We start from the raw sequence: 46,496 nt of genomic DNA on the forward strand, positions 1-46,496 counted from the left end.
CCCCTCCCCGTCCTCGTCCCCGTCCCTCACCGGGTGGCTCCGGCCGTGCGGAGGAGTGCGTGGAAGCGCGACCCGGGATCGGCGGCGAGGACCGTCCGCTCCCCCTCCTCGGCGACCTTCCCCTCCTCCAGCACCAGGATCCGGTCGGCGTTCCGGAGCAGGTGCGGGCGGTGCTCCACCACGACGGCGGTCCGGCCCTCGAGCAGCCGCTCCAGCGCGGGCATCAGGAGCCGCTCGCTGTACGGATCCAGCCGGGCCGTCGGCTCGTCCATCAGGACCAGCCCCGGATCGCGCAGGAACACCCTGGCCAGCGCGAGCTGCTGCTCCTCGCCCGCGGACATGCCGCGGGCCCCGGCGCCGAGCGGCGTGTCCAGACCGTCGGGCAGGGTGCGCAGCCAGGGGCCGAGCCCGGCCTCGCCGAGAGCGGCGCGCAGCCGGTCGTCGGGGACGGAGCGGTCGAAGAAGGTGAGGTTGTCCCGCAGTGAGGCGTGGAAGACGTGCACCTCCTGGGTGACCAGCGCGACCCGGCCGCGCAGCGCCCGGGGGTCGATCTCCGTCAGGTCCAGGCCGCCTGCCGACACCGAGCCCGCCACCGGGTGGTGGAGCCCGAACAGCAGCCGGACCACGGTGGACTTGCCGCTGCCGGTGCGTCCCACGACGCCGAGGCGTTCGCCGGGGCGCAGGGTGAAGGAGACGTCCCGCAGCACCGGCTCGTCGGGCTCGTAGCCGAAGGAGACCCCGTCGAAGCGGACTCCGGGCAGTCCGGCCGGCAGCGTCCCGCGTCCCGTGCGGGGCGCCACCGTCCCGTGGCCCAGCAGGTCCCTCAGCCGCTGGGCGCTCGCGGCGGCGTCCTCGAGTTCGCGGAAGCGGGTGGTGACCGCGAGCAGGGGGCGGCGCAGCAGCATCGCGTAGGACAGGGAGGCGAAGGCCGTCCCGGTGGAGAGCTGTCCGCGGGCGTGCAGCCAGGCGCTGACCGCCAGGGCCAGGACGACGCTGACGGCGGACAGGCCCTGCACCGTGGCGGGCCAGCGGACCGAGGCCCGCGCCGCGTCGCGGGCCTTGCGGTACAGGTCGTCCTGCCGGTCGCCGAGTTCCCGCAGGGTGTACCGCGAGGCCCCGTTGACGCGGAGGTCCTCCGCCGCCGCGAGGCGCTCCTCGAGGAAACCCTGCAGGTCCGCCGCGACCCGCTGCCGCGCGGTGACGAAGGGCATGGCACGGCCCACCAGGGTCCGCAGCAGCAGGAGGGTGCCTGCCGCGAACGGGGCGAACACCAGGGCCAGCCGCCATTCCAGCCGGAACAGGGCGACGAGGATGCCGACGATCAGCAGCGCCTGCGCCAGCAGTTCCAGGAGCAGCGTCGACATCACCGCGGCGAGCCGGGTGACGTCGCCGTCCATCCGTTCGACGAGTTCGCCGGGCGGATGCTCGCGGTAGAAGCCCGGCGGCCGGCTCAGGCAGTGCTCGACCAGGTCCGCGCGCAACCGGTTGGTGCTGCGCCAGGCGACCCGTGAGGACAGCGCCTCGGTGCCCGCGGTGACCACGAGCGTCCCGACGGCGGCCGCCAGGGACCAGGCGGCGAGGTCCAGCAGCGTCTTCCGGGAGTCGCCGGAGAGCGCCCCGTCGATGAATCCGCGCAGCAGGTAGGGCGCCACCAGTTGGAGACCCATCCCCGCGGGGACCAGGAGAGCGAGCAGCGCCACGGCGGTCCGTTCGCCGCGCAGATAGCGGACAAACGTGGAGAGATGCCGCAACGGACTGTCTGCCAACGTGCCCCTCCCCCATTCGCCCGGCGGCGAGCGGCCAGCATAAAGTCCTGTGCGCCTCCTTGTGAATGACGCCTCGGCAGCGGCGGCCGGAGCGCGTCCTTTCTGCGGGAATGCCGATAGCGGACACCGCTCCGGGAGGGGGCGAAGCACACTATTGCTCATGATTGACGCATGCTGTTAGACTCCCCACGTCTCTTGGTCCGGACATGCGTTTCTCAACGCCGAAAGCCTGGTCAGCGGCACTTTCGGCACCGCACAGTCCCACGGCGTCCGAGCGGTCGCGCGAGTCGGCCCGGTCGAGCCAGAGGCAGCCACACGAACGTGCACCGCAATGCACCGCCTTGATCAGCCAGTTGTGAGCGAACCAAGGGGGATTCGTGTCGAGCGATACGCACGGAACGGACTTAGCGGACGGCGACGTTTTGGTCACCGGTGCGGCCGGCTTCATCGGGTCGCACCTGGTGACGGAACTCAGGAATTCCGGCAGAAACGTTGTGGCGGTGGACCGGAGACCTCTTCCGGACGACCCGGGGAGTACGTCCCCGCCCTTTACCGGTTCGCTCCGGGAGATACGCGGTGACCTCAACGCATTGAATCTGGTGGACCGCCTGAAAAACATCTCGACGGTCTTCCACTTGGCCGCGTTACCCGGAGTCCGCCCGTCCTGGACCCAATTCCCCGAGTACCTCCGGTGCAATGTACTGGCGACCCAGCGGCTGATGGAGGCCTGTGTGCAGGCCGGCGTGGAGCGCGTGGTGGTCGCCTCGTCCTCCAGCGTGTACGGCGGCGCGGACGGCGTGATGAGCGAGGACGACCTGCCCCGTCCGCTCTCCCCCTACGGGGTCACCAAACTCGCCGCGGAGCGGCTGGCCCTGGCCTTCGCGGCCCGCGGCGACGCCGAGCTCTCGGTCGGCGCCCTGAGGTTCTTCACCGTCTACGGCCCCGGCCAGCGCCCGGACATGTTCATCTCCCGGCTGATCCGGGCGACGCTCCGGGGCGAACCCATCGAGATCTACGGCGACGGAACCCAGCTCCGCGACTTCACCCATGTGTCCGACGTGGTGCGGGCGCTGCTGCTGACCGCGTCGGTCCGGGACCGGGACAGCGCGGTGCTGAACATCGGCACCGGGAGCGCCGTCTCGGTCAACGAAGTGGTCTCCATGACGGCGGAGCTGACCGGTCTGCGCCCGTGCACCGCGTACGGCTCCGCCCGCATCGGCGACGTCCGCTCGACCACCGCCGACGTGCGGCAGGCCCGGAACGTCCTGGGCTTCACGGCCCGGACGGGTCTGCGGGAAGGTCTCGCCACCCAGATCGAGTGGACCCGGCGGTCACTGTCCGGCGCCGAGCAGGACACCGTCCCGGTCGGCGGCTCCTCGGTGTCCGTGCCACGGCTGTAGGCGGCATGTGCGGCTTCGTCGGATTCAGTGACGCCGGCGCCGGGCAGGAGGACGCGCGTGCCACGGCCGAGCGCATGCTCGCCGCCGTGGCGCACCGCGGCCCCGACGGCTCGGACTGGTGCCACCACCGGGGCGTCACCCTCGCGCACTGCGCCCTGACCTTCACCGACCCGGACCACGGCGCGCAGCCGTTCGTCTCCGCGTCGGGAGCCACCGCCGTGGTGTTCAACGGCGAGCTCTACAACCACGCCGTACTGCGCGCCGAGGTGCGGGCGGCGGGCGTCGCCCTGCGCACCGGCAGCGACACCGAAGTCCTCGTGGAACTCTACGAGTTGCTGGGCATGCGGATGCTCGACCGGCTGCGGGGCATGTTCGCCTTCGCGCTGCACGACGCCCGCACCGGCACCACCGTGCTGGCCCGCGACCCGATGGGGAAGAAGCCCCTCTACTACACCCGCGTGCCGGACGGCATCGCCTTCGCGTCCGAACTCACCGCTCTGCTGCGGCACCCCGCCGCGCCGCGCACACCGGACGTGCGGGCGCTCGCCGACTACCTGGTGCTCCAGGCGTTCTGCGCCCCCGCCTCGGCCGTGTCGGGGGTGAGCAAGGTGCGCCCCGGCAGCTATGTGACCCACCGGCACGGCGCGTTGGACGAGACCGAGTTCTGGCGGCCCGCCCTCCGGCCGGGGGGCAGGCGGGGCCCCGGACGGCGGGAGGCCGCGCGGCGGTTCGAGGAGCTCTTCCGCGCCGCCGTCGCCCGCCGGATGACCAGCACCGACCGCCGCCTCGGCGTACTGCTCAGCGGCGGCCTGGACTCCAGCGCGGTCGCCGCGGTGGCCCAGCAGCTCCTGCCGGGACGGCCGGTGCCCACCTTCAGCGCCGGGTTCGCGGACCCGGACTTCGACGAGAGCGACCACGCACGGGCGGTGGCGCGCCACCTCGGCACCGAGCACCACGTGGTGCGGATCGGCGGAGCCGACCTCGCCGGTGTGGTGGAGTCCGAACTCGCCGTGGCCGACGAACCGTTGGCCGACCCCTCCCTGCTGCCCACGCGTCTGGTCTGCCGGGCGGCCCGCGAGCACGTCCGGGGCGTCCTCACCGGCGACGGCGCGGACGAACTGCTCCTGGGCTACCGCTACTTCCAGGCCGAGCGGGCGATCGAGCTGCTGCTGCGCGTACTGCCGGCCCCCCGGCTGGAGGCCCTCGTCCGACTGCTGGTGCGCCGGCTGCCGGCCCGTTCCGGCAACCTCCCCGTGACGCAGGCCCTCGGTCTGCTGGCCAAGGGCCTGCGCGCGGCCCCGGAGCACCGGTTCTACCTCTCGACGGCGCCCTTCGGCCCGGGCGAGCTGCCACGGCTGCTCACCCCCGAGGCCGGGGCCGAACTGACCGGACACGACCCGTTCACCGAGGTGGCGCGCCTCCTGCGGGGACAGCCGGGCCTGACCGGTGTCCAGCGCAGCCAGCTCGCCGTGGTGACCCACTTCCTGCGGGACGTGATCCTCACCAAGACGGACCGGGGCGGCATGCGCAGCTCCCTCGAACTGCGTTCCCCCTTCCTCGACCTGGACCTGGTCGAGTACGGCAACTCCCTGCCCACCGGCCTGAAGCTGCGCCGCTTCACCGGCAAGTACCTGCTGCGGCAGGTCGCCGCCGACTGGCTGCCCCCTTCCGTCGTCCAGCGGACGAAGCTGGGCTTCCGCGCGCCGGTGGCGGCCCTGCTCCGCGGCGAGCTGCGGCCCCTGCTCCTGGACACCCTCTCCCCGTCGTCCCTGCGCCGCGGCGGCCTGTTCGACACCGGGGCGGTGCGCCTGCTGATCGACGACCACCTCGGTGGCCGGCGTGACACCTCCCGCAAGCTGTGGGCGCTGCTGGTCTACCAGCTCTGGTTCGAGAGCCTGACGGCCGGACCCCGCGCCCTCGAGTCCCCCGCGTACCCGGCCCTCTCCTAGGAGACCCATGGCTGCCCCCGACCGACCGCTCGTCCAGGTGCTCTCCCCCCGGACCTGGGGCGAGTTCGGCAACTACCTCGCCGCGACGCGCTTCTCCCGCGCGCTCCGGAGCGCGATCGACGCGGAGGTGACCCTCCTGGAGGCGGAGCCGATCCTCCCGTGGATCGGCGAGGCCGGGGCGGAGATCCGGACCATCTCCCTGGAGAGCCCCGACGCCGTCGTCCGCAACCAGCGGTACATGGCCCTCATGGACCGCCTCCAGACACGCTTCCCGGAGGGGTTCGAGGCGGACCCCACCGCCGCCCAGCGGGCGGACCTGGAGCCGCTCGCCCGGCACCTGCGGGAGAGCGCCCCCGACGTGGTGGTCGGCACGAAGGGGTTCGTGGCGAGGCTGTGCGTGGCCGCCGTCCGGCTCGCCGGGACGTCCACCCGGGTCGTCAGCCACGTGACCAACCCCGGGCTGCTGCAACTGCCGCTGCACCGCAGCCGGTACCCGGACCTGACGCTCGTCGGCTTCCCCCGGGCGAAGGAGCACCTGCTGGCCACGGCCGGCGGCGACCCGGAGCGCGTCCAGGTGGTGGGCCCGCTCGTCGCCCAGCACGACCTGCGGGACTTCATGACCAGTGGGACGGCCGTCTCCGAGGCGGGGCCCTGGGGCGGCGACTCGGGCCCGGACCGGCCACGGGTGATCGTCTTCTCCAACCGCGGCGGGGACACCTACCCCGAGCTGGTGCGGCGCCTCGCCGACCACCACCCCGACATCGACCTCGTCTTCGTCGGCTACGGCGACCCGGAGCTCGCCCGCCGCACCGCCGCGGTCGGGCGGCCCCACTGGCGGTTCCACAGCGTCCTCGGCCAGACCGAGTACTTCGACTACATCCGGCGTGCCTCCCGGTCCAGGTACGGGCTCCTCGTCTCGAAGGCGGGGCCCAACACCACCCTCGAGGCGGCCTACTTCGGCATACCGGTCCTGATGCTCGAGTCGGGACTGCCCATGGAGCAGTGGGTGCCGGGACTGATCCACGAGGAGGGGCTGGGCCACGCCTGCGCCACCCCCGAGGAACTCTTCCGCACGGCGGACGACTGGCTGACCCGTCCGTCGGTGATCGAGGTGCACAAGAAGGCCGCGGTCTCCTTCGCCGCTTCCGTACTGGACCAGGACGCGGTGACGGCCAGGATCAAAGCCGCCCTCCAGCCCCTGCTGGACGCCCGATGACGGTCCGCCGCCCGGTCGCGTCCGCCCCCCGCGTCCTCCTGACCGCGGGCCCCGACGGGGTGCGCGCGGAGGGCGACGAGGAGGCGCGCCTCGGGCACCCCCTCACCGGTGACCACCTGGACCCGGGCCCGCCGGCCGAAGGCGTCTTCGCCGGGTGGAGGTGGGACGGCGAACGCCTGGTGGCCCGCAACGACCGCTACGGCATCCGCCCCCTCTTCTACCGGGCCGACGGCGACTCACTCGCGCTCTCCCCCGACCCGCTCGCCCTGCTTCCGGACGACGGGCCCGTCGAGCTGGACCACGACGCGCTCGCCGTCTTCCTGCGGACGGGATTCTTCCTCGCCGAGGACACGGCCTTCGCACAGGTCCGCGCACTGCCCCCGGCGGCCACGCTCACCTGGGACACCGGCGGGCTGCGGCTGCGGTCCGACGGGCCGCCGCGCCCCGGGGCCGCCGCGATGACCGAGGCGCAGGCGGTCGACGGCTTCGTCGACCTGTTCCGCGCCTCGGTGGCCCGCCGGCTGCCCGGCGAACCGTACGACCTCCTGCTCAGCGGCGGCCGGGACTCACGGCACATCCTGCTCGAGCTGTGCCGCCGGGGCGCACCGCCGCGCCGGTGCGTCAGCGGCGCCAAGTTCCCTCCCGACCCGGGGGCCGACGCGCGCGTGGCGGCCGCCCTGGCGGACCGGCTCGGTCTGCCGCACACGGTGGTGCCGCGCCCCCGTTCGCAGTTCCGCGCGGAGCTCGCCGCCCTGCCGGCGCAGGGCATGACCACCCTGGACGGCGCGTGGACCCAGCCGGTCCTGGCCCACCTGCGCCGCCACAGCCGCATCTCGTACGACGGTCTCGGCGGCGGGGAGCTCGTCCAGAACCCGAGCGTGGAGTTCATCCGGGCCAACCCCTACGACCCCGCGGACCTGCCCGGCCTGGCGGACCGGTTGCTGGCCGCGAGCCGGACCGGCCCCCACGTGGAGCACCTGCTGAGCCCCCGGACGAACGCCCTGTGGAGCAGGCAGGCGGCCCGGCGACGCCTCGTCACCGAGCTGGCCCGGCACGCCGACAGCGCCAGCCCGCTCAGTTCCTTCTTCTTCTGGAACCGGACCCGGCGCTCCATCTCCGCGGCTCCGTTCGCCCTGGGGGACGGACGGGTCCTGACGCACACCCCCTACCTCGACCACGCCCTCTTCGACCACCTCGCCTCGGTGCCGCACCGCTTCCTGGTCGACGGGACGTTCCACGACCGGGCGCTGCACCGGGCCTTCCCCGAGCACGCGGACCTGGGGTTCGCCTCGTCGGTGCCCCAGCGGCACGGACCCGTGCTGGTCGCGCACCGACTGGCGTACCTGCTCCGGTTCCTCGCCCACGCGGCGGTCGTGGAACCGGGCTGGTGGCGCGGTCCCGACCGCTTCCTGCAACGGCTGCTGGCCGCCGGCCGGGGGCCCGGGGCTCCGCAGCGCGTCAGCAGGCTGCAGCCCCTGGCGCTCTACCTGCTGCAGTTGGAGGACCTCGCCGTCCGAAGGGCCCGCCGCCGGCCGTAGCGGGGCCGGGACCGCCGCAGACCCCCACTCCTCACGAGACATCAGCCGCAGGGCCCAGAAGGAGCACATCGCATGCGGAAGACATTGCCCGTGATCAGCACAGGTCCCGCCGCGGGAGCGACGTCGGGCGGATGCTCCGCCACGGCCGAGACCCCGGCCCGGTCGGGCATACCGCTCTGGCGCAAGCGCAAACTGCGGATCGCCCTGGTGCGCCATCACGACCTGTGCCTGAACACCCGTCAGATAGCGCGGGTCCAGAAGCGGGCCGGCGTGCTGCCGCACCTCGGGCTGGGTTACATCCACACCGCGCTCAAGTCGGCCGGGTTCCACCACGTCATCCAGGTCGACACCCCCGCCCTGGGCCTCGACAGCGAGGGGCTGCGCAAGCTGCTCGCGGACTTCGCGCCGGACCTGGTCGGGGTGAGCACCACGACACCCGGTCTGCCCGGCGCCATCGAGGCGTGCGAGGCGGCCAAGAGCACCGGGGCGAAGGTGATCCTGGGCGGGCCGCACACGGAGGTGTACGCGCACGAGAACCTGGTCCACGAGTCCATCGACTACGTGGGCGTCGGCGAAGGCGTCACGATCATGCCGGAACTGGCGGAGGCGATGGAGCGGGGCGAGGAGCCGGAGGGCATCCGCGGCCTGGTGACCCGCAAGCACGACGGCGGTGCCGCGCCGATGGTGAACCTGGAGGAGGTCGGCTGGCCCGAACGCGCCGGGCTCCCGATGGACCGCTACTACTCGATCATGGCTCCGCGGCCGTTCGCGACGATGATCTCCAGCCGCGGCTGCCCCTTCAAGTGCAGCTTCTGCTTCAAGCAGGCCGTGGACAAGAAGTCCATGTACCGCAGTCCCGAGGACGTCGTCGGTGAGATGACGGAGCTCAAGGAGCGGTGGGGGGTGAAGGAGATCATGTTCTACGACGACGTGTTCACCCTGCACCGCGGCCGGGTGCGGGAGATCTGCGGGCTCATCGAGGAGACCGGTCTCAAGGTCCGCTGGGAGGCGCCCACCCGCGTCGACCTGGTGCCCGAGCCGCTGCTGGAGGCGATGGCCGGGGCCGGGTGCGTGCGCCTGCGGTTCGGCATCGAGCACGGTGACAGCGAGATCCTCGAGCGGATGCGCAAGGAGAGCGACATCCAGAAGATCGAGAAGGCCGTCACCTCCGCCCACGAGGCCGGGATCAAGGGCTTCGGGTACTTCATCGTCGGCTGGCTCGGGGAGACCCGGGAGCAGTTCCGCAGGACCGTCGACCTCGCCTGCCGCCTCCCGCTGGACTACGCCAGCTTCTACACCGCGACGCCCCTGCCGGGCACCCCCCTGCACACGGAGTCCGTGGCCGCCGGCCAGATCCCGCCCGACTACTGGGACCGTTTCGTGCGGGGCGAGTTCGACGCGCGGATCGGGTACCTGGTGCCGGACGCGCAGGAGCGCGCCCAGTGGGCGTACCGCTCCTTCTTCATGCGCCGCTCCATGGTCAAGCCGCTGCTGTCGCACATGGCGGTGACCGGCCAGTGGCGCAACACGCTGGACGGCCTGCACAGCCTGTACCGGTCGACCTCCAACACCGACCGTGACTTCTGAGCCCGCCGCCCCGGCCGTCCCGCACCCGCCGGTGCGTCCGGGGCCTCCGGTCCGTCTCAACCGGCCGCTGGCGCGGCGCAGGCGGCGGCCGGCCGGGGAGGGGTTCGTGACGCACCACCTGCGGAGCACCATGGCCCGCGGGTTCCGCCCCCCGGAGTCCTGGGAGGTCCCCGTCCGGCACGTCCTGCCCGGTCTGCCGGCCGACGGGACCCCGCGCGCCGAGGAGGCCGCTCAGGCGCTGCGCACGCCCGCCGGGCGGCCGGGCATCGCCCTCGTCGTGCCGACCTACGTCTCCCGGGTGAGCCTGGCGCGGCAGCGGGAGTGGTTCGACGCGCTGCTGGACCAGGCGGCCGCGGTGACGCGGGACCACCCCCGGGTGCCCCTGGTGCTGTTCGTCGGCATGCAGTGGTCGTCGGCCGAGGAGGAGCGGGAGGCGCTGCGGCGCCTGCGGGTGCTGCTGGACGACGCCCGCACCCGGCTGCCCGGACTGCGGGCCTGCGGTCTCTCGCTGCCCGGGCCGGGCAAACCCCGCACCCTCAACGGGGCGATCGCGGTCGCCGAACTCCTCGGCTGTGCGGGCGTCGGGTGGACCGACGACGACGTGACCTTGGAGGAGGGCTGCCTGTCCCGGCTGGTGCGGGACTTCCTGGCGGCGGGCTGCCGCGGGGCGGTGGGCGCGACCAAGGTTCCGCACACCCATGAGTACGCCACCTCCCGGCTGCTGTCCCGGGCCAAGGCGATCGCCGCCCCGGCCACGAACTACCCGCACGGCTGCTGCATCCTGGTGGCCACCGACGTGGTGGCCGGCGGCCTGCCGGGGCGCTACATATCCGACGACGGCTACGTGTGCTTCCGCCTCCTCGACCCCGCGCTGCCCGACCCGCTGGCCCGCCTGCGGCTGGTTCCGGACGCCCGGTGCCACTACTACGTGGCGGGGCCGGCCGGCGAGACCCGCCGCAGGATCCGCAGGCTGCTGCTCAACCACCTCGTCGACCTCGCCGACTGGCCCCTGCCGGTGGTCCGGCACTACTTCCGCCACGTCCTGTTCGGCGGCATGTGGCCGCTGACCGGCTTCGACTCCTCCCGCGGTGCCCGCCACGGTGTGAAGAAGGCGCTCATCAAGTGGCTCTACTTCGCCTGGTTCGCGGGCATCGGGAGCGAACTCTACGTGCGCGGGCTGTCCGGCAGGCCACTGCGCCGCATCGAGTGGGCCCCCTACTCGGACATCCGCAGGCTCACTCCGTCGTCCTCACCCACGCGTCAGGAGAGCTGATGAAGGTACTGTCGCTCCACTCCGCCGGCCACGACACCGGCGTCGCCTACTTCGAGGACGGGCGGCTGGTCTTCGCGGTCGAGACCGAACGGCTCACCCGGGTCAAGCACGACCACCGCTCCGACGTCGCCCTGCGGCACGTGCTCGAGCAGGAGTGCGTGGACACCGACGGGATCGACCTGGTGGCCGTCAGCACCCCGGTCCGCAGCGGGCTGCTGCGCATACCCGACCTGGACCGGGCCCTGGAGCGGATCGGGGCGGGCGCCCTCCACCACCGGACCGTCTGCGAGATGCTGGGGCGGCGGGTGGAGTGCGTCGTGGTCACCCACGAGGTCTCCCACGCGGCGCTGGCCGCCCACTACGCGGGCTGGGAGGAAGGCGCCGTCGTCCTCGTCAACGAGGGCCGCGGCCAGCTCACCCGCAGCTCCCTGTTCCGGGTGACCGGCGGGGCCCTGGAGTGGGTCGACAAGGACCCGCTGCCCTGGTACGGCAACGGCTTCGGGTGGACGGCGATCGGGTACCTCCTCGGCTTCGGCCCGAGCCCCAGCGTGGCCGGCAAGGTGATGGCCATGGGCGGCTACGGGCAGCCGGACCCGCACATCCGCGAACAGCTGCTGTCGGTGGATCCGGACGTGATGAACGACCGGGAACTCGCCGAGCGGGTGCGCGCGGACCTGGCCGGCCGGCCCGAGTTCGCCCCCGGGTTCGAGACGGCGTCGCAGGTGGTGGCGACGTTCCAGGAGATGTTCACCGAGGCCGTCCGGGCGGTGCTCGACCGGCATGTGACGCGCACGGACGCCGGGGTGGGCCCGATCGCCCTGGGCGGCGGGTGCGCCCTGAACATCGTGGCTAACTCGGCGCTGCGGGAGGAGTACGGGCGGGACATCGCCATTCCGCCCGCCTGCGGGGACGCGGGTCACCTGACGGGCGCCGGCCTCTACGCGCTCGCGCAGGTGGCCGGGGTGAAGCCGGAGCCGTTCAGCGTGTACCGCAACGGCGGGGGCGAGTCCCGCGCCGCCGTCCTGGACGCGGTGGAGGGCGCGGGCCTGCGGGCCGTTCCCTACGACCGGTCCGCGGTCGCCGGGGTGCTGGCCGGGGGCGGGGTGGTGGCGTTGACGCAGGGAGCGGCGGAACTGGGGCCGCGGGCGCTGGGGCACCGGTCGCTGCTGGGCAGTCCCGCGGTGCCGGGCATGCGCGAGCGGATGAGCGAGAAGCTCAAGCAGCGCGAGTGGTTCCGGCCGCTGGGCGCCGTGATGCGCGACGAGCGCTTCGCCGGGCTGTACCCGGGACGGGCGCCGTCGCCGTACATGCTCTTCGAGTACCGGCTGCCGGACGGGACCGCGCCCGAGGCCCGGCACGTCAACGGCACCTGCCGGATCCAGACCCTGGGCCCCGAGGAGGACCGGCTGTACGGTCTGCTCGCCGAGTTCGAGGAGCTGAGCGGTGTGCCGGCGCTGATCAACACGTCGCTCAACGGCCCGGGCAAGCCCATCGCGCACACCGCCCGGGACGTGCTCGACGACTTCGCGCGCACCGACGTCGACCTCTTCGTGTTCGACGACCTGATGGTGCGGGGCGCCGCCGCGCGGTAGCCCGGGGTGGAGCGGGACGGCCGGCCGGAGACGCTCCGGCCGGCCGCCGGTCACTCCCCCGGGTGCCGGGGAAGCAGCCGTACCAGCACGTCGTCCGTGTAGAGGTGGACGACCGGCACCAGACCGGGCGCGCCGGGCGGTGCCGCCACCGCGGCGAGGGCCCGCCCGCGCAGCTCCTCCAGCAGGTCCACGACGTCCTGGCCGGCCACGGCCCCGGTCCGCATCAGATGGGCGAGGTTGCCGTCCCGCTCGCCGTTGCGGTCGTAGTCGGTCAGGTCGTCCGCCATGGTGATGGTCATGGCGAAAGCCTCGGCGAACCGCCGTACGGAGTCCGCCGGTTGGCCGTCCCCCCCGCAGGCGGCCGCGAGTGCCCCGTAGCGGCCCAGGAAGGTGGAGCCGTAGGTGCTCGCATGGGCGCGCCACTCCCGGAGGTTCGTCGCCCGAGTGCGTTTGGTGCGTATCTGGCCGCCGCAGAGGTGGACGGCGTCCTGCTCCAGGATGTCCGTCACCGCCCTGGGGTCGCGGGCGAGGGATTCCAGCTCGTGCAGCGCCCGCAGGTGGAGGCGGAGGCAGACACAGGCGAGTTCGACCCGGTCGAGTCCGGTGTCGTCGTCCATCAGGTCGTCGAGGAGCTTCATGGAGACGATGTCGAGGGCCAGCGCGCGGGACACCGCGGCCCGCCGGTCCGGGTCGGTCGTCCACTCGGTGAGGAAGTGGGGCACCCTCAGGTACAGGCGCAGGGCGGCGGTGTGCGCCACCAGGTCCGGCGACCCACCGGTCTCCGCGACGCACCGCGTGACATGGTCGCGGTTGGCGGCCTCGGCGGCGAGCATGGACTCCGTGTAGTCCGCCGGCAGGGCCGTGGCCGGGGCGGCCGTCACCGCCCGCTCCCCGGACGGGCCGGGGCGGCGGGCCGCCGCCCGCCGATCTCGGCGAGGGTGGACCGCCAGTCCGGCTGCTCCAGGGCTCCGGCGAACCCCACGTAGTCCGCCCCGCTGTCGAGGTACTCGGTGACCTGCCGCCCGGAGCGGACGTTGCCGCTCACGAAGAGCACCTGGTCGGGGCCGAGCCCCTTGCGGAAGTGGCGTACGACCTCGGGCGGCACGTGCTCGTTGCGCGAGTACAGGTACACCATGTGGAAACCGAAGGTACGGGCGACGTGGAGGTACCGGTCGATCTCCTCGGTGGAGGCCGTGCTCACCGGCACGGTGCCGAGCAGGTCCCCGGTGCGGGGGTCCTCGCCGAAGGTGAGGGCGACGGTGAGGAGCAGCTCGGGCCACTCCTCGCGGGGTATTCGGCCGGGGAAGGCGGCCAGCGTCTCGAGGAAGCTCTTCCAGACGAAGTAGTCGTCGCCCGAGCCCAGCAGCGCGGGCAGCAGGAGCGCGTCCGCGCCGCGGACCACCGGGAAGCCGGCCCCCGGGCGGGGCGGGAAGTGCAGGACGACCGGTAACGGGGTGGCCGCCTTCACCGCCGCCACGTACGGCTCCATGTGCGACTCGAACGACTCGTAGTCGGTGCTGGCCAGAAGGACGGCGGCGAAGCCCAGCCGCGTGAGCTCCGCCGCCTTCTCGACCGCTTCCGTCACCGGGACCTTGAAGGGGTCGATGATGTGGACGGGGCCCGGTGGGTGCTCGCGCAGCCGGGCGAGCACGCGTCCCGGCCGCCAGAGCGGTGGTGCGGCGTGGAGTTCCGTGTGGTGGTCCAGCTGCGGTGAGGCGTTCACCAGCGTCTTCCCCCTTGTCGTCCGGCTCGTCGTCCGGCTTGTCGTCCGGTCGGGTCACGCGACGGGGTGCCGGCCGCGTCGCACGTGCGGATCGCGTCCGGCCGAGGTGTCGCGCGTTCGGATGGAGGTGCGGGGCGCCCTGGTCGCCGAGGCCGTTCCCGGCCGGCCGGGAGTGTTCCTCCCGGTGCGCCGCGCCGGCGCGAAAGCCGCGGTCCGGCGCCGTCGCGCGGTTTCCTTCAGACCCGCCCGGGGAACTGCGTGACCGTTCCGGCATACGCCGCGGTCGAGGGAGTGCGGAAGTGCTCGGAAATCCTTCGGCGGGCCCGTCCGGCGGATTCACCGGCGGACGGACGAAAAGCGTCGTTCACGTACTCCCCTTCCACTGGAGAGACGAACAGCGGGTCCACCGGGCCGCCTCGAGGACAAGGTGCGGCAGGGCGGTTGCCGATACTACACGCGTTCGTTTCCGTGGGGTAGGGAGACTTTGTGCGGCGGTTATGCATTCCTGCCGGACGGAAGAAGACACGCCCCGACGGTTTCGCGCCGTGCGGGGCGTTCTCAGCGGTGTCCGGCGTATTTCACGCGAATTGCAGATGGCGCCGGCGGCGCAATCGGCCCGCCGTCACGCAACCGCTCACCGCGACCAGCAGCAGCGTCGCTCCGACGGCGTGGGCCACCCCGGAGTCGAACGATCCGCTGTCCGCGCCGTCGACCGCGTAGGTGATGATCTCCCGGGTCGACCAGAAGGGAAGCACCTTGGCCGAATCCTTGGCCGGATCCATCACCATCTGGGCGCCGATGACGGAGATCAGCAGCAGGGCGCCCTCCATGTCCCGTGGCACGGCCGCCCCGAGCAGCAGTCCCAGCGGCACCGCCACCAGCGTGGTCAGCGCCAGTTCCACCGCGACGGCCTGCGGGTGCGCCACGTCCTGCCCGACCAGGATGATCACGGCGTAGAGGGCGGACACGCCCATGCCGGCGGTGAGGAGGGCCAGCAGGCGGCCCAGGAAGAGCTGGAGCGGGCGGAACCCGGAGAGGGCCAGGAGCGGTTCGATCTCCCGGCCGCCGACCGCGGAGAAGAGGGCCGCGGCGCTGACCGCGAAGCCCACACCGAGGCTGGCGAACCGGATCGCCTGGCCGGTCTGGTCGTAACGCCCGAGGTAGAAGACGAGCGGGACCAGGAGCAGCAGGCCCAGCACGCCCCGCCGGCGCAGCAGTTCGCGGAAGGTCATCTCCGCCATCCGCAGGGTGGCCGTCATCGGTTGCCCCTTCCTTTGCCGGGGGTGAGGTCCAGCACCTGGTCCACCCGGTCGAGCTGGTTGAGCATGTGCGTCACCACGACGACGGCCTTGCCCGCCTCGCGCCACTCCCAGACGCTCCGCCAGAAGTCCACGTAGGAGCCGTGGTCGAAGCCCTGGTAGGGCTCGTCGAGCAGCAGCAGGTCCGGGTCCCCCAGGGCCGACAGGACGACGTTCAGCTTCTGGCGGGTTCCTCCCGACAGGTCCTTGGCCAGGACGCCCTCCGCGGGGGCCCAGTCGAGCTCTCCCGCGAGTTTCCGGCCGCGGCGGTCGGACTCCCGGCGGCTCAGGCCCCGGCCGGTGCCGAAGAGGGTGAAGTGCTCCCGGGGGGTCAGGAAGCCCATGACGCCCGCGTTCTGCGGGCAGTAGCCGAGGTGGCCGGAGACGGTGACCCGTCCTTTGTCGGGGGAGAGCAGACCGGCGCAGATCTTGAGCAGGGTGGACTTGCCCGCCCCGTTGCTGCCGACGATCGCGGCGACCTCGCCCGCGTGCACGACGAGATCGACCCCGGTCAGGACGCGGCGGCGCTTGTAGCGTTTCACGACGCCGCGCGCCTGCAGGAGAATCTTGCGGTCGGCGGGCTCGGACATGCCGTGGTACCCCTCTCGGGCACCGACGGAATAGCCCATGACTGCCACCTTTCTGCCGACCGCGACGAAGGGCACGCATTGTCGGCCTCAATGGTCAGGATTCGTGATCCGGTCGGGTTCATCGCCCCGACCGCACGCGCACGGCTCAGCCTGCCACACGGCCCGCCCCACATCGCGCGTATCGGCCGGGCCCCCACTCCCCCGAAAGTCCGGGCCCCCGGCCGGTGTTCCGGGGATCCTACGGGGCGACCGGGCGAAGGACTGAAGCCGGGCATCCGCATTTCGGCCATCTCTCGCCGATACCCGGGGCGCCCTTGTAGGCCGGCCCGGGGCTGGTTAGCGTACCGACCAACCGCATTTACCGCTCACTCGTGCGTCGCCCGCACCAGCGTTTCCCTTCTTCCGGAGTCCGCCGCCGGGGCGGGAGCGGGCGGGACCGCACCCCGTGTCAGGCAAGAGGGAAATCCGCTCGGAATCGACGAAGGGGACGTGAATGCGCGGGGGGACCGTGGACCGTCGTGTCTGGTGGCAACGGGCGGTGGCCCGCGGTTTCGCGCCACCGCCGGCGCGTCCCACCCCGTTCGTCCTGGTGGGACGCGAGGGACCGGACTCGGACGTCCGGGGCGAGGTGCGCGCGGACGGCGTGATCGGCGCGCGGCCGGGCGGGGCGGCGTTCCCGCTGCCGTCCGGCGGGCTCGGGGTGCTGCTGCCCACCTACGTCGGCCGGTGCGACGCCGAGGCGCACGAGCAGACGTTCCGTCATGTGCTGCACCGCCTGGCCGAGGTGCGGGAAGCGCACCCGTCCCTGCCGCTGACCGTCTGGGTGGGCATGCAGTACGGCCCCGGGGAGGACGAGGAGGCGCTGCGCAGGCTGCGCCGGCTGTGCGCCCCGGTGCCCGGGGGCCCGGCCCTCACCGTGGTCGGCCTGGCCCTGCCCGGGCCGGGCAAGCTCCGCACGGTGAGCACGGTCCTGCGGCTCTCCGAGGACCTCGGCTACGCCGGCTGGCTCTGGACGGACGACGACGTCGAGATCGCCCCCCACTGCCTCGCCCTGCTGGTCTCCCGTTTCCGGGAGCGGGGGGAGCGGGGCGCGGTCGGGGCGCATTCGGTCGCGCTGGCCAGGGAGACGGTCACCTCACAGGCCATGGACCGGGTCTCCGGGGTCACCGCCCCGCCGAAGGCCTGTCCGGCGGCGGCCTGCCTGGTCGTCGCGACGGACGTGCTGGGCACCGGCATTCCGGTCAGACGCCTGACCGACGACGGGTACGTGGTGTTCGAACTGCTCGACGCCGGGGCGCCCGATCCGCTGCACGACCTGGAAGTGCTGCCCGAGGCCCGGATCAGCTTCTACCGCGTCAGCCGCACCCACGACACGTTCCAGCGCCTGCGCCGCTCCCTCTACAGCCATGTGACCTGCGTCGCCGACTATCCCTGGCCCACCGCGCGGGTCTACCTCACCCGGGTCCTCTTCCACGGCCTGTGGCCGCTCGCGGCGTGGGACGGCAGCCGAGGGCCGGTGCACGGGCTGCAGCGCTGGCTGGTCAAGGGCCTGCACTTCACCTGGTTCTGCGGGGTGGCCGGCTCGCTGGCGGTCCGGGGCGCGGCGGGACGGCCCCTTCGCCAGGTGGCGTGGGGCGACGAGGGGGACTTCCGCAGCCCCACCGTCGAGGAGCCCGCCGCGGAAGCGGCCGCCGGGCGCTGACACACGAGGTCACCCCGAGGGGCGGCCCGGAAGGAGACTCGATGGTGACAGCGGGGCCGGCCGGGGCGGCGGTGACCGTCGTCCTGCCTCACTACGACTGCGCGGCGTACCTGGGTGCGGCCGTCGGGTCGGTGCTCTCCCAGGACCGCCCGGACCTCCGCCTGACGGTGGTGGACGACTGCTCGCCCGACGAGGAGTGGGTCCGCGAACTCCACCCGTACGCCGGCGACCCCCGGCTGACCGTGGTCCGCACCTCCCGCAACGTCGGCCACCTGCGGATCAAGAACAAGGTCCTGGAATCGGTGGACACCCCCTACGTGGCCTTCCAGGACGCCGACGACATCAGCCTGCCGGGCCGGCTGCGCCATCAACTGGCCCTCCTGGAGAGCGGCGGCGCCGACCTGGTCGGCTGCGCCTACTCCTACATCGACGAGGCGGGCCGCACGACGGGACACCGGCGGATGCCCCGCAACGGCAACCTCTGGATGCGGCTGGGGCGGACGACCGTGCTCCTGCACCCGTCCTCGGTGGTGCGGCGCTCGGTGCTCGAGAGGCTCGGCGGCTTCGACGGCACCGCGCGCCTGGGGGCCGACACCGACTTCCACCTGCGGGCCGCCCGCCTGTACCGGCTGCGCAGTGTGCGCAAGGTGCTCTACCGGTACCGGATCTGGCCCAAGTCGCTCACCCAGGCGCCGGACACCGGGTTCGGGTCCGCGGAGCGCCGGGCCTACACCGAGGCGATGACCGCGCGGGAGGAGCGGCGGCGACGGGCGCGGACCCGTGAGGAGCTGCTGCCGCTGCTGGTCGCCCCGCCCAACGACGTCGACTTCACCCTGACCCGGGTCGACCTCGACTAGCCGACGGAGGGGGAACGGCGTGGACGGCACCTCGGCGAGGACCGCGGACGAGGCGTTGCCCGGTGTCGCGGTGGTGGTGGTCGATCCGGACGGCGACGGGCGGCGCGCCGTGCGCGGCCTCCTCGCCCAGACGGTGCGTCCCGTCTCGATCACCCTGGTGACGGCGGACGGCCCGACGGCCGGCGGCACCCGGTCCCCCGGGCCGGCCGTGCCCCTCGACGACACGGCGGTGCCGCCCGTACGGGTCGTCCGGTGCGCTCGCGAGGACCTCGGGCCGGTGTGCGTCGACGCGGCCAGGAACGCGGGGGCGCCGTACGTGGCCGTTCTCCGCGGTGACGACGAGGCGCTCCCCCACTGGCTGTGGCACCTGGCGCGGGCGGCCCGGGACGGCCGCGGGGACGGCACCGGGCCGGTCGGTCTGGTGCAGTGCGGCGCCCTGCGGCTGAGGGACGACGGTCTGGTGGACGGGTTCGCCCTGCCGTCCGCGTCCCCGCGGGCCCGGCCCTCCCCCTCGGACCTCCTCGAGGGCGCCTACGCGGTGCGGCGCGAACTGCTGGACGCGGACGGCGGTACGGCGCGCTGGGTCGCCCTGCCCATGCCGCTGGTCCGCCGCCGGTCCGGCGACCCCGGGGACCCGGCCGCGGTCCTGGCCCCCGGGGCGCGCGTCGCGCGTCGCACCCGCCTGGTCCGGCACGGGTGCCGGCCGCCCGCCGCCGGGCCGCGGAACGGGAGCACTCCCCGGCTGGTGTCGGTGGTCGTCCCGGTGCGCAACGGCGCCCGCACGCTCGCCGCCCAGCTGACCGCCCTGGCCCGGCAGACCGGAGCCGTCGCCTACGAGGTCCTGGTCGTCGACAACGGCTCGACGGACACCACCCGCGAGGTCGCCGAACGGGCCCGCGCCGAGCTGCCGGACCTGCGGATCGTGGACGCGTCCGACCGCGCCGGTGAGAGCCGTGCCCGCAACCGGGGAATCGCCGCGGCACGCGGCGACTTCGTCGCGTTCTGCGACGCGGACGACGTCGCCGACACCGGCTGGCTGGCCGCGATGGCCCAGGCGGCCAAGGAGGCCGATCTGGTGGGCGGCGGACTGGAGACCTCCGTGCTCAGCCCCGGCCGCGTCGACGAGCAGCCCCTGCCGATGGACGCCCAGACGGATTTCCTGCCGTTCGCCCGGGGGGCGAACTGCGGTGCCTGGAAGGACGTCCTGACCGCGCTGGGCGGCTGGGACGAGCGCTACCGGGGCGGCGGGGAGGACATGGACCTCTCCTGGCGCGCCCAGCTCTGCGGTTACCTCGTCCGCTACGCGGACGACGCCCGGATGCACTACCGGTTGCGGGACGAACTCCCGGCGCTGGCACGGCAGAAGTGGAACTACGGCCGTTCCGGCGCCCAGTTGTACGCCGCGTACCGGCGCGCCGGGTTCGAACGGCGCGACGGCCGGGTGGTCGTCATGAACTGGTGCTGGCTGCTGCTGCACGTTCCGGACCTGGCGCGGTCACCGGTCCTGCGGCGGCGCTGGGTCCGCTACGGGGCGCGGCTGGCGGGTTTCCTGGCCGGGAGCGTGCGGCAGGGCGTCCGGTACCTGTGAGGGGCGGGCGTCCGGCGCCCGCGGGACGCCGGGCCGGCACCGTGGTGGCCCGGCGCGCCGACGCGGTGGCCCGGCGCGCCGCTCCCGGGTTCAGACCAGCCGGTGGCCGGGGTCCTGCGCCACCGGGTCGTCGCCCGCCATGGCCAGGCAGGTGGCGCGCAGGGCGGCGACGACGGCCCGGTCCTCGCCCCAGGCGTCGAGTTCCGGGCCGTCCCCCGCCTTCAGGGCCGGCACCGGCACTTCCATGATCTTCGGATGCACGTGCCGGACCGGGAACTCGGAAGGGGCCACCAGCGCCTCGGTGAGCTTTTCCCCCGGCCGCAACCCGACGTAGCGGACCGGGAGTTCCGCACCGGCGTGCGCGATGAGCCTTCTGGCTATGTCGAGGATCCGGACCTGTTCCCCCATGTCCAGCACCAGGGCGTGGCCGACGCTGCCCAGCGCGGCCGACTGGATGACCAGTTCCACGGCCTCCTGGACGGTCATCAGGTAGCGCGTCACCTCGGGGTGGGTGACCGTCACCGGTCTGCCGGCCGCGATCTGCCGGGCGAAGACGTCGAGGAAGGACCCCTGGCAGCCGAGCACGTTGCCGAAGCGCACGCTCACGTACGGCCTGCCCGCCTGGATCGCGGCCGCCGCGGTGAGTCCCTCGGCTATGCGTTTCGAGTATCCGAGCACCCCGACCGGATCGACCGCCTTGTCGGTCGAGATGTTCACCAGGAACGCGACGTCCGCGGCCAGGGCCGCCTCGAGTACCGCTCGGGTGCCGAAGACATTCGTCTTGACGGCTTCCCCGGGGAACTTCTCCAGGATGGGCACCCATTTGAGGGCCGCCGCGTGGAAGACGGTGTCCGGCCGGCACTGCTGGAACAGCCGGGCGAGCCCTCGGGAGTCCCTGATGTCCGCGAGGAGGATGGAGGTCCGCACCGACGGGGAGACGTTCCCGATGCTGGTGGCCGCCAGGTGGAGGGCCGTCTCGTTCCGGTCGAGCATCATGAGGCTCTCGGGTTCCCACCGGCTGAGCTGCCGGCACAGCTCCGATCCGATGTAGCCGCCGGCTCCGGTGACCAGGATCCGCCGGCCGCGCAGTAATCCGGCGCTGCTCTCGAGGCCGGTTCTTATTCGTTGGCGGCCGATCATCCTCTCGAGGTCCAAGGTGAGAGGTCCACCGGTCGGAAAGTTCGCGTCGTACCCCACGGAATTATCGCCAAACATGCAGTCACACTTCCTTTTTGACAAGAGTCATGACTGACGTGCCGACCCACACGACGAACGGGACCGACGTATCGTCTTGGTGCTTTCCTCACCGGCACCACCGCGTTCCCCCACCGGCGCCTGCGCACGGGGATCACATTCCGGCGGCCGGGTCGCCACCCGCTGCGCCGGCTCCGCCGACGTCGGACGTGCCCTCTTCCGACACCCAAGGACGACCGCGAAAATCACTTTATCGAGGCGCGGCGCGGTGCGGGTGAGTTTTCTCAACTGACGCTCCCCGCACCCGGAACGCCGGGGCCGAGGAATTCGCGCGCACCCCGCAACCGGGTCCGGAGCCGGGCCCGCGTGGCATCGGTGACGAGACGGATGTCGAGGTTCCCCGGCGGGGCCACCTCGCTCCGCAGACCGGCCGGCAGCCGGGCCGGGTCCAGTCCGTCCCGCCGGGCTATGAGGACACCCAGGTCGTGGCGGTTCATCGCGTCCGGTCCCGCCACGTGGAACACCCCGGACCCGTCCGACTCCGCGATCTCCAGAAGCGCGGAGGCCAGATCGTCGACGTGGACCGGACAGCGGACGTCGTCCGTGAACAGGACGCCGGCGCGCCGGTCGGCCGCCAGGGCGTGCACCGCCTCCTCGTGGGCGGACCGGTTGTGCCCCACGATGAGCGAGGTGCGCACCACGGCGGCCTCGGGCACGGCCACCCTGACGGCCGTCTCCGCCGCGGCCTTGGCCGCGCCGTACGGGGAGACGGGGTCGGGGAGGGCCTCCTCCGGGTAGTGGACGTCGGCTCCGGAGAACACGGCGTCGGAGGAGACGTGGACCAGCCGGCAGCCGGCGCGCGCCACCTCCAGGGCGAGGCGGGCCGCGCCGTCGGCCGTGACCGCCCAGTCGGCGTGTCCGCTCGACGCGTTGATCACCGCGGCCGGCCGGGTCCGGGCCAGCACCTCTCCCATCCGCCCCGGGTCACGGAGGTCGGCCCGGTACCAGGTGACCGGCGGCAGTTCCTTGGGGCGGGTCCGGTAGGTCGCGGCCACGTCCCACCCGGCGGCCACGGCCCGGCGGAGCACCTCGTACCCGAGGAAGCCGCTCCCGCCGGCGACAAGAACTCTCACGCACCGCCCCCCCTGACGTCCGGCCCGCCCCCGATCGCGCCCCAGAAGTACGGGGACGACGGCCTGTGCGGCCGTGTCGAGCCGTGGTTCCTGTGGGCCCGATGCTACTGAAGGCCACCGAGCGACGGGGAGAGTGAGTGCTTTCCCTCTTCGGTCCGAGCCGGCCGACGCGGAGGGCGGCCCGCAACGGCTCCCGGCGGCAGGAGACCGGCGGCCCCGAGCGGTCCTCCGCACGGCGGAACACCGGGCTCGCGGTCCGAAGCGTTCGCCCGGGGGCGCCCGGCCGGTGCCACCGGCCGGGCGGCGACGGCCCGTCCCGCACCCGGTCCCGGGGCGGGCGGCGTGCCGTCCCGCCCGTCCCGGTCGGGCGGGTACGCCCCCGTCGGGTACGGCAGGGTGCGCCCCGTCAGGTACGGCAGGCAGCCGGGTTCTCCGGCCGGGCGGGGGTCCCCGCCCGCACACGGGCGAGCAGGGCGGCCGGGTCCGGGTCCGCCTGCAGGGACCGCAGCACCAGCGTCCACCACTGCTCCAGGCGCTCCCTCCAGCCCAGCCCGCCCGGCATCTCGTCGGTCAGGGTGCAGAGTCCGAAGAACGCGCAGACGAGCGTCACGGCCGCGGCCGACGGCTCGACCCCTTCCGCGAGTTCGCCCCCGGCGCGGGCCTCGGCGAGGAGCCGGGTGGCAGCCGCCGCCCAGGCGTCGAACGGCGTGGGCACGGCGGCCTCGATGGTGCGGCGCTCCGCCCACAGCCGGGCACCGGCACGTGCCACGACGTCCTCGCTGAGGGACTGCGCGACCCGGAAGCTGAGGCCGACCAGCTTCTCCAGCGGAGGAACACCGGGCGTGGCGTAGGCGTCGGCGAGCTGCGGCCAGGTGGCGAACTGCTCGCGGACCACGGCCAATGCCAGCTTCTCCTTGCTGGAGTAATGGAAATAGATCGCCCCGCTGGTTCTTCCCGAGTGATCGCTTATGTCATTGACGCTCGTTCCGGCATATCCCTGTTCAACGAACAGATGTGCCGCTGTTTCCAGCAGCACTTTGCGGGTTGCACGCGCCCTGTCCTGCACTTCTGCTCCACCTTCGCTCACACACGCCGACGCCACGACGGAAAAGTCCAGGCGCCCCCCGGAGGCAGGGTCGCAGCGCGCGAAGATCTTATTATTCTTCGGCCGTGTGCGCCGCGCGGGCGACTTCACGCAACACGCCCTTCCGTCCGGCCGAATCGATGCGAACGGGCGCGGGAACTCCGCACCGATCAATGCCGCGGCACCCCGGAGGCGCCTCCCACCAGGCCCGTTGGTCGCGTTCCGGGCGCTCCGGCCCCTCCTCCCGTCCCGTGCGCGGGAGTCGGCCGCCTTCGACCGAGGCATGCACATACACCCGAATCGGTGATTGTGGAAATCGAAGAAGCGAAATTAACATAACGGGCACGATGTTTTTCGGCGTGGTCGAAAGTGACGACCCGCGCCCGCCATGACGCGCCCACGGCGCGCTCAGCCGAGTCCACGTGGCCGCAAACGGCCGTGCGACATCACCCGTTTCCGCTCATTTCCGCGAGTGGACCACCCGCACCCCGGCACCCGCCTGCGCCCGTGCACCGAACCGGTCGACGCAGCCTCCCAGAACGGCAGTCACATGACAGCTCATCGCATCCTTTCCTGGTCCCCCTCCGCCATCGTCTTCGACTGCGACGGAACCCTGATGGACACGGAACGACACTGGCAGGAGGCCCGGAACCTCACCTTCCGGGCGTTCGGCCTGAAACCACCGACCGGGTTCGCCGACCGCGCCAAGGGCATGCACTACACCGAGTGCGGAGCGCTCATGGCCGAAGAGACCGGGAAACCGGGCCTCGTCGGGGAGTTGACCGACACGCTCCTCGGCACCTTCACCACCCTGGTCGACCAGGACCCCGTCACCATGCCGGGGGCCGCCTCGCTGGTCCGGCTGGCCTCTCGCCACCGCCCTCTCGCGGTGGCGAGCAACTGCCCCCGGGAGGTGGTGGAATCGTGCCTCTTCCGGGCCGGGCTCCTCGACTGCTTCGGCCACGTCGTGGTCGCCGGCGGGGACGTACGGCCGAAGCCGGAACCCGACGTCTACGCGCTGGCCGCCCGTCTCTGCGGCGTCCCTCCCGAGGAGGCTCTGGCCGTGGAGGACTCGCTCACCGGTATGGAGTCGGCCCGCCGGGCGGGCCTCCGCGTCATCGGCATCGGACCGCGCCCACCGGGGCCGGAGGCGGAGAAGGCCGATCTGTGGGTCGCGAGCCTCGCCGACGGCGAGCTGCTGTCGTGGGCCCGTACCCGGATCGGCGAGTAGGACGCCCCGGGGCCCCGTCGCACAGGGCCCCGGGCGGAAGGGGCGAACCGCGGTTCCGTCAGCGGAGCCGGGCGGCGAACGCCGCGTACGCCTGCTCGTCGAAGAGGACGAACCGGATCTCCTCCACCGCGGTTTCGGCACCGCGCACCGTCTCCACCGCGATGCGCGCGGCGTCCTCCATCGGCCAGCCGTAGACACCGGTGGAGACGGCCGGGAACGCGACGGTGCGCGCGCCGAGTCCGTCGGCGACCCGCAGCGACTCCCGGTAGCAGGAGGCCAGCAGCGCCGAGCGGTCCTCCTCGCGGCTGAAGACCGGACCGACGGTGTGGATCACCCAGCGGGCGTCCAGGTCACCGGCGGTGGTGGCGACGGCCCGGCCGGTGGGCAGGCCCCCGCCGTACCGAGAAGCACGGAGGCGGCGGCACTCCTCCAGGATCGCCGGGCCGCCCCGGCGGTGGATCGCGCCGTCGACGCCGCCTCCGCCGAGCAGGGACGAGTTCGCCGCGTTGACGATCGCGTCGGCGCTCTGGCGGGTGATGTCGCCCCGGACGAGGGTGAGGGTGGCGCTCATGTCTGCCGCAGCCTCCTCCAGACGGCCTTCGCCGCGTTGTGTCCCGACATGCCGTGCACCCCGGGGCCGGGCGGGGTGGCCGAGGAGCAGATGAAGACCGCGGGGTGCGGGGTGGCGTACGGGAACAGGGACGGTCTGGGGCGCAGCAGGAGCTGGAGTCCGGAGGCCGCGCCGGTGCCGATGTCGCCGCCGACGTAGTTGGCGTTGCGGGCGGCGAGTTCGGGCGGGCCGGCGGTGGCGCGAGCCAGGACGCGGTCGCGGAAGCCCGGTGCGTAGCGCTCCAGTTGGCGCTCGATGGCGTCGGTGAGATCGCCGGTCCAGCCGTGCGGGACGTGGCCGTAGGCCCAGAAGACGTGCTTGCCCGCCGGCGCCCGGGTGGGGTCGGCGACGCCGGGCTGCACGGTGATGAGGAACGGCGCGTCGGGGGCCCGGCCCTCCCGGGAGGCGGCGCGCAGGGCGGCGCCGATCTCCCCGCTGTCCGCGCCGATCTGCACGGTCCCGGCGACGCGGGCCTCGGGCGCGGTCCACGGCACCGGGCCGTCCAGCGCGTAGTCGATCTTGAAGACGCCGGGGCCGTACCGGTAGTTCGCGTAGGTGCCGCCGAAGCCGGCGATGCGGGCCAGGGCGGTGGGCGAGGTGTCGAAGACGTAGGCCCGGGCGGGCGGCAGGTCGTCGAGGCGCTTGACCTCGTAGTCGGTGTGGACGCTGCCGCCGAGGTCCTTCAGGTACGCGGCGAGGGCGTCGGAGAGCGCCTGGGAGCCGCCGCGGGCCACGGGCCAGCCGCGGGCGTGCGCGGCGAGGGCGAAGACGAGGCCGACGGCGCCGGTGGCGAGACCCCCGAGGGGGGCCATCACATGGGCGACGAGCCCCGCGAACAGGGTCTTGGCCCGCTCGTCGCGGAAGCGGCGCATGAGCCAGGTCGACGGGGGCAGGCCGACCAGGCCGAAGCGGGCGAGGGTGACCGGGTCGCGGGGCAGCGCGGTCAGCGGCAGGGACATGAAGTCGCGGACCAGAGTGTCCCACTTGGACAGGAAGGGCGCGACGAGTCGGCGGTACGGGCCGGCGTCGCGCGGGCCGAAGGAGGCGGCCGTCTCGCCGACCGACCGGGACAGCACGGCCGCGGTGCCGTCCGGGAAGGGGTGCGCCATGGGGAGCCGCGCGTGCATCCACTCCAGCCCGTAGCGCTCCAGCGGGAGGGCTCGGAAGGCGGGCGAGTTGATGCCGAGGGGGTGCGCGGCGGAGCACGGGTCGTGCCGGAAGCCGGGCAGGGTGAGCTCCTCGGTGCGGGCACCGCCGCCCACGGTGTCCCTGGCCTCGAACAGGGCCACCGAGAAGCCGCGCCGGGCCAGCTCCACGGCAGCGGTCAGCCCGTTCGGCCCCGCACCCACCACGACCGCATCGAGCATCGACGGCACCTTCGGACTCCTTCGTCAGCCGACGGCCACTGGCATCAGGATATGCCGGGGCGCCGGTACCGGGAGATCAGGCTCCTTCCGACAGCAGCCCCACCACCCGCTGTGCCGTGGCCGCGTCGCGGGCCACGGTGAAGGGGAGGGTGTTGCCGCCGGTGATGCGGAAGGGCTCGCCCGCGCGGGTCAGATGGGTGCCGCCCGCCTCCTCCACCAGGAGCAGACCGGCCGCGTGGTCCCAGGCGGCTTCCCAGGAGAAGGCGGTGGCGTCGGACTCGCCGCGGGCGACGGCCAGGTACTCCAGGCCGGCCGAGCCGCAGGGACGGGGTGCCACGCCCTCGGTCCGCAGGGCGAGCAGGGACCGCTTCTGTTCGTCCGTGGTGAAGTCCGGGTGGGAGGTGGCCACGCGCAGGTCGCGGCCGGGTTCCGGGAAGCCCGCGCGGAGCCGTTCGCCGTCGAGGTGGGCGCCCTTCCCCCGTACGGCCGTGGCGAATTGCTGGCGGGCCGGGGCGAAGGTCCAGGAGGCGTACAGGACTCCGCGCCGGGCGAGGGCGACCAGGGTGCAGAAGCCGGTGTCGCCGTGCACGAACTGCCGGGTGCCGTCGACGGGGTCGACTATCCAGACCGGCGCCTCGCCCCGAACCGCCTCGTACGACGCCGGGTTGGCGTGCACGGCCTCCTCGCCCACCACGACCGAGCCGGGCAGCAGGGCGGTGAGCGCCTCCGTGAGGTACAGCTCCGCCTTGCGGTCGGCGTCGGTCACGAGGTCGTGCGGGCCGCTCTTCAGGTCCACCTCGTGTTCGGCGAGCCGGCGCCAGCGCGGCATGATCTCCTGCGCGGCGGCCTTGCGGACGGCTTCCTCCACGGCGACGGCGTGCTGGGCGAGAAACTCTTCGATGGTTTCGTTGTCCTCGATCATGCCTCCATGAGACCACGCCCGGCCGACGTTCCCCACCGTCCCGGTGCACTCCGGGGGGAATCGGCATGAATATGGGGTGCCGGACCGCGGGCGGGTGGGCTCAGCGGCCCACCGCGTAGCCCTGCATGCCGCGCGGATTCGCCGCCGCCGAGAGGACGCCCGTCCCCGGATCCCGGGCGACCGCGCACAGCCGGCCCTCCGACCAGGCGGCGCCGACCGTCACGTCGTGGCCGCGGCGCCGCAGTTCCGCCACCACCGCGGGGTCCGTGCGGGACTCGACGGTGACGCTGCCGGGGCGCATGCCGCGCGGGTAGAAGGAGCCGGGGAAGCTGTCGTTGTGCCAGTTGGGCGCGTCGATCGCGCCCTGGAGGTCGAGGCCGCCGCGCACCCGCCCGCGCAGCGCGACCGCGAGGAAGAAGTGCAGCTGCCACTGGTCCTGCTGGTCCCCGCCCGGCGTGCCGAACGCCATGACCGGCACGCCGTCGCGCAGCGCGAGGGACGGTGTGAGGGTCGTGCGGGGACGGCGGCCCGGGGTGAGCGTGTTGGGCAGCCCTTCGTCCAGCCAGGTCATCTGGAGCCGGGTGCCGAGCGGGAAACCCAGCTCGGGGACGACGGGGTTGGACTGGAGCCAGCCGCCGCTGGGCGTGGCCGCGACCATGTTGCCCCAGCGGTCCACGACGTCGAGGTGGCAGGTGTCGCCGCGGGTGAAGCCGTCGCCCAGGACCTGGGGCTCGCCCGGCACGGGGGACGTCGGCAGCTTGGCGACCGTCGGCTCGCCGACGCCCATCGGGCCGGCGCCGGGTTCCTCGGCGGCCGCCCCACGCGCGTGGGCGCTCAGCCGCGGGACGCGCCCGCCGGGGCTGCCGGGCCGCAGGTCGTGGGAGGCGCGGGGACCGATCCCGGCCCGCCGCTCGGCGTTGTACTCGGCCGACAGCAGGTCGTCGAGGGGCACCTCGGCCGCGTCGCCGTACCAGGCCTCACGGTCGGCCATGGCGAGCTTGCAGCCCTCGATCAGCAGGTGGACGTAGTCGGCGGAGCCGTAGGGGGGCAGTTCCGGCGGGAGCAGGGCGAGTTGCTGGAGCAGGACCGGGCCCTGGCTCCAGGGACCGGCCTTGCACACGGTCCAGTCGCCGAAGTCGTGGGTCACCGGGGGCTCGTAGGTCGCCGACCAGGCGGCGAGGTCGGCGGCCGTCAGCGTGCCGGTGCGGTGCTCGCCGCTGGTGTCCAGGGTGGGGCGCGCGGCCTGCCGGACCAGGGCCTCGGCGATGAACCCGGTGCGCCACACCTCCCGTGCGGCGTCGATCTGCTCCTCCCGGTCGCCCGCCCCGGCGACCTCGGCCAGCAGCCGCTTCCAGGTGGCGGCGAGGGCGGGGTTGCGGAAGAGCTCGCCGGGGCGCGGCGCCCGGCCGCCGGGCAGGTACACCTGGGCCGAGGAGGTCCACTCCGTCTCGAACAGCTCCCGTACGGTCTCCACGGTCGCGCCGACGTTCTCCACGGGCGCGTGCCCGTGCTCGGCGTAACCGACGGCGTACTTCAGGACGTCGGCGAGGGGCTTGGTGCCGTGGTCGCGCAGCAGGAGCATCCAGGCGTCGAAGGCACCGGGGACGGCGGCGGCGAGCGGCCCGGTCCCGGGCACGAGTTCGAGACCGAGTGCCCGGTAGTGGGCGGCGCTCGCCCCGGCCGGCGCGACGCCCTGTCCGCACAGCACCCGTATCCCGCCCCCGGCCGGCGCGAGCAGGATCGGCACCTCGCCGGCCGGGCCGTTGAGGTGCGGCTCGACGACGTGCAGCACGAAGGCCCCCGCGACGGCGGCGTCGTAGGCGTTGCCGCCGTCCTCCAGGACGGCCATCGCCGACTGCGAGGCCAGCCAGTGGGTGGAGGACACCATGCCGAAGGTGCCCTGGAGGGTGGGTCGGGTGGTGAACATACGGCCTCTCACCTCGGTGTTCGCTCGCGTCGGCCGGACCGGTCGGCGCTCGGGTCGGTCATGGGGAGGCGCGGGGAGGTACGAGCCGGAACCCCCTCCGCGTCCCCCGCAGGCTACCGATGGCCCGGCGCTCCTCCCCCCGCCCGAGCGGTCGGCCCGGGCGCCCGCCGGATCGGCCTTCCGTCCGAGGTCCCCGTGCGGCAGGACGGGCAGGGCCCCGTGCGGCCGACCCGGCTCCGGCGATATGCCGCATTGTTCCCTTATGGTGTCCTTTGATCTGGAACCTTCACGGACGGAACGGAGTGGGGGCCGTGGCGTTCGCGGAACCGGCCGGTGACGGTGGGTCCATGTCCTCTCCCGCGCCGGCCCCCGGGTCCGGGCGACGGTCCCGGGCACCGCTGCTGGCGGTGTGCACCGGGTACTTCATGGTGATCCTGGACGTGACGATCATCAACGTCGCCGTGCCGGTGATCGGCCGGGAACTGTCGGCCTCGCTCACCGGCATCCAGTGGATCACCGATGGGTACACCCTGGTCTTCGCCGGGTTCCTGCTGACCGGTGGCGCGCTGGGCGACCGGCTGGGCAACCGCCGGGTCTTCTGCTCGGGCGTGGTGGTGTTCACCGTGTCCTCGGCCGCGTGCGCGCTCGCGCCGAGCACCCCCTTCCTGGTCGCGGCCCGGCTGGTGGAGGGGCTCGGCGCGGCGCTGATCGTGCCCGGTTCCCTGGCCCTGCTCCAGCAGTCCTACCCGGCGCCGGCCGCACGCTCGCGGGCCTTCGGGCTGTGGGGTTCGATGGCGGGCATCGCGGCCTCCGCCGGGCCGCTGCTGGGCGGACTGCTCGTCTCCACGGCGGGGTGGCGCTGGGTGTTCCTCATCAACCTGCCCGCCGGCCTGGCCTGCCTGGTGCTGACACTGCGGCACGTGACCCGCTCGCCCCGGCGCGCCGCGCGGTCCCTGGACTGGCCGGCGCAGTGCGCGGTCGTGGCGGCCGTGGCGCTGCTGACCGCGGCGCTCAACGAGGCCGGGCGGCGGGGCTGGTCCGATCCGGCCGTCCTCGCCGGGGTGGGCCTGGCCGCGCTGGCCGCCGCGGCGTTCGCGGTGCGCGAGCGGCTGGCCCGGTCCCCCGTCCTTCCGCTGAGCCTGCTGCGGTCCCGCGCGATGAGCGGCGGAGCCGCCATCGGCCTGCTGTTCAACTTCGGCTTCTACGGCATGGTGTTCACCGCCAGCCTGGAGTTCCAGCACCAGCGCGGCTACAGCGCCCTCGGCACCGGGCTGGCGCTGTTCCCGGCGGTGGCGATGACCATGTTCGCCTCCGTCCTGTCCGGGCGGCTGGCCCGCCGCACCGGTGATCGGCCCCTGGTGGTCTCCGGCATGCTCCTGGCCGCCCTGGGGCTGGCCGGCTGGGCCTCGGCGGGAGCCGACCCCGCCTACCCGCTGCTGGTGGTCCCGATGATGGCGGCGGGGTTCGGTACCTCTTTCGCCCTCACCGGTTCGACCGCCACCGTGATGGGGGCCGCGCCCCCGGCCTACTCGGGGGCCGCCTCCGCCCTGTTCAACACCGCGCGCCAGATCGGCAGCGCCACCGGCGTGGCGATCGGCGGCAGCCTGCTCGCCACGGCCACCCACTACACCACCGGGCTGCGCATCAGCATGGCCATCGGCTCGCTCGCCTACCTGGCCGCCGCGGGCCTCGCGTGGCTGTGCGTGCCGGCGAAGCCCGAAGGGGGCAGAGCCCCTTGAGGCCGCCGACAGGCCGGGGCGGCCTCACCTCAGCCTCCGCCTCCGCCGCACAGGCGTTCCCCGAGGAACACGGCACGCGTCGCACGGACCGGGCGGGGTTCCGCTGACGCGATCCCCCATGAGCGCGGCCCCGCCTGCACCGGCCGGCACCCCTTCCCCGAGGAGCCCGGGACCCCGGGGAGCCCGAGCGGAACCGACGCCTACTGCCCCGGGGCCAGCCAGGCGAGCGCGGCCGCGGTGAGGGCGGTGACGCCGGTGTCGAGGGTGGGCTGGAGGACGGGGGCGAAGCGGGGGCTGTGGTTGACCGGGACGTCCTGGGAGAGGGTGCCCTTCTCCACCGCGTCCGCGTACCGGGCCGGATCGGTGCCGCCGATGCACCAGTAGGTGTACGGGACGCCGAACGCGCGGGGGATCTCGCTCATGTCCTCGCTGGCCGTCTGCAGATCGGCCGTGTGCACGCCCTGCTCGAAGCAGGCGGCGAAGGCCCGGGTCACCGTGTCGGTCGCGTCCCGGTCGTTGACGGTGGGCGGGAACGCGGACAGGCGCTCGAACTCCGGTTCCCGGGGCGCGCCGGACGCCTGGGCCTCCGCCCGCACGATCCGCTCGATCGCCGCGAGCACCTGCTCGCGCACGGCGGGGTCGTAGGTGCGCACGTTCAGCTGGAGCACCGCGCGGTCGGGGATGACGTTCGGCCCCGATCCCGCCTGGATGCTGCCGACGGTGAGCACCGCCGGAGTGGTGGCCGCCAGCTCGCGGGAGACCACCGTCTGCAGGCGGACGACGCACAGGGCCGCCATGACCACCGGGTCGACGGCGGCCTGCGGCGCCGAACCGTGGGCGCCGCGCCCGTGCAGGGTGACGCGCAGGCTGTCGGCGGCCGACAGGAAGGAACCGGCCCGGGTCCCGACGTAGCCGGCCGGGTAGGGCAGGACGTGCTGCGCCAGGACGACGTCCGGCCGGGGCGACACGTCGAGCAGACCGTCGTCGATCATGGCCCGGGCTCCGTCCCCGTTCTCCTCCGAGGGCTGGAAGAGCACCACGAGAGTGCCCCGCCAGGCCTCGGACGCCCGGGCCATGAGCTGGGCGAACCCGACCATCGCGGCCACGTGGACGTCGTGGCCGCAGGCGTGCATGACCGGCGTCCCGACGCCGTCGCGGTCGACGGCGGTGACCTCCGACGCGTAGGGGAGCCCGGTGGCCTCCCCCACGGGGAGCGCGTCCATGTCCGCGCGGAGCATCACGGTCGGCCCGCTCCCCCGGGTGAGCACGCCGAGGACACCGGTGCCGCCGATGCCCTCGGTCACGGCGTAGCCGGCCCGGCGCAGGGCGTCCGCCGCCTTCCCCGCCGTGCGGTGTTCCTGCAGCCCGAGCTCGGGATGGGCGTGGAGGTCCCGGTAGAGGGCCTCCACGCCGGGCCGGACGGCGTCCAGGCCGGCGAGGACGGTCGTGACACTGTTCATGGGGTCGGCCACCTTCCGGTACGTCCTGCGGGAGCACACCACCATGGTGTGTTCCCCTCACGCACCGCGCCTTTCCGGAGGTGCGGCACAACCCCCGCGTCTCCCGGTCAGGCGGTGAGTCCGTCGACGAAGGCCCTGGTCAGCGCGGTCGGTGCCGTGATGGCGGTGCCCACGACGACGCTCAGCGCGCCCGCCGCCAGCGCCTCGGCGGCCTGCTCCGGGGTCGCGATCCGGCCCTCGGCGATCACCGGGACGGGGAGCGCGGCGGCGAGGTCGGCGACGAGCGCCAGGTCCGGGGCGTCCTGGCGGGGGGAGCCCGGCACGTATCCGGACAGGGTCGTCCCGACGAAGTCGGCGCCCTGCTCGGCTGCCGCGCGGCCCTCGTCGAAGGTCGACACGTCGGCCATGACCCGGGCGCCCGCCGCGTGGACGGCCTCGACGAGCTCCGCGAAGGTGCTGCCGTCGGGGCGCGGGCGCGCGGTGGCGTCGGCCGCGACGACCGCGGCCCCCGCCTCCACGAGGGCGAGCGCGTGGCGCACGGTCGGGGTGATGTAGACGCCCGTGTCGCCGTCCTTCCACAGGCCGATCACCGGGAGGTCGGTGGCCGCGACGGTGGCCGCGACGACCTCCGGTTCGTTGACGCGTACGGCCGCCGCGCCGCCGGCCTGTGCCGCGAGGGTCATGCGGACCAGGGTGTCGGTGTGGCGCATCGGGTCGCCGGGCGGGGCCTGGCAGGACACGATCAGCCGGCCCTTCAGGGTGTCGGCCAGGGACAGGGTCATCGGAGGGCTCCGGTGGTGTGCGGATGGTGCAGGGGCAGGGTGCGGGGCAGGGCGGCGGCGCCCAGGACCGCGGCGTCGGGGCCGCCGCGCGGCGGGACGGGACGCAACTCCCGCAGCGGGGGCATGAGTTCGGCGGCGAAGGCCGCGGCCAGGGCCTCCGTGTACAGCGGGCCGATGCGGGGCACCCCGCCGCCGACGACGACGCGGTCGGCCCCCAGTGTGTTGGCGAGGCCGCCCAGGGCGCGGCCGACGGCCTCGGCGCCGAGGACGATGGCCGCGGTGGCGTGCGGTTCGCCCCCGGCGGCGCGGGCGGCCACCGTCTCCAGGCGGTCGGCCGGGACGCCGCTCATCCGGGTGTAGTGGGCGGTGATGCCGGGTCCCGCCGCGATCGCCTCGAGGTGGCCGGTGGCGCCGCAGGTGCAGGGCAGCCCGTCGGCCTCGGGACTCGGCAGGTGGCCGAGGTGCCCGGCGATGCCGGCCGCCCCGTGCAGCATGCGCCCGGCCGCGGCGACGGCGCCGCCCACGCCGGTGCCGACGGCCGCGTAGACCAGTGTCGTCCCTCCGCCGTGCGGGGCCCCGCCGTGGCCGGCCGCTTCCCCGTGCGGGGCGGCCAGTTCCGTGGCGGCGGCGGCGCGCACGTCGTTGTCGCAGGCCACCGGAAGGCCGGTGCGGGCGGCGAGGCCGGCGGCCAGGGCGGTGCCGGCCCAGCCGCGGATCGTGTCGGTCGCACTGGTGACGGTGCCGGTGGCGGGGTCGATCACCCCGGCGGCGGCGACGCCGAGCGCCGTGGTGCCCGGCGCCCGGACCGCCCGGGCGGCCTCGGCCAGCGCGTCGAGCACCGCCTCGGCCCCCTCGGTCGCCGGGGTGGGCAGGGAGTGCCGGTCCAGGACGGTGCCGTCCTCCGCGACCAGGGCGGCGGCGATCTTCGTGCCGCCCAGGTCGAGGCCGATCACCGGTGCGTGCGGGTGCCGTGCCGTCATCGGACCGGGAGCAGCCCGGCGCCGCGCAGTCGCTCCTCGACGCGGGCGATCGACGCGTCGCCCAGCTGGATCTGCGGGGCGGCGGTGGTGCCGTGGGCGAACACCCCGAGCAGGCGCAGTGCGTGCTTGAAGGCGCCGATGGCGGAGGAGTTGCGGCCCATCTCGTCCTCCGGGCCGGCGTCGACCATGCCGAACAGCTCGACGAGCCGCTCCTGTTCCTTCACCGCGCGGTCGTAGTCGCCGCCGCGCACGGCGTCGTGGAGGCGCACGTATCCGGCGGGGTCCACGTTGCCCAGGCCGGGGACGACGCCGTCGGCGCCCGCCAGCAGGGCGGCGTCCACGGTGAGTTCGGATCCGGTGAGGATGCTGAAGGCGGGGGCCGGGCCGTCGGCGCGGCCGCGGCGCCCGCCGAGTTCGACGAGGAGCCGGCGCAGGGAGCCCTCGTCGCCGCTGCTGTCCTTGAGGCCGGCGAGCGTGCCGTCCGCGGCGAGTTCGCGCACCAGGGCGGTGGAGAGCTTGCTGTGCACGGAGACCGGGAGGTCGTAGGCGTACAGGGGCAGGTCGACGCGGGAGCGGAGGGTGCGGAAGTGGCGGGCGATCTCGCGGGGGTGGGTGCGGGCGTAGAAGGGCGCGGTCGCGACCAGGGCGTCGGCGCCGGCCTCGCGGGCGGCCTCGGCGTGGGCGAGCACCCGGGGCGTGGTCATGTCGATGACACCGGCGAGCACCGGGACGCGGCCGGCGACGGCCTCGACGACGGTCCGCAGCACGACCTCCCGCTGCCGGTCGGTGAGGAAGGCGACCTCGCTGCTGGAGCCGAGGGCGAACAGGCCGTGCACTCCCCCGCGCAGGAGGTGCTCGACGTGCCGGGCGAGTGAGGCGGTGTCGACCTCGCCCGATGCGTCCAGGGGGGTGCAGACGGGCGGCACGACGCCGCGCAGCGGCTGGGACGAGGACATGAGAGGGGCTCCTGGGTGGTGCGGTACTGGTACGAGAGTCAACGGGCCGCCCGCGCGAGGCGTCGCGCGGGCGGCCCGGGACGGGCTAGGGCGCGGTGACGGTGAGCGTGCCGTCACCGTAGGACCGCTGCGATCCGCGGACCAGGTAGGTCGCGGTCGTCGGCACGGTGCCCGCGGTGGCGTTCGCGGGGACGGTGACGGGGATCCTCATGTTGGCGCCCTGGCCGGGCCTGAGCGCGGGCACGGTCACGCTCGGGGCGCTCCAGCCCGACGGCAGCTCGAGGGAGACCGAGCCGGCGGGGAGGTCCTTGTCGTTCTGGCTGACGACGCGGACGGTGACCTCGGTGGTCCTCCCGGCGGGCAGGGAGGCGGGCGGGGTGAGGGTGACGGGCGCGCAGACGCCGCCGAGCCACTGCAGGTCGAAGGAGGAGTAGGTGATGTGCCGGTAGTTGTCGCGCTCCCACAGCAGGCCGACCCGGGGGTTGGCCGCGGTGCCGTCGCTGAGCGGGGTGAGCGTGGAGTAGGCGGCCGAGCCGGACTCGACGGTCCTGCGCACCGGCCAGTTCTGCCCGTTGTCGCAGGAGAGCCGGACGGTGAGGTTGCTGCGGCTGTTGGTGGTGGCCGTGTTGCTGAACATCAGCCAGGAGGCGCGCGGGTGCGAAGCGGGCACGTCGGGCGCGAAACGCATGACGGAGCCGTTGTTGGCGGGGTCGGGCAGTTCCCGGTCCTGCTGGAACGGCGTGTAGGTGACGCCGCCGTCGGTGGAGTGGGCGACCGTGCGGTAGGGCGCGGAGCGGTTGTTGAGCATGATCCGGCCGTCGGAGAGTTCGACGGTCTTGTTCTCGTCGCCGCCGGGGCCGACCGGGGTGCCCATCTTCCAGGTGGCGCCGTGGTCGTCGCTGTAGGCGCTGACCGCGTAGTTGGCGCCGTTGTTGCGGATGGCGTACTGCTGGATGAGGCGGCCCTTGTGGGTGCCGTGGCGCAGCTGGATGCCCTCGCCGGAGGCGGCGAACATGCCGGCCCAGGCCGGGTCCTTGATCTCGGCGGTGATCCGCTCGTGCTTCCAGGTCAGGCCGTCGTCGTCGGAGTAGCTGTAGTCGGCCTGGAGGACGTTCGGGTCGTTCTCGTCGTTGCCGGTGGCCGAGCCGAAGAAGCCCTGGTTCACGGAGGCGGCGTAGAAGACGAAGATGCGGCCGGTCTCGCGGTCGACGAGGAGGCTGGGGTCGCCGTAGCCCTTGGGGGCGGCGTCCTTGCGCACGACCTGCTGCGCCTGCCAGGTGGCCCCGCCGTCGGTGCTGCGCCGCAGGACGACGCCGAGGTTGCCGGGCAGGTCGGCGAGGGTGGGCCGGGCGTCGTACGCGGCGATCAGGGTGCCCTTGGTGGTACGGGTGAGGGCGGGGATGCGGTAGTAGGGGGAGCCGGTGCCCGCGGTGGCGATGTCCTGGGAGGTGAGGGTGCCGGCGGCGGCGACCTGCCGGTCGGCGGTGTACGCGGTGGGGGTGCCGGCCGCGAGCAGGGCCAGGGCGGCGACCGCGGTGGTGGCGGCCAGGGTGGCTCTACGCTGCATGAACGTGCCCCTTCTCGGGTGAGGATCAGGCGGGTCGGAGGTCGTGCAGGGTGGAGAGGTCGGGTGCGGTGGCGAGGCGGGGGGTGTGGAACAACCGCTGCACCCAGGCGAGTTGTTCGCGTCGGTGGTGGCCGCCGCCGCCCTCGTGGCCGTTGAACTCGTAGACGCGCAGGTCCTTCGGTCCGCCGTAGCGGTGGTAGGCGGCGAAGCAGGTGGAGGGCGGGCAGACCTCGTCCATCATGGCGATGGAGAAGAGCGACGGGGCGGTGGCGCGGGCGGCCAGCACGGCCGCGTCGACGTAGGACAGGGTGGTGAAGACGGTCCCGGTGCGGTCGCGGTGCAGGCGCAGGTACTCCGCGATCTCGGTGTAGGGCGGTGCTCCGGCGATCAGCGCGCCGCGCCGGATGTCGCACAGGAACGGCACGTCGGGCATGACGCCCGCGAGACCCGGCAGGAGTCCGGCCACCGCGAGCGAGATGCCGCCGCCCTGGCTGATGCCGGTGACGACGACGCGGGCGGGGTCGACGGCGGGGTGTGCGCGGGCGGCCTCGGTGAAGCGCACGGCGTCGGTGAACACGCGCCGGTAGTAGTGGTCGTGGGGATCGGTCAGGCCGCGGGTGAGGAAGCCGGGGACCTCGCCGTTCAGGGTGGCCGTGTCGGGGGTGTCGCCGCCGGCCGTGGACCAGCCCTGGCCGCGGGTGTCCATGATGAAGTGCGCGTGACCGGCGTTGGCCCACAGGACCTGCTCGTGGGCCAGGCCGCGGCCACGCCCGTACCCGAGGAACTCCACCACGCAGCCGAGCGGGCCGTCGGCCCCGGCGGGCAGGTGCAGCCAGCCGCGGACGGGCTCCCCGGCGAAGCCGGGCACGGTCACGTCGTAGGTGACGACCTGGGTGAGCCCGGTGTCCACCCGGGTGTGGCGGGTGGCGCCGCCGGCCGCACGGGCGGCGAGGAGGGTCTGCTCCCAGAACGCGTCGAGGTCGGCGGGTTCGTCGAGCTCGGGCCGCAGTGCGAGGCACTGCTCGAGCGTGAGGTCCGTCAGTGGCATGGAGAGGGCCCCGTCGGGTGAGACCTGCGCGCGGCGCGGCGCGGAGGGGGATCGGATCGGGAGGTGTCCCGAGGGCGGTCGGGAGGTGCCTCAAGGGCAGACGTCTGATGTCTGCTGTCCTGGGACCTTAGAGATCCGGATGACGGCCGTCAAGTGTCCCGCCGACCGGTGCGCCCGCTCCGGGCGGTACCCGGACGGAGCGGCGCCGCACGGCGCGGGCGGCCCCGGACGGGGGCCGCCTACGCCGACGGAGGGCCGGGTCAGCGGCGGGCCCGGGCCTCGTCTATGCGCTTGCGCACCGGCGCGTAGTGGTCGGTCAGCGCCGCCGCGAACTCCGCGGGGTCGCGGTCGCGGACGGCGTCCACGATGCGCTGGTGGTTGGCGATGGTCGCCGCCTCGTGCTCGTGCGTGAACACGTCGAGGTGGGGCGCGACGATGACGTAGACGTCCCAGAACGCCGAGGAGAGCTGCCCGATGAGGTCGTTGCCGAGGGGAGCGAGGAGCAGGGTGTGGAAGGCCCGGTCGGCCTCGACGAACCCGTGCCCCTCCCCGGCGCCGGCCCTGCGCATCTCGTCGACCAGTCCGTCCAGGCGGGCGATCTGGTCGTCGCTGAGGGAGCCCACCAGCCGCTCGGCCATGCCGCGCTCGAACAGCTCGCGCACCTCGATGAGGTCCGACATGACCTGGAAGTCGTCGTCGGGGCTCAGCAGACCGCGGAAGGCCAGGCTCTCCACCAGGGCGGACAGGCTCAGCCTGCCCACGTAGGTGCCGTGGCCGTGCCGCACCTCGACGATGTCGAGCGCGGTGAGGATCCTGATCGCCTCGCGCACGCTGGAGCGGCTGGCGCCGAGCGCCTCGCACAGCGCGGGCTCGGTCGGCAGCAGGTCCCCGGGGCGCAGCTCGTTGCGCAGGATGTAGGACTTGATGCCGTCGACGACCTCCTGCCGCAAGGGCTGCCGAACCGCCTTGGCCTCCGGCACCAACCGTTTGATCGCACCTTGTCCCACCGCCACCTCTTGACCCCTCTCCCTCATCGGGCTACGTTCCCACGCTATCAAGCATCAGACATCAGACGTCTGACGCATGCTCAATGAGATACTTTCGCGCCCGCCTCTCCTCGAACCGCCCATCATGCCTTCCCCGCCAGGAGGAATCCTTGTCCGCGCGCACCTCAGCCGGCGTCGACCGCCGCACCTTCATGAGATACACGAGCGCCCTCGGTGTGGCGACCGCGATCACCGCGGGCCTGTCGGCCTGCGGCGGTCCGGGCAGCACCGGAGACGACTCCGGCGGTTCCGGCGGCGCGACCGACACCATCGAGGCCGGGCTCTCCTACCCCCTCTCCACGGGCTTCGACCCCATGATCACCTCCGGCGCGACCCCGTTCGCCGCCAACATGCACATCTTCGAGGGCCTGGTGGACCTCGACCCGGCCACGCTCGTCGCCCGGCCGGCCCTGGCCACCGAGATGCCCCAGAAGATCAACGCGACCACCTACCGGGCCACCCTGCGCGAGGGCGCCACCTTCCACGACGGCTCGGCGGTCACCGCGGACGACGTGGTGTTCAGCTTCGAGCGCGTCCTCGACCCGAAGAACGCCTCGCTGATGGCGCAGTTCGTGCCCTTCATCGACCAGGTGAAGGCGGTCGACGCGTCGACGGTCGAGTTCAAGCTGAAGCACCCCTTCGCGCTCTTCCCGTCGCGCATAGCCGTGGTGCGCATCGTGCCCGAGAAGATCGCCGGCGCCGACGCCAAGGCCTTCGACGCCAAGCCGGTCGGCTCGGGCCCGTACCGCTTCGTGTCGGCGGTCCGCAAGGACAAGATCGTCATGGAGGCGTACGACAAGTACAACGGGCCGCACCCGGCCAAGGCCAAGAAGATGGTCTGGCACCTGATGTCCGACCCCTCCGCCCGGGTCAGCGCGCTCAAGTCCGGCCGTGTGCAGGCCATCGAGGACGTGCCCTACATCGACGTCAAGGGCTTCACGGGCAAGGACAAGGTGGAGTCCGTCCAGTCCTTCGGACTGCTCTTCCTGATGTTCAACTGCAAGGACGAGCGCTTCGCGGACAAGCGGGTGCGCCAGGCCCTGCACTACGCGCTCGACACCGAGAAGATCATTTCCACCGCCCTGCTGGGCAACGCCGAGCCCGCCACCGGGTACGTGCCGGCCACGCACCCCGACTACCACCAGGCCGCCACCGTCTACGGCCACGACCCGGCCAAGGCCAGGAAGCTGCTGAAGGAGGCGGGCGTGGAGAAGCTCTCCTTCACGCTGCTGCTCACGGACACCGGCTGGGTCAAGGACATCGCGCCGCTGATCAAGGAGAGCTGGGCCGCGGCCGGCATCGAGGCGAAGCTGGACATCGCCCAGTCCCCCGCCCAGTACGCCAAGGTCGACAAGGGCGACTTCGAGGCGCTGGCCGCGCCGGGCGACCCGTCGGTCTTCGGCAACGACGCCGATCTGCTGCTGCGCTGGTTCTACTACGGCTTCTGGCCGGAGAAGCGGTACGGCTGGACCGGCTCCGACGCCTACAGGAAGACCAGGTCGCTGCTCGACAGGGCCGCCTCGGAGGCCGACGCGGAGAAGCGCAGGCACCTGTGGGCCCAGGTCACCGACCTGGTCGCCGACGAGGCGGTCCTGTACCCGGTCCTGCACCGCAAGCTGCCCACCGCCTGGCGGGACGGCACGCTGCCGGGCTTCGAGCCGCTGCCCACCACCGGTCTGTCGTTCATCGACGTCGGCCGCGCCTGAGCCCGTACGCCCGCTCACGGGTCGCCGTCACTGCCCGCCGGGCAGCGGCGGCGGCCGGCCCCAATCCCTAGGAACCTCACGATGGTTGCATTCCTCCGGCTCGCGCTGCGCCGCGTCGCGATGATGCCGGTGATGGTGCTCGGCATCGCGCTGCTCGTGTTCGTGGTGCTGCAGTTCTCGCCGGCCGACCCCGCGTACAACGCGCTCGGTGACAGCGCGAGCCCCGAGGCGCGTGCCGCGTTCGCCGAGGAGCACGGTCTCGACGACCCGCTACCGGTGCGGTACTTCGCCTTCCTGGGCGATCTGGTGCAGGGGGACCTCGGTGTCACCGTGCCGCCGAGCCAGCCCGTCGCCGACCGGATCGCCACCGCGTTCCCGCTGACCCTGCAGCTGACGCTGCTCGGCCTCTCGCTGGCCATCGTCCTGGCCCTGGTCTTCGGCGTCACCAGCGCCGTCCACCGCGACCGCTGGCCCGACCAGGTCTTCCGGGTGCTGTCGATGGTCGGCATCGCCCTGCCCTCGTTCTGGCTCGGTGTCCTGCTCATCCAGCAGTTCGCGCTGAACACCCCGGTCTTCCCGACCGGCGGCTACGTCAATCCGGCCGACTCCTTCTCCGGCTGGCTGGAGAGCCTCGCCCTGCCCGCCGTCGCCCTCGCCCTGCCGGTCGCCTCCTCACTGGCCCGCCTGGTCCGCACCTCGATGGTCGCCGAACTCGACCGCGACTACGTGCGCACCGCCCGGGGCAGCGGTCTGCCGCCGTTCCTGATCATCCGGTCGGTGCTGCGCAACTCCCTGATCACCCCGCTGACCGTGCTCGGCGTCAAGGTCGGCTACATGCTCAGCGGCGCCGTCGTCATCGAGGCGATCTTCGACCTGCCCGGCATGGGCAAGCTGATCCTCGAGGGTGTCACCGGGGGCGACGTCGGCCTGGTCCAGGGCACCGTGCTCACCATCGCGGTCGCCTTCCTCGTGGTCAACGTCGTCGTCGACCTGCTCTACCTGCTCGTCAACCCGCGCATCAGGACGGTGTGATGTTCGCCCCACGCTCCCTCGCCGAGCGGCTCCGGCCCGGCACCCGCCTGCGCCGCCTGCCCGTCCCTTCCCGCATCGCGCTCGGGGTCCTCCTCGTCGTCGTCCTGGGCGCGGTCCTCGCGCCGCTGCTCACCCAGGACCCGCTCGCCACCGGCACCCCCGCCCAACCGCCGAGCGCCGACCACTGGTTCGGCACCGACCGGGCCGGCCGCGACGTGTTCGCCCGGGTCGTGCACGGTGCGCGCTACTCCCTCGTCATCGGCCTCGGCGCGACGTTCCTCGCGCTGGTCATCGGCTCCTTCCTGGGCGCCCTGGCGGCCACCTCGCGCAAGCTCGCCGACGAGTCGGTGATGCGCACCCTCGACGTCGTGATGTCGTTCCCGCCGATCGCCCTGGCCGCCGTCCTGGTCGCGGTGTTCGGGCCCAGCGTCCCGGTCATCATCTTCACCATCGCCTTCGTCTACTCGCCCTCGCTCGCCCGCGTCGTGCGGGCCAACGTGCTGGAGCAGTACGGCGAGGACTACGTCGCCGCGGAGCAGGTCATCGGTGCCCGCCGCGGCTACATCGTCGCCCGGCACGTCGCCGTCAACTGCGCCGCGCCGGTCCTGGTGTTCGCGACCGTCATGGTGGCCGACTCCATCATCTTCGAGGCCAGCCTGTCCTTCATCGGCGCCGGTGTGCAGGACCCCGACCCGAGCTGGGGCAGCGTCCTGGCCTACGGCCGGCAGATCCTGCTCTCGGGCGGCTGGTGGGCGACCCTCTTCCCCGGTCTGTGCCTGCTGATCACGGTGCTCGCGCTGAACGTCCTGTCCGAGGGCATGACGGACGCCGCCGCGTCCCCGGACAAGGCACGCGCCGACGGCGGCGACACCGTCGAGAAGACCGCCGCCGTCGAGCCGGCCGCCGACCGGGCCGAGGCGGACGCCGCGCTCGCCGCGCTCGCCGCCCGGATCGAGGCGACGGAACCCTCCGTCGAGCCGCTGCCCGAGGACGCCCCCGACCTGCTCGTCGTGCGCGACCTGTCGATCCGCTTCCCCGACCGCTACGGCGACATCCGCGTCGTCGACGGCATCTCCTTCACCGTCCGCGAGGGCGAGACCCTGGGCCTGGTCGGCGAGTCGGGCTGCGGCAAGTCGATCACCAGTCTGGCGATCATGGGCCTGCTGGCCCGCAACGCCGAGGCCGAGGGCGAGATCCTCTACCGGGGCCGCGACCTGCTGAAGCTGTCGCCGAAGGAGCGCCGGGCACTCATGGGCCCGGAGATCGCCATGGTCTACCAGGACGCCATGTCGTCGCTGAACCCGTCGGTGCTGATCGGCACCCAGCTCAAGCGGCTCACCTCGCGCGGCGGCACCCGCACCCCCGCCGAGCTGCTGGAACTGGTCGGCCTGTCCCCCGAACGCACCCTGCGCAGCTACCCGCACGAGCTGTCCGGCGGCCAGCGCCAGCGCGTGCTGATCGCCATGGCGCTCTCCCGCAGCCCCCGGCTGCTCATCGCCGACGAGCCGACGACCGCGCTGGACGTCACCGTGCAGGCCCAGGTCGTCGAGCTGCTGGTCGAGCTGCGCGACGAGCTCGGCTTCGCGATGGTCCTGGTCTCGCACGACCTGGCCCTCGTGGGCGACCTCGCGCACCGGGTCGCCGTGATGTACGCGGGCCAGGTCGCCGAGGCCGGCGACACCCGCTCCCTGCTGACCGACCCGGCGCACCACTACAGCCGCGGGCTGCTCGGTTCCGTCGTCTCCCTGGAGGCGGGCGCGGACCGGCTGCACCAGATCCGCGGTGTGGTGCCCGCGCCGAAGGCGTTCGGCACGGGCTGCCGGTTCGCCTCCCGCTGCGCCGCCGCCACCGAGCTGTGCGCCACCACCCCGCCGCCCGCCGCCGGCCGCGACGGCGCGCGGGACCACCTGTACGCCTGCCACCACCCGGCGCCCGCGCACGGTTCGGCCAAGTCGCTGGAAGGTGCCCGATGACCGCCCCGGAGGACACCGTGATGGAACCCCTCGTCCGGCTGGACGGCATCCACGTCCGGCACAAGGCCCGCAGCGGCGGCCTCCTGCGCCGGGACGCCGTGCACGCGCTGACCGACGCCTCCCTGGAGGTCCGGCGCGGCGAGATCCTCGGCCTGGTCGGCGAGTCGGGCTGCGGCAAGTCCACCCTGGCCCGGGTGGTCACCGGACTGCAGCGCCCGACGGAGGGCCACGTCCACTTCAAGGGCCAGGACCTGTGGACGATGCCCGCGGCCGAACGCCGCACCCGCTTCGGGGCCTCCGTCGGCGTGGTCTTCCAGGACCCCTCCACCGCGCTGAACCCGCGGCTGCCCGTGCGCCGGATCCTGCGCGACCCGCTGGACGTGCACGGCCGGGGCACGAAGGCCGAGCGCGAACAGCGCGTCGAGGAGCTGCTGGACCTGGTCGGACTGCCCGGCCACACCCTCCAGGCGCTGCCCGGCCAGCTCTCCGGCGGCCAGCGCCAGCGCGTGGCCATCGCCCGCGCCCTGGCCCTGGAGCCGGAGCTGATCGTCGCCGACGAGCCCACCAGCGCCCTGGACGTGTCGGTGCGCGCCCAGATCCTCAACCTCCTGGTGGACCTGCGCGCCCGGCTCGGCCTCGCCATGGTGTTCATCTCCCACGACGTGCAGACCGTGCGCTACCTGTCCGACCGCATCGCCGTGCTGTACCTCGGCCGCGTCGTCGAGGAGGGCGGGGCGGCGCAGGTCGCCGGCGACTCCCGGCACCCGTACACCGAGGCGCTGCTCTCGGCCACGCCCAGCCTGCTGGAGCGCCCCGAGCGCATCGTGCTGCACGGCCCGGTGCCCTCCGCGACGAACCCGCCCTCCGGCTGCCCGTTCCGCACCCGCTGCTGGAAGGCCGACGACGCGTGCGCCACCGCGTTCCCGGCCGCCGCGGGCACCCCGGACGGACACCGCTGGCACTGCGTGCACCCCCAGCCGGGGGCGGAGCCCGTCGCGGTGTCCGTGCCCGGGGGTGCCGTGTCCGGGAGTGCCGCGCACGGCGCGTGACGGCCGCCGGGCGGTGCTCCGTCGCCGCGTACCGCCCGGGGCGGGGGCCGTCGTCCTCCTCTCCTCCCCCTGACCTGCGGGCGACCGTCCGGACCGCGGGCGCCCGGCGGTGTTCAACCGGGTCGGGAGGGGGACCCGGGGCGGGGGAAGCACGGAGGGAGTCCGACATGGCCGACGACGACTTCTACACACGTGACCGCCCGGAGAACCCGGGGCTCCCGGAGGACCGTCCCAGGGGCGGCGGCCCGGAGGACACATCGGCCCGGAGCGGGACCCGTCGGGGAAAGCAGGTGTGGGTCATCATCGGGCTCATCGCCCTGCTGATCATCCTTCTGGCGCTCCTGATGCCCTGAGCCGCCACCGGCCCGTCCGAGGTCCGGCCCGTCCGGTCGCCCCGGGCGGGACCGTCCGTGCGCGGCCGCGGCCCCGCGCCGGCCGGGAACACCGCGACCGCCTCCGCTGTTGACCCTCAGCGGTACAACGAAAGGCGGAGCCGTGCACGGTGAGTACAAGGTCCCCGGCGGCAAGCTCGTCGTCGTGGACGTGGACGTGGAGGACGGCGTGCTGCGCCGCGTACGCGTGGCGGGCGACTTCTTCCTCGAACCGGACGAGGCGCTCGACGCCGTGAACCGCGCCCTGGACGGGGCCCCCGCCGACACCGACGCCGCCGGGCTCGCCGCGCGGATCGACGCGGCCCTCCCCGAGGGGACCGTGATGTACGGGCTGACCTCGGAGGGCGTCGGCATCGCGGTGCGCCGCGCGCTCGCGCACGCCACCGACTGGACCGACTACGACTGGCAGGTGATCCACGAGGGCCCGCAGGCCCCGGCGCTGCACATGGCGCTGGACGAGGTGCTCACCGCCGAGGTCGCCGCGGGACGCCGGCCGCCGACGCTGAGGGTGTGGGAGTGGGGCGCCCCGGCCGTGATCATCGGCAGCTTCCAGTCCCTGCGCAACGAGGTCGACCCCGAGGGCGCCCGGCGGCACGGCATCGAGGTCGTGCGCCGGATCTCCGGCGGCGGCGCGATGTTCGTGGAGCCCGGCAACACCATCACCTACTCCCTGTCGGTGCCCGAGGCGCTGGTGCAGGGGCTGTCCTTCCAGGACAGCTACGCCTACCTCGACGACTGGGTGCTCGGCGCGCTCGGCGACATGGGGATCAGGGCCTGGTACCAGCCGCTGAACGACATCGCCACCGACCAGGGCAAGATCGCCGGCGCCGCCCAGAAGCGGATCGTGGGCCCGGACGGCGGCCCCGGCGCCGTACTGCACCACGTGACCATGGCCTACGACATCGACGCCGACAAGATGCTCGACGTGCTCCGCATCGGCAAGGAGAAGATGTCCGACAAGGGCACCAAGAGCGCGAAGAAGCGGGTGGACCCGCTGCGCCGGCAGACCGGCCTGCCGCGCGAGACCGTCATCGACCGCATGATCGACTCCTTCCGCGCCCGGTACGGACTCGCCCACGGCAAGGTGACGGACGAGGAACTGGCCCGCGCCCGGGAACTGGCCCGGACGAAGTTCACCACCCCGGAGTGGACCGCCCGCGTGCCGTGACGGCGGGCGCGCACCGCCTCTTCGCGGGGCCGGCCCGGCACGTGCCGGGCC

Annotated in this window: 37 protein-coding genes; 18 read left to right on the plus strand and 19 right to left on the minus strand. The window is 73.5% G+C overall.

Annotated elements, in window-relative coordinates; genetic code table 11:
- Window positions 1-26 precede the first annotated feature (26 nt).
- On the minus strand, window positions 27-1,766 hold the full coding sequence (locus B7L92_RS10885) for an ABC transporter ATP-binding protein (protein ID WP_081237226.1): 1,740 nt from the start codon (window positions 1,764-1,766) through the stop codon (window positions 27-29).
- Between the two features lie 461 nt (window positions 1,767-2,227).
- Here B7L92_RS10885 and B7L92_RS10890 point away from each other — a divergent pair, with 461 nt between their 5' ends.
- From B7L92_RS10890 to B7L92_RS10920, 7 genes are all read left to right on the plus strand, one after another.
- Window positions 2,228-3,166 carry an NAD-dependent epimerase/dehydratase family protein gene (locus B7L92_RS10890; protein ID WP_438363984.1) on the plus strand — a complete coding sequence of 313 codons (939 nt, stop codon included), beginning with the start codon at window positions 2,228-2,230 and terminating at the stop codon, window positions 3,164-3,166.
- A gap of 5 nt (window positions 3,167-3,171) precedes the next feature.
- Window positions 3,172-5,115, plus strand: a complete 1,944-nt coding sequence (gene asnB / locus B7L92_RS10895; protein ID WP_081237228.1) for an asparagine synthase (glutamine-hydrolyzing) — start codon at window positions 3,172-3,174, stop codon at window positions 5,113-5,115.
- A gap of 7 nt (window positions 5,116-5,122) precedes the next feature.
- On the plus strand, window positions 5,123-6,331 hold the full coding sequence (locus B7L92_RS10900; RefSeq protein ID WP_081237229.1) for a glycosyltransferase family protein: 1,209 nt from the start codon (window positions 5,123-5,125) through the stop codon (window positions 6,329-6,331).
- Window positions 6,328-7,869: an asparagine synthase-related protein gene (locus tag B7L92_RS10905; protein WP_081237230.1), complete on the plus strand. Its 1,542-nt coding sequence runs from the start codon at window positions 6,328-6,330 to the stop codon at window positions 7,867-7,869. Before B7L92_RS10900 ends, B7L92_RS10905 begins: the two co-directional genes overlap by 4 nt.
- 72 nt (window positions 7,870-7,941) lie before the next feature.
- Window positions 7,942-9,456 (plus strand): B12-binding domain-containing radical SAM protein, encoded by a 1,515-nt coding sequence (locus B7L92_RS10910; protein ID WP_081237231.1) that lies wholly within the window; start codon window positions 7,942-7,944, stop codon window positions 9,454-9,456.
- Window positions 9,457-9,562: 106 nt separating this feature from the next.
- On the plus strand, window positions 9,563-10,729 hold the full coding sequence (locus B7L92_RS10915; RefSeq protein WP_255310863.1) for a hypothetical protein: 1,167 nt from the start codon (window positions 9,563-9,565) through the stop codon (window positions 10,727-10,729).
- Window positions 10,729-12,321 carry a carbamoyltransferase C-terminal domain-containing protein gene (locus tag B7L92_RS10920; protein ID WP_081237233.1) on the plus strand — a complete coding sequence of 531 codons (1,593 nt, stop codon included), beginning with the start codon at window positions 10,729-10,731 and terminating at the stop codon, window positions 12,319-12,321. The genes B7L92_RS10915 and B7L92_RS10920 overlap by 1 nt, the downstream gene beginning before the upstream one ends.
- Before the next feature lie 50 nt (window positions 12,322-12,371).
- Here the strand turns inward: B7L92_RS10920 and B7L92_RS10925 are convergent, their stop codons facing one another.
- The 4 genes from B7L92_RS10925 to B7L92_RS10940 all read right to left on the minus strand — a co-directional run bounded on the left by B7L92_RS10925 (window position 12,372) and on the right by B7L92_RS10940 (window position 15,971).
- A complete protein-coding gene (locus B7L92_RS10925; protein WP_081237234.1) occupies window positions 12,372-13,202 on the minus strand; it encodes a Moenomycin biosynthesis protein MoeN5 in 831 nt (276 codons plus the stop codon).
- The gene (locus B7L92_RS10930; RefSeq protein ID WP_081237235.1) at window positions 13,199-14,044 is read right to left on the minus strand and encodes a geranylgeranylglyceryl/heptaprenylglyceryl phosphate synthase; all 846 of its coding nucleotides are present in this window, start codon (window positions 14,042-14,044) and stop codon (window positions 13,199-13,201) included. The genes B7L92_RS10925 and B7L92_RS10930 overlap by 4 nt, the downstream gene beginning before the upstream one ends.
- A gap of 578 nt (window positions 14,045-14,622) precedes the next feature.
- The gene (locus B7L92_RS10935; protein WP_081237236.1) at window positions 14,623-15,303 is read right to left on the minus strand and encodes a hypothetical protein; all 681 of its coding nucleotides are present in this window, start codon (window positions 15,301-15,303) and stop codon (window positions 14,623-14,625) included.
- A complete protein-coding gene (locus B7L92_RS10940) occupies window positions 15,300-15,971 on the minus strand; it encodes an ATP-binding cassette domain-containing protein (RefSeq protein ID WP_081237237.1) in 672 nt (223 codons plus the stop codon). Before B7L92_RS10940 ends, B7L92_RS10935 begins: the two co-directional genes overlap by 4 nt.
- A gap of 454 nt (window positions 15,972-16,425) precedes the next feature.
- Here B7L92_RS10940 and B7L92_RS10945 point away from each other — a divergent pair, with 454 nt between their 5' ends.
- From B7L92_RS10945 to B7L92_RS10955, 3 genes are read left to right on the plus strand one after another with little or no spacing between them, the layout of a single operon-like run.
- Complete coding sequence (locus B7L92_RS10945; RefSeq protein ID WP_081237238.1) at window positions 16,426-17,634, plus strand: hypothetical protein; 1,209 nt, start codon at window positions 16,426-16,428, stop codon at window positions 17,632-17,634.
- Window positions 17,635-17,675: 41 nt separating this feature from the next.
- Window positions 17,676-18,491: a glycosyltransferase family 2 protein gene (locus B7L92_RS10950; RefSeq protein ID WP_081237239.1), complete on the plus strand. Its 816-nt coding sequence runs from the start codon at window positions 17,676-17,678 to the stop codon at window positions 18,489-18,491.
- Between the two features lie 19 nt (window positions 18,492-18,510).
- On the plus strand, window positions 18,511-20,079 hold the full coding sequence (locus B7L92_RS10955; RefSeq protein ID WP_081237240.1) for a glycosyltransferase family 2 protein: 1,569 nt from the start codon (window positions 18,511-18,513) through the stop codon (window positions 20,077-20,079).
- A gap of 90 nt (window positions 20,080-20,169) precedes the next feature.
- On the opposite strand, the gene B7L92_RS10960 is transcribed toward B7L92_RS10955, so the two are convergent.
- The 3 genes from B7L92_RS10960 to B7L92_RS10970 all read right to left on the minus strand — a co-directional run bounded on the left by B7L92_RS10960 (window position 20,170) and on the right by B7L92_RS10970 (window position 23,472).
- Window positions 20,170-21,234: an SDR family NAD(P)-dependent oxidoreductase gene (locus B7L92_RS10960; protein ID WP_255310865.1), complete on the minus strand. Its 1,065-nt coding sequence runs from the start codon at window positions 21,232-21,234 to the stop codon at window positions 20,170-20,172.
- Window positions 21,235-21,557: 323 nt separating this feature from the next.
- Window positions 21,558-22,406, minus strand: a complete 849-nt coding sequence (locus tag B7L92_RS10965; RefSeq protein WP_081237242.1) for an SDR family oxidoreductase — start codon at window positions 22,404-22,406, stop codon at window positions 21,558-21,560.
- Window positions 22,407-22,812: 406 nt separating this feature from the next.
- Window positions 22,813-23,472 carry a ScbR family autoregulator-binding transcription factor gene (locus B7L92_RS10970; protein WP_304364701.1) on the minus strand — a complete coding sequence of 220 codons (660 nt, stop codon included), beginning with the start codon at window positions 23,470-23,472 and terminating at the stop codon, window positions 22,813-22,815.
- Window positions 23,473-24,040: 568 nt separating this feature from the next.
- Here B7L92_RS10970 and B7L92_RS10975 point away from each other — a divergent pair.
- Window positions 24,041-24,721: an HAD family hydrolase gene (locus B7L92_RS10975; protein ID WP_081237257.1), complete on the plus strand. Its 681-nt coding sequence runs from the start codon at window positions 24,041-24,043 to the stop codon at window positions 24,719-24,721.
- Between the two features lie 58 nt (window positions 24,722-24,779).
- On the opposite strand, the gene B7L92_RS10980 is transcribed toward B7L92_RS10975, so the two are convergent.
- From B7L92_RS10980 to B7L92_RS10995, 4 genes are all read right to left on the minus strand, one after another.
- Window positions 24,780-25,292, minus strand: coding sequence for an O-acetyl-ADP-ribose deacetylase (locus tag B7L92_RS10980; protein WP_081237244.1), 513 nt, complete (start codon window positions 25,290-25,292; stop codon window positions 24,780-24,782).
- Window positions 25,289-26,698 (minus strand): phytoene desaturase family protein, encoded by a 1,410-nt coding sequence (locus tag B7L92_RS10985; protein ID WP_081237258.1) that lies wholly within the window; start codon window positions 26,696-26,698, stop codon window positions 25,289-25,291. The genes B7L92_RS10980 and B7L92_RS10985 overlap by 4 nt, the downstream gene beginning before the upstream one ends.
- 76 nt (window positions 26,699-26,774) lie before the next feature.
- Window positions 26,775-27,620, minus strand: coding sequence for an inositol monophosphatase family protein (locus B7L92_RS10990; protein ID WP_081237245.1), 846 nt, complete (start codon window positions 27,618-27,620; stop codon window positions 26,775-26,777).
- Between the two features lie 100 nt (window positions 27,621-27,720).
- The gene (locus tag B7L92_RS10995) at window positions 27,721-29,547 is read right to left on the minus strand and encodes a gamma-glutamyltransferase family protein (protein ID WP_081237246.1); all 1,827 of its coding nucleotides are present in this window, start codon (window positions 29,545-29,547) and stop codon (window positions 27,721-27,723) included.
- A 347-nt stretch (window positions 29,548-29,894) separates the two neighbouring features.
- Here B7L92_RS10995 and B7L92_RS11000 point away from each other — a divergent pair, with 347 nt between their 5' ends.
- Window positions 29,895-31,286 carry an MFS transporter gene (locus tag B7L92_RS11000; protein WP_081237259.1) on the plus strand — a complete coding sequence of 464 codons (1,392 nt, stop codon included), beginning with the start codon at window positions 29,895-29,897 and terminating at the stop codon, window positions 31,284-31,286.
- Window positions 31,287-31,486: 200 nt separating this feature from the next.
- On the opposite strand, the gene B7L92_RS11005 is transcribed toward B7L92_RS11000, so the two are convergent.
- From B7L92_RS11005 to B7L92_RS11035, 7 genes are all read right to left on the minus strand, one after another.
- On the minus strand, window positions 31,487-32,746 hold the full coding sequence (locus B7L92_RS11005) for an amidohydrolase (RefSeq protein WP_081237260.1): 1,260 nt from the start codon (window positions 32,744-32,746) through the stop codon (window positions 31,487-31,489).
- A 107-nt stretch (window positions 32,747-32,853) separates the two neighbouring features.
- Window positions 32,854-33,528 carry an N-acetylmannosamine-6-phosphate 2-epimerase gene (locus B7L92_RS11010; RefSeq protein WP_081237247.1) on the minus strand — a complete coding sequence of 225 codons (675 nt, stop codon included), beginning with the start codon at window positions 33,526-33,528 and terminating at the stop codon, window positions 32,854-32,856.
- The gene (locus B7L92_RS11015) at window positions 33,525-34,508 is read right to left on the minus strand and encodes an ROK family protein (protein ID WP_081237248.1); all 984 of its coding nucleotides are present in this window, start codon (window positions 34,506-34,508) and stop codon (window positions 33,525-33,527) included. The genes B7L92_RS11010 and B7L92_RS11015 overlap by 4 nt, the downstream gene beginning before the upstream one ends.
- Complete coding sequence (locus B7L92_RS11020; RefSeq protein ID WP_081237249.1) at window positions 34,505-35,464, minus strand: dihydrodipicolinate synthase family protein; 960 nt, start codon at window positions 35,462-35,464, stop codon at window positions 34,505-34,507. Before B7L92_RS11020 ends, B7L92_RS11015 begins: the two co-directional genes overlap by 4 nt.
- Window positions 35,465-35,549: 85 nt before the next feature.
- Entirely contained in the window at window positions 35,550-37,031 is a 1,482-nt protein-coding gene (locus B7L92_RS11025; RefSeq protein WP_081237250.1) for an exo-alpha-sialidase, read from the minus strand.
- Window positions 37,032-37,056: 25 nt separating this feature from the next.
- Window positions 37,057-38,079 (minus strand): acetylxylan esterase, encoded by a 1,023-nt coding sequence (locus B7L92_RS11030; RefSeq protein ID WP_081237251.1) that lies wholly within the window; start codon window positions 38,077-38,079, stop codon window positions 37,057-37,059.
- Between the two features lie 260 nt (window positions 38,080-38,339).
- Window positions 38,340-39,092: a FadR/GntR family transcriptional regulator gene (locus B7L92_RS11035; RefSeq protein ID WP_081237252.1), complete on the minus strand. Its 753-nt coding sequence runs from the start codon at window positions 39,090-39,092 to the stop codon at window positions 38,340-38,342.
- A gap of 185 nt (window positions 39,093-39,277) precedes the next feature.
- Between B7L92_RS11035 and B7L92_RS11040 the strand changes: the two genes are divergently transcribed.
- The 6 genes from B7L92_RS11040 to lplAB all read left to right on the plus strand — a co-directional run bounded on the left by B7L92_RS11040 (window position 39,278) and on the right by lplAB (window position 46,445).
- Window positions 39,278-40,831 carry an ABC transporter substrate-binding protein gene (locus tag B7L92_RS11040; RefSeq protein ID WP_081237261.1) on the plus strand — a complete coding sequence of 518 codons (1,554 nt, stop codon included), beginning with the start codon at window positions 39,278-39,280 and terminating at the stop codon, window positions 40,829-40,831.
- An 81-nt stretch (window positions 40,832-40,912) separates the two neighbouring features.
- Complete coding sequence (locus B7L92_RS11045) at window positions 40,913-41,863, plus strand: ABC transporter permease (RefSeq protein ID WP_081237253.1); 951 nt, start codon at window positions 40,913-40,915, stop codon at window positions 41,861-41,863.
- Complete coding sequence (locus B7L92_RS11050; RefSeq protein WP_081237254.1) at window positions 41,863-43,836, plus strand: dipeptide/oligopeptide/nickel ABC transporter permease/ATP-binding protein; 1,974 nt, start codon at window positions 41,863-41,865, stop codon at window positions 43,834-43,836. Before B7L92_RS11045 ends, B7L92_RS11050 begins: the two co-directional genes overlap by 1 nt.
- The gene (locus tag B7L92_RS11055; RefSeq protein WP_081237255.1) at window positions 43,833-44,885 is read left to right on the plus strand and encodes an oligopeptide/dipeptide ABC transporter ATP-binding protein; all 1,053 of its coding nucleotides are present in this window, start codon (window positions 43,833-43,835) and stop codon (window positions 44,883-44,885) included. Before B7L92_RS11050 ends, B7L92_RS11055 begins: the two co-directional genes overlap by 4 nt.
- A 167-nt stretch (window positions 44,886-45,052) precedes the next feature.
- Window positions 45,053-45,238 carry a hypothetical protein gene (locus B7L92_RS11060; protein ID WP_081237256.1) on the plus strand — a complete coding sequence of 62 codons (186 nt, stop codon included), beginning with the start codon at window positions 45,053-45,055 and terminating at the stop codon, window positions 45,236-45,238.
- Between the two features lie 142 nt (window positions 45,239-45,380).
- Complete coding sequence (gene lplAB / locus B7L92_RS11065) at window positions 45,381-46,445, plus strand: lipoate-protein ligase LplAB (protein WP_016823925.1); 1,065 nt, start codon at window positions 45,381-45,383, stop codon at window positions 46,443-46,445.
- Window positions 46,446-46,496 lie beyond the last annotated feature (51 nt).

Origin of the sequence: Streptomyces viridosporus, assembly GCF_002078235.1 — a bacterium.
Classification (GTDB): domain Bacteria; phylum Actinomycetota; class Actinomycetes; order Streptomycetales; family Streptomycetaceae; genus Streptomyces; species Streptomyces viridosporus.

Excerpts from the sequence above, each read along its gene's own strand:
- asnB (WP_081237228.1), top strand. The coding sequence starts at position 3,172 with ATGTGCGGCTTCGTCGGATTCAGTGACGCCGGCGCCGGGCAGGAGGAC.
- B7L92_RS10900 (WP_081237229.1), top strand. The coding sequence starts at position 5,123 with ATGGCTGCCCCCGACCGACCGCTCGTCCAGGTGCTCTCCCCCCGGACC.
- B7L92_RS10905 (WP_081237230.1), top strand. The coding sequence starts at position 6,328 with ATGACGGTCCGCCGCCCGGTCGCGTCCGCCCCCCGCGTCCTCCTGACC.
- B7L92_RS10910 (WP_081237231.1), top strand. The coding sequence starts at position 7,942 with ATGCGGAAGACATTGCCCGTGATCAGCACAGGTCCCGCCGCGGGAGCG.
- B7L92_RS10920 (WP_081237233.1), top strand. The coding sequence starts at position 10,729 with ATGAAGGTACTGTCGCTCCACTCCGCCGGCCACGACACCGGCGTCGCC.
- B7L92_RS10935 (WP_081237236.1), bottom strand. The coding sequence starts at position 15,303 with ATGACGGCCACCCTGCGGATGGCGGAGATGACCTTCCGCGAACTGCTG.
- B7L92_RS10940 (WP_081237237.1), bottom strand. The coding sequence starts at position 15,971 with ATGGGCTATTCCGTCGGTGCCCGAGAGGGGTACCACGGCATGTCCGAG.
- B7L92_RS10945 (WP_081237238.1), top strand. The coding sequence starts at position 16,426 with ATGCGCGGGGGGACCGTGGACCGTCGTGTCTGGTGGCAACGGGCGGTG.
- B7L92_RS10950 (WP_081237239.1), top strand. The coding sequence starts at position 17,676 with ATGGTGACAGCGGGGCCGGCCGGGGCGGCGGTGACCGTCGTCCTGCCT.
- B7L92_RS10975 (WP_081237257.1), top strand. The coding sequence starts at position 24,041 with ATGACAGCTCATCGCATCCTTTCCTGGTCCCCCTCCGCCATCGTCTTC.
- B7L92_RS10980 (WP_081237244.1), bottom strand. The coding sequence starts at position 25,292 with ATGAGCGCCACCCTCACCCTCGTCCGGGGCGACATCACCCGCCAGAGC.
- B7L92_RS10985 (WP_081237258.1), bottom strand. The coding sequence starts at position 26,698 with ATGCTCGATGCGGTCGTGGTGGGTGCGGGGCCGAACGGGCTGACCGCT.
- B7L92_RS10990 (WP_081237245.1), bottom strand. The coding sequence starts at position 27,620 with ATGATCGAGGACAACGAAACCATCGAAGAGTTTCTCGCCCAGCACGCC.
- B7L92_RS10995 (WP_081237246.1), bottom strand. The coding sequence starts at position 29,547 with ATGTTCACCACCCGACCCACCCTCCAGGGCACCTTCGGCATGGTGTCC.
- B7L92_RS11000 (WP_081237259.1), top strand. The coding sequence starts at position 29,895 with ATGTCCTCTCCCGCGCCGGCCCCCGGGTCCGGGCGACGGTCCCGGGCA.
- B7L92_RS11005 (WP_081237260.1), bottom strand. The coding sequence starts at position 32,746 with ATGAACAGTGTCACGACCGTCCTCGCCGGCCTGGACGCCGTCCGGCCC.
- B7L92_RS11010 (WP_081237247.1), bottom strand. The coding sequence starts at position 33,528 with ATGACCCTGTCCCTGGCCGACACCCTGAAGGGCCGGCTGATCGTGTCC.
- B7L92_RS11015 (WP_081237248.1), bottom strand. The coding sequence starts at position 34,508 with ATGACGGCACGGCACCCGCACGCACCGGTGATCGGCCTCGACCTGGGC.
- B7L92_RS11020 (WP_081237249.1), bottom strand. The coding sequence starts at position 35,464 with ATGTCCTCGTCCCAGCCGCTGCGCGGCGTCGTGCCGCCCGTCTGCACC.
- B7L92_RS11025 (WP_081237250.1), bottom strand. The coding sequence starts at position 37,031 with ATGCAGCGTAGAGCCACCCTGGCCGCCACCACCGCGGTCGCCGCCCTG.
- B7L92_RS11030 (WP_081237251.1), bottom strand. The coding sequence starts at position 38,079 with ATGCCACTGACGGACCTCACGCTCGAGCAGTGCCTCGCACTGCGGCCC.
- B7L92_RS11040 (WP_081237261.1), top strand. The coding sequence starts at position 39,278 with ATGAGATACACGAGCGCCCTCGGTGTGGCGACCGCGATCACCGCGGGC.
- B7L92_RS11045 (WP_081237253.1), top strand. The coding sequence starts at position 40,913 with ATGGTTGCATTCCTCCGGCTCGCGCTGCGCCGCGTCGCGATGATGCCG.
- B7L92_RS11050 (WP_081237254.1), top strand. The coding sequence starts at position 41,863 with ATGTTCGCCCCACGCTCCCTCGCCGAGCGGCTCCGGCCCGGCACCCGC.
- B7L92_RS11055 (WP_081237255.1), top strand. The coding sequence starts at position 43,833 with ATGACCGCCCCGGAGGACACCGTGATGGAACCCCTCGTCCGGCTGGAC.
- B7L92_RS11060 (WP_081237256.1), top strand. The coding sequence starts at position 45,053 with ATGGCCGACGACGACTTCTACACACGTGACCGCCCGGAGAACCCGGGG.